Annotated in this window: 58 protein-coding genes (1 of these 58 running past the window's edge); 36 read left to right on the top strand and 22 right to left on the bottom strand. The window is 46.5% G+C overall.

The annotated features are described in order from the left end of the window. Window positions 1–686 (top strand): hypothetical protein (locus tag FW758_RS12695; protein ID WP_446445578.1); only part of this gene is annotated, 686 nt, incomplete at its 5' end. Here FW758_RS12695 and FW758_RS12700 read toward each other — a convergent pair. After that, window positions 683–2677 carry a diguanylate cyclase domain-containing protein gene (locus FW758_RS12700; protein WP_446445579.1) on the bottom strand — a complete coding sequence of 665 codons (1995 nt, stop codon included), beginning with the start codon at window positions 2675–2677 and terminating at the stop codon, window positions 683–685. The genes FW758_RS12695 and FW758_RS12700 overlap by 4 nt on opposite strands. A 279-nt stretch (window positions 2678–2956) precedes the next feature. Between FW758_RS12700 and FW758_RS12705 the strand changes: the two genes are divergently transcribed. The 8 genes from FW758_RS12705 to FW758_RS12740 all read left to right on the top strand — a co-directional run bounded on the left by FW758_RS12705 (window position 2957) and on the right by FW758_RS12740 (window position 11750). After that, complete coding sequence (locus FW758_RS12705; protein WP_446445607.1) at window positions 2957–3187, top strand: hypothetical protein; 231 nt, start codon at window positions 2957–2959, stop codon at window positions 3185–3187. Between the two features lie 207 nt (window positions 3188–3394). After that, window positions 3395–4891: an alkaline phosphatase gene (locus tag FW758_RS12710; RefSeq protein WP_011847836.1), complete on the top strand. Its 1497-nt coding sequence runs from the start codon at window positions 3395–3397 to the stop codon at window positions 4889–4891. A gap of 40 nt (window positions 4892–4931) precedes the next feature. Further along, window positions 4932–6569 (top strand): alkaline phosphatase, encoded by a 1638-nt coding sequence (locus FW758_RS12715; RefSeq protein WP_115335548.1) that lies wholly within the window; start codon window positions 4932–4934, stop codon window positions 6567–6569. 186 nt (window positions 6570–6755) lie between these two features. Next, window positions 6756–7484 carry a hypothetical protein gene (locus tag FW758_RS12720; RefSeq protein WP_311891848.1) on the top strand — a complete coding sequence of 243 codons (729 nt, stop codon included), beginning with the start codon at window positions 6756–6758 and terminating at the stop codon, window positions 7482–7484. Window positions 7485–7789: 305 nt separating this feature from the next. Next, window positions 7790–8632 carry an AraC family transcriptional regulator gene (locus tag FW758_RS12725; RefSeq protein ID WP_446445580.1) on the top strand — a complete coding sequence of 281 codons (843 nt, stop codon included), beginning with the start codon at window positions 7790–7792 and terminating at the stop codon, window positions 8630–8632. A gap of 225 nt (window positions 8633–8857) precedes the next feature. Then, on the top strand, window positions 8858–9565 hold the full coding sequence (locus FW758_RS12730; RefSeq protein ID WP_063882312.1) for a LysE family transporter: 708 nt from the start codon (window positions 8858–8860) through the stop codon (window positions 9563–9565). A 95-nt stretch (window positions 9566–9660) separates the two neighbouring features. Beyond that, window positions 9661–10491, top strand: coding sequence for a hypothetical protein (locus FW758_RS12735; protein WP_446445581.1), 831 nt, complete (start codon window positions 9661–9663; stop codon window positions 10489–10491). Between the two features lie 581 nt (window positions 10492–11072). Then, on the top strand, window positions 11073–11750 hold the full coding sequence (locus tag FW758_RS12740; protein WP_041411383.1) for a hypothetical protein: 678 nt from the start codon (window positions 11073–11075) through the stop codon (window positions 11748–11750). A gap of 123 nt (window positions 11751–11873) precedes the next feature. On the opposite strand, the gene FW758_RS12745 is transcribed toward FW758_RS12740, so the two are convergent. Further along, on the bottom strand, window positions 11874–13079 hold the full coding sequence (locus FW758_RS12745) for an IS256-like element ISSod5 family transposase (protein WP_446445582.1): 1206 nt from the start codon (window positions 13077–13079) through the stop codon (window positions 11874–11876). Window positions 13080–13576: 497 nt separating this feature from the next. Then, entirely contained in the window at window positions 13577–15517 is a 1941-nt protein-coding gene (locus FW758_RS12750; protein WP_446445583.1) for a bifunctional diguanylate cyclase/phosphodiesterase, read from the bottom strand. Window positions 15518–15738: 221 nt separating this feature from the next. Between FW758_RS12750 and FW758_RS12755 the strand changes: the two genes are divergently transcribed. After that, the gene (locus FW758_RS12755) at window positions 15739–16500 is read left to right on the top strand and encodes a phosphatase PAP2 family protein (RefSeq protein ID WP_446445606.1); all 762 of its coding nucleotides are present in this window, start codon (window positions 15739–15741) and stop codon (window positions 16498–16500) included. 76 nt (window positions 16501–16576) lie between these two features. Here the strand turns inward: FW758_RS12755 and FW758_RS12760 are convergent, their stop codons facing one another. Beyond that, on the bottom strand, window positions 16577–17125 hold the full coding sequence (locus FW758_RS12760; protein ID WP_446445584.1) for a DUF2799 domain-containing protein: 549 nt from the start codon (window positions 17123–17125) through the stop codon (window positions 16577–16579). Between the two features lie 179 nt (window positions 17126–17304). On the opposite strand from FW758_RS12760, the gene FW758_RS12765 reads away from it, so the two are divergent. Together FW758_RS12765 and FW758_RS12770 are read left to right on the top strand one after the other, a co-directional pair. Beyond that, window positions 17305–17622 (top strand): hypothetical protein, encoded by a 318-nt coding sequence (locus FW758_RS12765; RefSeq protein WP_006086079.1) that lies wholly within the window; start codon window positions 17305–17307, stop codon window positions 17620–17622. Between the two features lie 335 nt (window positions 17623–17957). Then, window positions 17958–18818 carry a PA4780 family RIO1-like protein kinase gene (locus FW758_RS12770; RefSeq protein ID WP_006083079.1) on the top strand — a complete coding sequence of 287 codons (861 nt, stop codon included), beginning with the start codon at window positions 17958–17960 and terminating at the stop codon, window positions 18816–18818. 759 nt (window positions 18819–19577) lie between these two features. On the opposite strand, the gene FW758_RS12775 is transcribed toward FW758_RS12770, so the two are convergent. Next, window positions 19578–19811: a transposase gene (locus FW758_RS12775; RefSeq protein WP_006083078.1), complete on the bottom strand. Its 234-nt coding sequence runs from the start codon at window positions 19809–19811 to the stop codon at window positions 19578–19580. 936 nt (window positions 19812–20747) lie between these two features. Between FW758_RS12775 and FW758_RS12780 the strand changes: the two genes are divergently transcribed. Further along, a complete protein-coding gene (locus tag FW758_RS12780) occupies window positions 20748–21437 on the top strand; it encodes an OmpA family protein (protein WP_162096847.1) in 690 nt (229 codons plus the stop codon). Window positions 21438–21698: 261 nt separating this feature from the next. Then, window positions 21699–22535: a molybdate ABC transporter substrate-binding protein gene (locus FW758_RS12785; protein WP_427749160.1), complete on the top strand. Its 837-nt coding sequence runs from the start codon at window positions 21699–21701 to the stop codon at window positions 22533–22535. An 85-nt stretch (window positions 22536–22620) separates the two neighbouring features. On the opposite strand, the gene mgtE is transcribed toward FW758_RS12785, so the two are convergent. The 11 genes from mgtE to FW758_RS12840 all read right to left on the bottom strand — a co-directional run bounded on the left by mgtE (window position 22621) and on the right by FW758_RS12840 (window position 31141). Beyond that, window positions 22621–23985, bottom strand: coding sequence for a magnesium transporter (mgtE, locus tag FW758_RS12790; protein WP_006086076.1), 1365 nt, complete (start codon window positions 23983–23985; stop codon window positions 22621–22623). Between the two features lie 340 nt (window positions 23986–24325). Further along, entirely contained in the window at window positions 24326–24601 is a 276-nt protein-coding gene (locus FW758_RS12795) for an HPr family phosphocarrier protein (RefSeq protein WP_006083073.1), read from the bottom strand. Next, window positions 24588–25442, bottom strand: coding sequence for an RNase adapter RapZ (rapZ, locus tag FW758_RS12800; protein WP_006083072.1), 855 nt, complete (start codon window positions 25440–25442; stop codon window positions 24588–24590). The genes FW758_RS12795 and rapZ overlap by 14 nt, the downstream gene beginning before the upstream one ends. Further along, a complete protein-coding gene (ptsN, locus tag FW758_RS12805) occupies window positions 25439–25882 on the bottom strand; it encodes a PTS IIA-like nitrogen regulatory protein PtsN (protein WP_006083071.1) in 444 nt (147 codons plus the stop codon). Before ptsN ends, rapZ begins: the two co-directional genes overlap by 4 nt. 2 nt (window positions 25883–25884) lie before the next feature. After that, window positions 25885–26172 carry a ribosome hibernation promoting factor gene (gene hpf / locus FW758_RS12810; RefSeq protein WP_006083070.1) on the bottom strand — a complete coding sequence of 96 codons (288 nt, stop codon included), beginning with the start codon at window positions 26170–26172 and terminating at the stop codon, window positions 25885–25887. A 28-nt stretch (window positions 26173–26200) separates the two neighbouring features. Beyond that, entirely contained in the window at window positions 26201–27679 is a 1479-nt protein-coding gene (locus FW758_RS12815; protein WP_006083069.1) for an RNA polymerase factor sigma-54, read from the bottom strand. A 107-nt stretch (window positions 27680–27786) separates the two neighbouring features. Beyond that, on the bottom strand, window positions 27787–28518 hold the full coding sequence (gene lptB, locus FW758_RS12820) for an LPS export ABC transporter ATP-binding protein (protein ID WP_006086073.1): 732 nt from the start codon (window positions 28516–28518) through the stop codon (window positions 27787–27789). Beyond that, window positions 28515–29069 (bottom strand): lipopolysaccharide transport periplasmic protein LptA, encoded by a 555-nt coding sequence (gene lptA / locus FW758_RS12825; protein WP_006086072.1) that lies wholly within the window; start codon window positions 29067–29069, stop codon window positions 28515–28517. Before lptA ends, lptB begins: the two co-directional genes overlap by 4 nt. After that, window positions 29056–29616: an LPS export ABC transporter periplasmic protein LptC gene (gene lptC / locus FW758_RS12830; RefSeq protein ID WP_446445585.1), complete on the bottom strand. Its 561-nt coding sequence runs from the start codon at window positions 29614–29616 to the stop codon at window positions 29056–29058. Before lptC ends, lptA begins: the two co-directional genes overlap by 14 nt. Then, window positions 29613–30164, bottom strand: a complete 552-nt coding sequence (gene kdsC / locus FW758_RS12835; protein WP_006083065.1) for a 3-deoxy-manno-octulosonate-8-phosphatase KdsC — start codon at window positions 30162–30164, stop codon at window positions 29613–29615. The genes lptC and kdsC overlap by 4 nt, the downstream gene beginning before the upstream one ends. Continuing rightward, entirely contained in the window at window positions 30164–31141 is a 978-nt protein-coding gene (locus FW758_RS12840) for a KpsF/GutQ family sugar-phosphate isomerase (protein ID WP_006086070.1), read from the bottom strand. The genes kdsC and FW758_RS12840 overlap by 1 nt, the downstream gene beginning before the upstream one ends. Before the next feature lie 279 nt (window positions 31142–31420). On the opposite strand from FW758_RS12840, the gene FW758_RS12845 reads away from it, so the two are divergent. From FW758_RS12845 to murA, 8 genes are all read left to right on the top strand, one after another. After that, the gene (locus FW758_RS12845) at window positions 31421–31579 is read left to right on the top strand and encodes a hypothetical protein (protein WP_157600313.1); all 159 of its coding nucleotides are present in this window, start codon (window positions 31421–31423) and stop codon (window positions 31577–31579) included. A 206-nt stretch (window positions 31580–31785) separates the two neighbouring features. Further along, window positions 31786–32604, top strand: a complete 819-nt coding sequence (gene mlaF / locus FW758_RS12850; RefSeq protein ID WP_063882287.1) for a phospholipid ABC transporter ATP-binding protein MlaF — start codon at window positions 31786–31788, stop codon at window positions 32602–32604. After that, window positions 32601–33386 carry a lipid asymmetry maintenance ABC transporter permease subunit MlaE gene (mlaE, locus tag FW758_RS12855; protein WP_011847819.1) on the top strand — a complete coding sequence of 262 codons (786 nt, stop codon included), beginning with the start codon at window positions 32601–32603 and terminating at the stop codon, window positions 33384–33386. The genes mlaF and mlaE overlap by 4 nt, the downstream gene beginning before the upstream one ends. A 56-nt stretch (window positions 33387–33442) precedes the next feature. Next, complete coding sequence (gene mlaD, locus FW758_RS12860; protein WP_006083061.1) at window positions 33443–33916, top strand: outer membrane lipid asymmetry maintenance protein MlaD; 474 nt, start codon at window positions 33443–33445, stop codon at window positions 33914–33916. 11 nt (window positions 33917–33927) lie between these two features. Further along, the gene (locus FW758_RS12865; RefSeq protein WP_446445586.1) at window positions 33928–34590 is read left to right on the top strand and encodes an MlaC/ttg2D family ABC transporter substrate-binding protein; all 663 of its coding nucleotides are present in this window, start codon (window positions 33928–33930) and stop codon (window positions 34588–34590) included. Next, window positions 34587–34871 (top strand): STAS domain-containing protein, encoded by a 285-nt coding sequence (locus FW758_RS12870; protein ID WP_006086066.1) that lies wholly within the window; start codon window positions 34587–34589, stop codon window positions 34869–34871. The genes FW758_RS12865 and FW758_RS12870 overlap by 4 nt, the downstream gene beginning before the upstream one ends. A 19-nt stretch (window positions 34872–34890) precedes the next feature. Next, window positions 34891–35148, top strand: a complete 258-nt coding sequence (locus tag FW758_RS12875) for a BolA family protein (protein ID WP_446445587.1) — start codon at window positions 34891–34893, stop codon at window positions 35146–35148. Window positions 35149–35157: 9 nt separating this feature from the next. After that, a complete protein-coding gene (murA, locus tag FW758_RS12880) occupies window positions 35158–36417 on the top strand; it encodes a UDP-N-acetylglucosamine 1-carboxyvinyltransferase (protein WP_006083057.1) in 1260 nt (419 codons plus the stop codon). Between the two features lie 122 nt (window positions 36418–36539). Here the strand turns inward: murA and degS are convergent, their stop codons facing one another. Both degS and degQ read right to left on the bottom strand, forming a co-directional pair. Continuing rightward, complete coding sequence (degS, locus tag FW758_RS12885) at window positions 36540–37622, bottom strand: outer membrane-stress sensor serine endopeptidase DegS (RefSeq protein WP_006083056.1); 1083 nt, start codon at window positions 37620–37622, stop codon at window positions 36540–36542. A gap of 115 nt (window positions 37623–37737) precedes the next feature. Next, on the bottom strand, window positions 37738–39090 hold the full coding sequence (gene degQ, locus FW758_RS12890) for a Do family serine endopeptidase DegQ (protein WP_311891232.1): 1353 nt from the start codon (window positions 39088–39090) through the stop codon (window positions 37738–37740). A 413-nt stretch (window positions 39091–39503) separates the two neighbouring features. Here degQ and zapE point away from each other — a divergent pair, with 413 nt between their 5' ends. The 8 genes from zapE (at window position 39504) to rlmB (ending at window position 47426) form a co-directional block, all read left to right on the top strand. Then, complete coding sequence (zapE, locus tag FW758_RS12895) at window positions 39504–40616, top strand: cell division protein ZapE (RefSeq protein ID WP_006086064.1); 1113 nt, start codon at window positions 39504–39506, stop codon at window positions 40614–40616. 290 nt (window positions 40617–40906) lie between these two features. Further along, the gene (gene rplM / locus FW758_RS12900) at window positions 40907–41335 is read left to right on the top strand and encodes a 50S ribosomal protein L13 (protein ID WP_006083053.1); all 429 of its coding nucleotides are present in this window, start codon (window positions 40907–40909) and stop codon (window positions 41333–41335) included. Between the two features lie 14 nt (window positions 41336–41349). Next, entirely contained in the window at window positions 41350–41742 is a 393-nt protein-coding gene (rpsI, locus tag FW758_RS12905) for a 30S ribosomal protein S9 (RefSeq protein ID WP_006083052.1), read from the top strand. Window positions 41743–41896: 154 nt separating this feature from the next. After that, the gene (locus FW758_RS12910; RefSeq protein ID WP_006083051.1) at window positions 41897–42085 is read left to right on the top strand and encodes a DUF2065 domain-containing protein; all 189 of its coding nucleotides are present in this window, start codon (window positions 41897–41899) and stop codon (window positions 42083–42085) included. Window positions 42086–42157: 72 nt separating this feature from the next. Further along, complete coding sequence (locus FW758_RS12915) at window positions 42158–43453, top strand: adenylosuccinate synthase (RefSeq protein ID WP_446445588.1); 1296 nt, start codon at window positions 42158–42160, stop codon at window positions 43451–43453. Between the two features lie 112 nt (window positions 43454–43565). Next, complete coding sequence (gene motX, locus FW758_RS12920) at window positions 43566–44222, top strand: flagellar protein MotX (protein ID WP_011847814.1); 657 nt, start codon at window positions 43566–43568, stop codon at window positions 44220–44222. Window positions 44223–44261: 39 nt separating this feature from the next. Further along, window positions 44262–46685 (top strand): ribonuclease R, encoded by a 2424-nt coding sequence (rnr, locus tag FW758_RS12925; protein ID WP_446445589.1) that lies wholly within the window; start codon window positions 44262–44264, stop codon window positions 46683–46685. Beyond that, the gene (gene rlmB, locus FW758_RS12930; RefSeq protein WP_006083047.1) at window positions 46686–47426 is read left to right on the top strand and encodes a 23S rRNA (guanosine(2251)-2'-O)-methyltransferase RlmB; all 741 of its coding nucleotides are present in this window, start codon (window positions 46686–46688) and stop codon (window positions 47424–47426) included. Between the two features lie 143 nt (window positions 47427–47569). On the opposite strand, the gene FW758_RS12935 is transcribed toward rlmB, so the two are convergent. Further along, window positions 47570–49012 (bottom strand): MFS transporter, encoded by a 1443-nt coding sequence (locus FW758_RS12935; RefSeq protein ID WP_446445590.1) that lies wholly within the window; start codon window positions 49010–49012, stop codon window positions 47570–47572. 240 nt (window positions 49013–49252) lie between these two features. Continuing rightward, window positions 49253–49996, bottom strand: a complete 744-nt coding sequence (locus tag FW758_RS12940; protein ID WP_006083045.1) for a DUF481 domain-containing protein — start codon at window positions 49994–49996, stop codon at window positions 49253–49255. A 213-nt stretch (window positions 49997–50209) separates the two neighbouring features. Between FW758_RS12940 and rpsF the strand changes: the two genes are divergently transcribed. Genes rpsF through rplI form a run of 4 tightly spaced genes read left to right on the top strand, consistent with a single transcriptional unit; the run spans window position 50210 to window position 51648 of the window. Further along, window positions 50210–50605, top strand: a complete 396-nt coding sequence (rpsF, locus tag FW758_RS12945) for a 30S ribosomal protein S6 (protein WP_006083044.1) — start codon at window positions 50210–50212, stop codon at window positions 50603–50605. Between the two features lie 8 nt (window positions 50606–50613). After that, a complete protein-coding gene (priB, locus tag FW758_RS12950; protein WP_006083043.1) occupies window positions 50614–50919 on the top strand; it encodes a primosomal replication protein N in 306 nt (101 codons plus the stop codon). 12 nt (window positions 50920–50931) lie between these two features. Then, on the top strand, window positions 50932–51159 hold the full coding sequence (gene rpsR / locus FW758_RS12955) for a 30S ribosomal protein S18 (protein WP_006083042.1): 228 nt from the start codon (window positions 50932–50934) through the stop codon (window positions 51157–51159). Window positions 51160–51195: 36 nt separating this feature from the next. Beyond that, entirely contained in the window at window positions 51196–51648 is a 453-nt protein-coding gene (gene rplI, locus FW758_RS12960) for a 50S ribosomal protein L9 (RefSeq protein ID WP_006086059.1), read from the top strand. 267 nt (window positions 51649–51915) lie between these two features. On the opposite strand, the gene FW758_RS12965 is transcribed toward rplI, so the two are convergent. Further along, on the bottom strand, window positions 51916–54114 hold the full coding sequence (locus FW758_RS12965; RefSeq protein ID WP_446445591.1) for a S46 family peptidase: 2199 nt from the start codon (window positions 54112–54114) through the stop codon (window positions 51916–51918). Between the two features lie 125 nt (window positions 54115–54239). On the opposite strand from FW758_RS12965, the gene dnaB reads away from it, so the two are divergent. Continuing rightward, window positions 54240–55646 carry a replicative DNA helicase gene (gene dnaB, locus FW758_RS12970; protein ID WP_006083039.1) on the top strand — a complete coding sequence of 469 codons (1407 nt, stop codon included), beginning with the start codon at window positions 54240–54242 and terminating at the stop codon, window positions 55644–55646. 103 nt (window positions 55647–55749) lie between these two features. Continuing rightward, window positions 55750–56826 carry an alanine racemase gene (gene alr, locus FW758_RS12975; protein WP_107946544.1) on the top strand — a complete coding sequence of 359 codons (1077 nt, stop codon included), beginning with the start codon at window positions 55750–55752 and terminating at the stop codon, window positions 56824–56826. 528 nt (window positions 56827–57354) lie between these two features. Here alr and FW758_RS12980 read toward each other — a convergent pair. Continuing rightward, window positions 57355–57671, bottom strand: partial view of a chemotaxis protein CheX gene (locus FW758_RS12980; RefSeq protein WP_006083037.1) — the 3' portion only. Its footprint extends 148 nt past the window's final position; 317 of the gene's 465 nt are visible here — the last part of the coding sequence; its start codon lies beyond the right edge, outside the window — the gene reads right to left on this strand; it ends in the stop codon at window positions 57355–57357.

Genomic DNA, 57671 nt, shown 5'->3' on the forward strand with positions numbered 1-57671 from the left:
TGTTGCAGGTGGTGGGCGGAACGACGCAATGGTTGGGCTCAACAGAAGGAAATCTATTCAGATTTATCCAGCATATCGTTAGTGGTTTTATCGGCGATGCCTGTCTAGCTTTTACTGCAATTAGCTTGTCTTTTTGGAGCTTTTCGGCTCAAGGAAAACCGCTGTCCGGCAGCAATTGCCAGAAATGGCAGCCGCAGAACCTACCAAAAGTCGGCCCAGGTTGGCAGCATATTAGTTTAAGTGATGTGTTTGCCGATCTGGCGACGTATCTCTTTCTCTTGCTGGTGATATGGTGTTCTATGTGGATGAGTAGCGAGCAATTAGCCGCACGCACTGTGATTTTTAGCGCTAATGCTCAGCAATTACTGCAATGGTTTAGCCCTATTATTTTGCTGTCTATGGGCAATAGTCTGTGGCAACTACGCCGCCGAGTGTGGACCAGTGAATTGTTATTGGCAAATATGGGGATCAATCTTGCTTATGCCTCGTTCTTAGTCTTTCTGGCATTTAGTTCGCCACTATTACAAACCCAAGTACAGAGCCAAGGAACTGAATTACAGGGGATATTTACGTTACTGCAGCTAGATAAATGGCTCAGTTATAGTCTAGTGATTGCCACTATGTTCCCCAGCTATGAGGTGATTCGTGATGGATTACGTAGGCGTAAACTCGCTAGTCAGACTTAGACTGAGTTTTGTCGTTGAATCTTATTGATTTTTTTCATCGAATACATGGCCTGATCTGCATGATTGATCAGGCTTTTTGCATCTGTGCCGTTTTCTGGATAAAGCGCCAAACCGACGCTGACACCAATATGGATTTGATGACCATTGATAGTGTAGGGCTCGCAAATAGCTTGGGTTATCTTAGGGACCAGTTGGGCGATATTGTGGGTATTGGCAAGGCGTTCCAGCAAGATCACAAACTCATCGCCGCCTAGGCGAGTGGTGGTATCCATTTGCCGAGTGCTTGAGCGTAGCCGCATCGCAACTTCTTGCAGTAATTTGTCGCCCACATCATGACCAAACGAATCATTCACTGGCTTAAAATTATCTAAGTCTAAAAATAACACCGCAAAAATGCTTTGAGTGCGTTGCGCATGCACTATGGCTTGTTCAAGTTTAGTGTGAAATAACACGCGATTAGGCAGATTCGTCAAGGCGTCGTGGTGGGCGATATGACGCAGATATTCTTCTTCTGCCTTACGTTCGGCAATGTCGGTAATCACAATGACAAAATGAGTCAGGCGGTCATGCTCATTTCGCACTGTATTGATGCGTACACTCAGGGGCAGTAAGTCGCCTGATTTAACCGTTTTTAATAATTCTCCCTGCCATTGCTCGCCTTGCTGCAACAGATTTCGCATGGCTTGGCGGGCGTCATCGTTATTGTGTCCATCATTGAGGAAGTCGTTGGCATCGCCGTGTAAATCCTGTTGGGTAAAACCTGTAACATGGGTAAAGGCTTGATTAATAGAGATAATGCTTAGCAGGGGATCGGTGATCATTATGCCGTCTGTGCTGGCATTAAAAACGGTTGCCGCGAGTCTGAGTTTATCTTCGGCCTGCTTACTGGCGGTGAGGTCCATAAAGTAGGCTACGCCTTCATGTTTGCTGCCATTCAAAAAGCTCGCCGCTAGCATCACTGGCACTAAGACGCCATTCTTGCTGATAAGTTGTTTTTCATATTGCTGGCAGCGGCCAAACTGTTCTAACTCTGCAATTGCAATGGCATCACGTGTTTCATATTCAGGCGGGGTAATTGAGCGCCAGTTGATTAAGCCTGAAGTTAAATCCGCACGGTCAAAATTGAGCATCTGGAGAAAATGATCATTGGCATCATGTATGGTGCCATCGAGTTGCCATGAAATGATCCCGATAGTATCGGAGTTTTTCAGGCTAGTGAAGCGAGATTCGCTTATCTGTAACAACCGCTCGGATCTGGCGATATTACGAATGATCTGCCGACTGGCGAAGATCCCAATACTGATAAACAGCAATAGGGCACCAAGGCTAATTAACCAAGTCATTTGCTTGACCCAGCGCGCGCCTTCACTGAGCACAGCTGAAAATTCAATTTCTAGGCTGAGCAATTCTTCATTGGCATCAATCAATTGCTGGCGATATTGTGCGAGAACTTCGGGCCTAGCACCAAGCTGATTGATTTCAATGCGCATATTTTCGGCGAGTTGCACCACAAACTCGAAGCGTTGATCGGCTAAGCCCCACAACTGAATGGCTTGCTGCATATAATGATTGGATTGAAAGTGTCGGAAAAACCAGATCATTGAGTCGGTATCCCGTTCGTCATTGAGGCCCTGAATAAAACCCTGTTTGGCGGCTTGTTCATCAATGGGTGTGGCGAGTAGGGCTTGTCTAGCTCGATGATCGCGTTCCATGACGCTCGTCGCGGCACGATAACGCTGAAAGTCCACATCATTTTGGGTGTGTGAATAGTGGTTGAGATAAAGTACCGCATCTTTTTGCGCCTTGGCCCATAAGCCTTCACCGCGGACATAGGTGCGTACACCATCAAATATATTGCCTTGAATATACACTAGGGCGACGAGCGCGATGCAGATCCCTACGAACATGCTGATGATTAATAAAACCTTAGCAACGGTTGAACGAGTTCGTTGCCGTAACCTAGCGAAGGTGCGTGCGAACTGAGTCCCCATCCTTATGCTCCACGGCCAGCACAGCAATACCACTTCAGAGTGGGCAGCTTAGGGAGAAGGAGTGAATCGATTTGTCTGCTATTTTTGAAGGTTATTTTGTTGTTCATCTGTTCCTTAGATTTGTTATTTTTACAGCATTTTGAATCTGAGTATAGTTAGCCTAATAAATGGATTCATCATTATTCGAGCTATGCCATGTCATTTAAATGAGCTCGCATTGATTTGGCGCTGCTGACGGACATCTTGTCCTTTTGTTTTTAAATATGGGCTATACGGCACATGGAAACAACATGTGTCTGTGTTTTATTGGTTTTTTACTCATCAGAGTTTGAGTTCCGCCGCTTTGACACTAAGCTTGAGCTGCTCAATGTGTTCGATAGTAAAGATCATGACATAGATTATTTCTATGAATCACGCTTACTTAGTGAAGCCGCCGAAGGGGTAGAAGATCAGCATTATCATCCTGTTGAGCCGCGTATGGTGAGAGTGAGCGTGAGTTACCATTTCTAAGATTACCCCATCCTTTGATCAGTTTGGCCACCATGCTGGTGGTCAAACTTAACGTCTTGCATATTGTTAATTGAAATAAATCTGACACTTAGCTGCAATAAAACCGCCATCCAAATCACGCCTATTCGTCACATAAATACCTGAAAATCGGGTCGCCTCTACAGGGAATACCCTCATACACTCAATAATAAATCGGTGATGAACGTGATGAATATTAAACGGATCGCTGCAGCTATCTCCTGCAGCTTAATGACGGTTGTAGCGCATGCTGCAGTCCTGCCCGCAACACAAACAGACAGCCAGTGGTTTAAAGACAGTGCGGCAAACGTGGTGGCTAAAGCCCAAGTCGACACTAAAAAAACCGCTAAAAATGTGATTTTATTTGTCGGTGACGGCATGAGTATTTCGACGCTAACGGCAGCCCGAATTCTGCAAGGGCAGGATAAAGCTGACAACCAAGGCGGCGAAGAAAACTTCTTAAGTTTCGAGCAGTTCCCCCACACGGCGTTAGTGAAAACCTATAACACTAACCAACAAACGCCAGATTCTGCGGGCACTATGACAGCCATGGCGACAGGCGTTAAAACCAAGGCGGGTATTATCTCTATTTCAGATACCAGCTTACGTGGTAACTGTTTGTCTTCAAAAGGCAATGAACTTGTTTCTCTGGTCGACCTTGCTAATGCCAAAGGATTATCAACAGGCATAGTCACTACGGCGCGTTTAACGCACGCCACGCCAGCGGCAACCTATGCCAAAACCCCTGAACGCGATTGGGAAGGCGATTTCAACTTACCTGCCGAAGCGGTTGCGAACGGTTGTACCGACATCGCCAGCCAATTGGTAATGCGCGATGAAGCTAATTCGTTAACTGTGGCATTAGGTGGCGGCCGTAGCTACTTCCTACCCACAACAGTGAAAGATGGCGAGAACAAAGCCGGTAAACGTAAAGACGGCAAAGACTTAACCAAAGCTTGGGTCGATAATTTCAGCAAATCTGCTTACGTGTGGGACAAAAAAGGCTTCGACGCCATTGATGCCGCCAACACAGATCATTTACTCGGCCTATTTAATCCATCACACATGGAATACGAAGCAGACCGCGCTGATGACGTAGGTGGTGAACCATCACTGACTGAAATGACCGCCAAATCCCTCGATATTTTGAAGAAGAATGATAAAGGCTACTTGCTGATCGTTGAATCTGGCCGTATCGACCACGGTCACCATGCGGGCAATGCAAGCCGTGCGCTGACCGATGCGGTTGAGTTATCTAATGCAGTGAAAGCGGCAATGGATGCGACGAGCAGCGACGATACTTTGATCATGGTAACAGCGGATCACAGCCATGTGTTCACTATCGCAGGCTACCCAAAACGCGGTAACCCTATCTTAGGTTTAGTGCATAACGTCGATGGCACGTTAGCGACAGCGAATGACAACAAGCCTTACACCACGCTGGCTTATACCAACGGCCCAGGTGCTGTGGTGGGTGTGCGTGACGACTTAACCTCAGTCGATACGCAAGATAAAGATTTTATGCAACAAGCGCTTATCCCAATGGAAAGTGAGACTCACGCCGGTGAAGACATCAGCTTACACGCCAGAGGTCCAGGTTCGAATCTGGTTCAGGGCGTGATTGAGCAGAACGTGATCTTCCACATTATCAACCAAGCGCAGCAGCTTGGCGGCACTAAGTACTAATCACGGATTAGTTACTGAGTCCTCACTTTTGGAGCAAAAAATGAATAAGAAATTACTAGTAGTCGCGATTTCAGCCATGCTGGGTTTAGCCGCATGCGGTAGCGATGGTGATAACGGTACCGCGGGTACACCGGGTAGCAATGGATCAAATGGGTCTAACGGTAGCAATGGCAAAGATTGGACTGCTGTGAATCAGTGGTATGTCGATGCACAAGCTCGCGTGACCAAAGCCGAAGGCTTAACGGTTAACAATGATGTTGGCGCCGCGAAAAACGTGATCCTGTTTGTGGGTGACGGTATGGGTGTATCAACCATTACTGCCGCACGTATTTTAGAAGGCCAGCTAAAAGGCAAAACGGGTGAAGAAAACTCGTTATCTTTCGAAACTCTGCCGTATGTGGGTCTTTCTAAAACCTATAACGTCGACGGCCAAACGCCGGATTCTGCAGGCACTATGTCAGCGATGATGACAGGTGTAAAAACCGACGTGGGCGTGATTTCACAAGCTGAAGGCGTAGTTCGTGCTAACTGTGCTTCGACTAAAGATCAAAATCTCGTGACATCACTTGAGCTTGCCGCAATGGCGGGAATGGCAACGGGTGTGGTAACGACTGCGCGTTTAACCCACGCAACTCCTGCGGCGACTTACGCCCATGTGCCGGAGCGTGATTGGGAAGCCGATTCAAACCTGCCAGCTGAAGCTGTGACTAACGGCTGTAAAGATATCGCCGCGCAAATGCTCGACTTTAACTACGGCAGCGGTCTTAACGTGATGATGGGTGGCGGTCGCCGCGCCTTTATTCCTAAGACGACCGTTGATCCAGAAGGTAAAGCCGGTAAGCGTAACGATGGTCGCGATCTCACAGCTGAGTGGATGACTAAATACACTAACGCCGCTTACGTGCAAGACAGAGACGGTTTCCTCAGTGTGGATGCGGCAAGCACAGATCATTTGCTTGGCCTATTCAACTCATCGCACATGGAATACGACTACGATCGTAAAGAAGCGGGCGTGACTGGCGAGCCATCACTGGCGGAAATGACGGCTAAGTCGATTGATATTCTGAAGAAAAACTCAAAAGGCTTCGTGCTGATTGTTGAAGCTGGCCGTATCGACCACGCTCACCATGCAGGTAATGCGGCGCGTGCGCTGTATGACACAATGGCATTGTCTGAAGCGGTACGCGTGGCGATGGAAAAAACCTCGGCGAACGATACCTTGTTAATGGTCACTGCGGATCACAGCCATGTGTTCACCATTGCAGGTTATCCAACTCGCGGTAACCCTATCCTAGGTTTAGTGAAGTCGAACGACGCCAACGGCGTTGCTGAAGTGACTAACTCTACCGATGCTAACGGTTTACCATATACCACAGTCGGTTACGCTAACGGCATGGGCTATGCGTCATTAGCGACAGGTGGCGATGAGCGTTACAACTTCCCAGTGGACGCTGGTCGTAAGGACTTGAACTTTGTTGATACCCAAAGTGCCGGATTCCACCAAGAAGCCCTAGTGCCATTAAGCGATGAGACCCATGCCGGGGAAGACGTAGCGATTTTCGCCCGCGGCCCAAGTTCGGATCTTATCCAAGGTACGGTTGAGCAGAACCACATTTTCCACGTGATGAACCGCGCGGCAAATTTAGTGGCTAAAGCTGAAGCGGCTGCCGTTAAGTAAGACCCGCTTAGTCTCTGCATAGTGAAGTAAGAAATAGTGCAGTAAGACATAGTGCAGTAATAGCTAAGTAAAAGCAGTGCCGATGGATGGCATACGTCATCCATCGGCCTTTAGCCTAACGATTTAACATACCAAAGCGTTTACAAAAGCTTAAGTGTTTACCCTGTTCAGCAAGTGAGAAGTCTAATGAAAAACCGTCTATTGGCTCTAATGTTATCCAGCTTAGTTCTGCCAAGTGTTGCTATGGCAGCGCAAGAGGCTCAGTGTCCAACGCTACAAGCCGAGCATTTAAAGGCTCAATATCAAGTGACCAATGGCAAGGGCCAGCAATGGCAAATGACCCTCATCCGTAATGGACAAGACTTTATTATTCAGCGTGATGGATCAACATTTGAAGAATGGTCGAGCAATGGCGAGTACGTGCGTTATTTCCCCGCTGAAAAACGTTCTGTGACTTACCGCAAAGGTGATTTGCGCGCACTCAACATTCAACACGATCGCGACCAGTTGTACCATGTAGTATCGCCAGCATTGCCGACACACATGGCCAAGACACAAGCTAAGCAAGAGGCGTGTTTTGCGACTCAAGGCTTTGAAGGTAAGGTTAACGGTTTAGAGAGTGAGCTTGTTTGGATTGATGCCATCGGCCTGCCCGCTGAGTTTATCTTAGGTCAATCTCAACCGAATCTAGCGTACAAGCTGGTGGGCGTAGAGCCATTTGATAGCGATGCGTTTGTGGTATTAACCCAAGATTATCAAGATATTGATTTTGCCGATGTCGGCGATAGTGAGTCCGATCCTTTTATCGCTAAGATGATCAACCAAGGCTTTATTGAACATGGCGGCAGCGGTTTTTACAACAGCGAAGGCCAATCGATTGAAGCCCAAGGCGGACACGGCAGCCATTCGCATTAATCGATATTAAGTGTAAGTGATACTGACGAGCTTAGCGCTGAGTAGAACTTATAACGTAAGCTAGTCTGCATTTATAAGCGCCCACAGAGTTGGGCGTTTTTGTTTTTATTCGGCGCTAATGTAAATGCCCATTCATGCGCTAGTTAATGCGCTAATCTATGTGCCAATCTATGCGCACATTTCATCAAACGATATGGCTGCAATAATTTACTATTGCCGCGCTGACAATGAAGGCTAGAATGAACCTTAGTGGATTTGAGTTTTCCCAGTGTTAAAACTGATGTTATAGGTAATAGCCGCGAGCGATGAGTACAGCAATACCCGTTGAAAACATTAACTATTGGCGTCATCCCAGCTTATCAGGCATAGAACTGAGTCAGGCGGAATTCACGCATTTTAGCTTTGATAAACATGTGCATCTGGATTACCACTTAGGTGTGGTCACCCAAGGTGCGCAGCAGTTTGTGAATAAGGGCAGTAGTTATCAGCTTGGTCAGCACAGTCTATCGACCTTAAATCCTGACGAAACCCACGATGGCCAGAGCCGCGATGCCGACGGTTATCGGGTGAAAGTGATGTCGATCCCCGTGGAATACATGAATGAAGTCAGTCAAGAACTGGGGTTGAAGGAGCACTTTTTCAGCGCGCCTATGGTGGATGACTCAACGCTTTATCAATATTTTATTCAGCTACACGAGCTATTGATCCAAGGCCAATGCAGTGCGCTCGCGGGCGAGTCCCACTTACTGAACTTTATTCATCTGCTGCTGGAGCGTTACCCAAGCGGCGTTTCATCTTGTATATCTAAACCGAATCAACCGCAGGGGTTATCTAAGCTGCAGGTGAGCTTAGTGAAGCAGCGAATTCACGATGAGCCTTGGCATAATACTCAGCTTGAAACCTTAGCCAATGAAGTGAGCTTAAGTAAGTTTCAGTTTTTACGGCAATTTAAACAGGCAACAGGGATGACACCCCATGCGTATCTCAAGCGGGTGCGTTTAGAGTTGGCGAAAAAATCCTTAAGCCATGGCGCTTTAGTGGCGGATGTGGCGCAGCAATTCGGATTTTTCGATCAGAGCCATTTAAATAAAGCCTTTAAGCAGGCATTCCTATTATCGCCGGTGCAATTTCAGCGGCGCATGCTCTAGTTTTTTCGTCTTTTAACGATTGCTGTAGAGTTGAAGATTGCAGCTTTTAAAGCCGTTGCTTTGAAACCGTTATTTCGAAAACGGTTGCTTCTAAAGTCACTGGTTCAAAAACACTAATTCGAATAAAACAGAATCGTGCAATTTATTACAATTCAGCCCTGCGATAAATGGCCATACTGACAGCCTCAGTTATCGTTCATCACTTTTTTGCGGAGCCGCATCTCTATGGATTTATCTTTATTACTCACCTTGGCCGTGATCCACTCGGTTGCCTTGATAAGCCCCGGACCCGATTTCGCTATTATGGTGAAGATTGCGACTCAGCAGTCCAGAAGCACGGCGATTGCCGCAGCCGTGGGGATTTCAATAGCCATTTTAGCCCACACGATTTTAAGTCTGACTGGCGTGAGTCTGCTTATTAAGAGTTCGCATACCCTGTATCTATTAGTGCAAATTGTGGGCGCGTCTTACCTAGCTTGGATGGGGTTTGGTGCCCTGCGTGCAGGCCTTGCGATACTGGCTAAACGTAAAGCGAGTGCCAGTACAAATGCTGGGACAAATGTTGATGCTATTTCTGCTGACGTTGAAGGCGCGGCGTCTATTGCTGGTGGCTTAGGTGGCGCTATGTCACGCAGGCAAGGTTTTTTGACTGGGCTTTATACCAATCTATTGAATCCCAAGGCATTGGTGTTTTTCTTAACCCTGTTTTCGGCCTTGATTACCCCAAGCGTCACCACTAGCACTAAAATTGCCTCCGCTGTTTTGTTGTTATCGCTGTCGCTGGCATGGTTTGGCTTTTTGGCGGTGATGTTATCTAAGGCGCAGGTGCAACTTAAATTGCAGCGACTGACACCGATTATCGATGCAATTATTGGTGTCATCTTTATGTCGGTCGCGCTGGCTATTTACGCTAACCTGTTGCTCACGGCTTAGTCAGGCGTAGCGTCAATCAGCTTAGGTTTTAGTCCTGTGCATTTTTATTCTTGGCCTTTGGTCTCAGTAGAGACGTTTGGATGTAAGGAATAAAGATGTCACTCGCCTCACCACTAAAGGCAATAAAATTAGCAGTTTTCGGCCAAGCTAAACTAATGCAAATCGCGTGTTATGCCGCCTTGATATTTGGTGCTATGGGTTTGAGTAGCAGAGTGAATGCCGCCGATGAGGCATTGCCAAAGGAATATATTCCTCTGGTGCAAGGGCTTATTGATGCGGCTAAAGCAAATGATCCAGAAGCCATGGCTAAGCGAGTGGCTTACCCTCTTAAACGTGAATATCCGATCCTTGCGATTCAAAATATGCAAGAAATGAGCGCACGTTTCGACCAAGTCTTCGATTCACAATTACTTGAGCAGATTGCCAATTCTAAGGTCGACGCTGATTGGCAGACCATGGGTTGGCGCGGCATTATGCTCGGCAGCGGTGAAGTGTGGCTGGATTTAGATGGCAAGATCATAGCCATTAACTACCAAACACCCGCAGAGGCAAAACTGAAAGCTGAGCTGATCGCTAAGCAAAAAACGGGATTACATGCGAGCGTGAGTGAGTTTGTGAGCCCAGAATTAACTTGGGAAACCGCTAAGTTTACGATTCGTGTCGATAATATGGGGAATGATCAATACCGTTATGTCGCTTGGGCAAAGGGTAAGTCATTGAGCGAAAAGCCAGATCTAGTGCTGAATAAAGGCAAACTCGTATTCGATGGTAGCGGTGGGAATCATTCATACCAATTTCGCAGCGGCCCATACCAGTATCATTGTTATGTCACCGTCTTAGGCACCAGCGATAGCCCTCCAGGCGAGCTAGTGGTGTATAAGAATGATGAAGAAATACTAAAACAAGCCGTCATCAAAGCAGACTAGTCTCATTTCCCTATCCCTATGAGTGAGATGTAAAGCAGCGACCTAGGTTGATGGGCGCTGCTTTAATCATCTATGTTTTAGAAGGTCACTGTTGCAACAGTGCTAATCTTAACTAACCCTGTCGCTGTTCGTTTAGCTAAAAAGCTATTGCCCCAAAGTTATCTTACTTTGTCTTCAGTTGTGCAGCATGAATTGTCATTATTTCCTCAGTGACTCGCCGTAAATATATCCCTATAGGTTCGACGGCGATATCCATGCCGCCAACGGTCACTGTTGCAACAATGCCAATCTCAGCCAACCTTTTCGCTGTTAGCTTAGCTAAACCAATTCCGTGTTTTGAGCACCTAGACAGGCTAAATGAAACGTATAGTCGTTGACCAAACTTTAGTAATGTTACTAAAAATGCTTGTCTTTAGTTCATACTGGAATGGCCTGTATTTGACTGTCACCCTGATACCCCAAAGCTTGCTTCGCTTTATCAAACTAGCTCTGCTAGTTACAGACATGTTGACCAGGTTTCGGTAATGTTAGAAAGTGTTCACAATTACTGGAACGTTTCAATGCGACAAAGGTTAGCTTTGATGAATAATCAGATTATTACTTATGGACTAGCTCTTTTTTTACTGTATGCAGGAAGCACTGATGCACGCTTTATTCGTCAAGATTTAGCACAGGCAGTGTTGTCAGCTGAAAACATCGTTGACGTAACTGTTATTTCATCGGAAATGATTGAGTGGACACATACACCCAAATGGAAAGTAAGTTTAGGCGACAAATCGCTTTGCGGATACAAGAATAAAGTTAGGGTAAATGAAAGTTTGTCTAAACCCAATTCAGACCAGTTGACCCTGGGCTCTAAAGAAGAACTTATACCAGGGCGACGATACCTTCTTTTTATTGAAGAACGTGGTGGTTTTGCTAACGATGTTATTTATAAACGTGAAGGAGATGAAAGAACTAGATTCGAGGATTGCTTGTCACGAGTTCCGAAACTTAAAAGTAACTGGCTCACTACATCCTACTTTAGCGGCGATTCAGAATCTAAAGTGACCTTAAGTTATTGGCTGATCCCGCCTAATGATTTACCTCATAATACTTTTTATATATCCGAAGTAAGGCAAAATGGAAAATTAGTTCCATTAACGGAATCTGCTGTAGATGTGAAGATCAAGGACGAATTAGTACTGCCAAGAGATATCGTTTTATGGAAGGATTTAAGATCATGGATGATAGATTTAACTAATCCTTCAACAAAGTAATATTAAATAGTTATTTGTAGTGGCATATTAATTTTCTGGCAAATTCAAAGGAAAAAATAGCTGTTTATTACACTTCTTTGCAGTGTTTGACGAGGCTGTTCATAATTCTGTGTCAGGTTAATTTCACAGATCGATATGGTTTTCTAAGCGCCCCTCAAAATGGATTGAGAGCTGTGATAGCGTCAAATTCCAGTTTTGGATGGGATGCGTCCAGCGCTCAGAGGCCTTCAATATACCCGCGTAAAGCAGCTTGAGTAAACTGTTCTCGTTAGCAAAACCGCCCTTCGTTTTGGTTAACTTCCTGAATTGCCTATGTACCGCTTCAACCGCATTAGTGGTGTAGATGGCAGTGCGGACATAATCTGGGTATTTGAAATACACCGATAACAGCGCCCACTTGTTGCGCCATGATTTAATCACCACGGGGTATTTATCGCCCCATTTTGTCTCTAGCTCATCCAGTGCCATCTCGGCCGCATTCAAGGTGGCAGCCTTATAAACGCACTTTAAATCGGCCATAAAGGCCTTTTGATGCTTAGAAGCAACATACTTCATCGAGTTACGAATTTGGTGGATGACACACAGTTGCACTTCCGTCTGCGGGTAAATGGTTGCAATCGCTTCAGGAAAGCCTTTAAGGCCATCAACGCAGGCGATGAGAATGTCTTTAACGCCGCGATTATACAGGTCAGTTAGCACGCTTAACCAATGGTGAGCGCCTTCATTATCAGACAGATATAAGCCTAATAGCTCTTTTTTACCTTCGACGTTAAGGGCCAAAATGGTGTAAACCGCCTTGCTAATAAAGCGACCGTTCTCTTTGATTTTATAGTGAATTGCATCGAGCCATATGACGGGATAAAGCGGCTCTAGCTCGCGTTCGCGCCATGCTTGAAGCTCAGGTAGTAACTTGTCAGTAATGGCGTTCACCGTGCCGTTGGATACCGACATGCCGTACATGTCTTCGATATGCGCGCGAATATCTTGATAGCTGGAGCCTAATGAAAATAAGCCAATGATTTTACGCTCCATTTCATCGGTAAGTTGGGTTTGGTGCTTTTTGACTAATTGAGGTTCGAAGGTGCCCGCTCTGTCTCTGGGCGTGTTGAGCTCGAAGTTGCCAATGGGGCTTTTAACCGTTTTAGTGGTTTTACCGTTTTTACGATTAACCGTATCAGGGTTAGCCAAATGGCCATCCAACTCAGCAACTAACGCCGCTTCAGTGAGTTGCTTAATCAAAGGGGTTAAGATGCCATCCTTGCCTGTGAGGTCTTTTCCTTCACGTAGCGCTTGAATGGCAGCATTGATATCAAAAGTAGGTGTGGTCATAAATCATCTCTTTTTGGTATAGCTTAAAGAAATGACACAGAAATTTGAACACTACCTGTTTGACAGCTATTTTATTGCCTCTGATAGGGGCATTAACATATAGAGATTTTAATCCGAAAATTACAGGTTAGAGTGTTGGAACTAACACGTTTAAGTCCAAAAGCGTGCAGCGTAAGGCTTTTAAATCTACAGATTACGCTAATGCCAAAAAGGTGCGCCATGGTGATTAGCGAGACGACCGTCCGCCCCATGGACGGGGTGGTCGAGCATCCAAGGACGGACTGGCTGCGAGTCGACGAGCAAATACCATGGTAAACCTATATGAGTGGATATCAGCAGACGCTAAACTGCTAACGACTAAAATTACTGGTCCCAAACATTAGTCTTCAACACATATCTATCCCAATGTAATTTATACTGTCTGTGGAAATGACTATTCACGCAGCATTGTGAAGTCGATTTTTATTCGTGAGATAAAAAGAGCATTAAGGATGAACTTAATGCTCTTTTTTATGGATAAATGCCTGCTCAAACTCTTGTGCTGTGATGGGTTTACCGTAGAGGTAGCCTTGGCCTAAGTCGCATTCCTCGTGACGAATAAAGGCATCTTGTTCTAGGGTTTCCACGCCTTCGGCGATCACGACTAAGTTCAGTTTCTTGCCTATGGCAATAATCGCTTTAGTGAGCTCCCTATCTTGTTCGTTTTCTTCGAGTTTATTGATAAAGCAGCGATCGATTTTTAAAGTGTCGAAAGAGTATTTTTGTAGATAACTTAGGGATGAATAGCCAGTGCCAAAGTCATCTAAGGAGATGCGGATCCCGAGTTCCTGCAGTTTTTGGATGGCATTGTGGGCAATGTGCTCGTCCTGCATCAACATGCCTTCGGTGATTTCAAGCTCTAGGGCCGTCGGTGGCAATTGATAGAGGGTGAGTAAGTCAGCTATGTGCTCGCTAAAACGGGGATTGCGCATTTGCAAAGGGGAGATGTTGATGGCGATTTTAAACTCCTGGTCTAGCTCGCGACACCATTTTGCCGCCTGAGCCAGAGCGGTATGCAATACAAAATTACCGATATCAATAATCTGTCCATTACGTTCTGCTAAGGCGATAAATCTGTCTGGGGCGACATTGCCAAGGATCGGATTGTGCCAGCGCAGCAGGGCTTCGGCGCCTATCACCTTTTGGTTTTTTAAGTTAATAAAGGGTTGGTAATGAAGGCTTAACTCGTTTTTGTTCAATGCATCGACTAAGTGAGATTCCAGTTGATAGCGTAGATTCAAAGCCGCTTGAGTATCTTGATTAAAGAAGCTGTGAGTTGAGCCATCGGTTTTGCTGATCGTCATCGCAGCTCCCGCTTTTTGCAGCAGAATGGCGGCATCTATGCCATCGATGGGCGCTTGAGCTATACCCATGCTCGATGGAATGGTGATCACAAAATCCGCCACGCCAAAGGGGGTATTACAGCAGCTAAGCACTTTATTGATGAGTTTGTTGGTTTCGTTGTTCGAAGGTTTATGAGCTTGAATAATCACAAACTCGGCGCCGGCAATACGGGCGATGAAGGTATTTTCATCGGCATAGTGTTGTAAACGTTGGCTGAGAATGGTGAGAATTTTATCGCCAATCAGGTAGCCATAACTGTCGTTGATGGACTTGAAATTACGCAGCCCCAGATAGAGTACTGAAATCTTTTCCTTGCGATTCACTTCTTCGAGCATAGTCGAAAGGCTATTAATCAAATTGATGCGATTCGGTAATCCCGTAAGTGGATCATAGCTTTTATGGTATTCCAGTGAGGTTTCGGTGGAGGTCCGATTTTCGATTTCTTTGATGAGTTTGCTACTGAGTTCGGCCAGTTCATGGGTGCGTTGTTGCACTTTTTGCTCTAACTCTTGGTTGTGCAGTTGCAGCTTTGCCTGTTGATAGAGGGTGACTAGGTTGGCTTCTATACCATTTTGAAAACGAGCGAGTAAGCTGCGAAACGATTGGCTGTAATTATGCTCTTTGTTATCGAGCATGCAGATAGTGCCAAAGGCGCTGTTATCGGGCCAGCGTAAAGGTAAGCCACAGTAGGCAATCATGCCGAGTTTTATATCAGGATTTTTATCCCAGTCTTTATCTTTTAGGGCATTCGGAATGTGGAGTTCCTTGCCTGCTTTTATCACTGTCTCGCAGTAAAGTCCGTGGCCTAAACTGTCTTTGTCGTGTTTTTTATAGGGATTCCCTTGAGTGCGGCTCGAGGTAAACACTTCTATATCGGTTTGATGGACACGCATGATTAAAGCCGCGGGAGTGTCGACCAATTCAGAGAGCAAATCTAAGGTTTGTTGCCAGTTATCAACCATGACTTGGGGAACAACGATTTTGTCTGTGTCGATAGCAATGTCGGCGAATAAACGATCTTTTTGAGACTGATTAATGGCGAAATTGTATGGCATGAATGCTCAGTCCTAGAGGCGCGATATTATTTATAAACTATAGTCTTTTTACTCATGTTGTGAGTTTTTTGAATAAATTTAGTTGCATTGCGATGTAAATTTTGTGTTAACGTCGCAATTGCGTTTCTTAAGTTTTAGATAAGAATTCAGCGCTACGCTAACACTAAATGTTCTAGTCATTGGATTCATGAGTGAGTAACTATTTGAAAAATAATGTTCGGATGACATTTATCGATTTTGCCAAAGGGCATCTAATCGCGCCACTGTTAGTGTTTGCGGTGATCATCTTTGGGCTTGAATGGACTCACGCTGATATGAAAGTGGCGACCTTGTTATTCCATTGGCAGGGTGGCGTCGACTCTTGGCCATTAAGAGGTAATTGGCTGACCGAAAATTTGTTGCACGTCGCTGGGCGTAACTTTGTTATCTTGCTGGCGGTAAGTGTTGTGGTCGGCATTGCCTTTAGCTTTCGAAGTGACAGGGTTAAGCCGTACCGTAAGGGGTTGATTTATCTATTTTGTAGCGTATTGGCGAGTGTGTTGCTGGTACGCATTGGCAAGAGCTTTACCCATATGACCTGCCCCTGGGATGTGATTGAGTTTGGCGGCCGTATGCTGCATTCCTCCCTGTTTGCCCGTTTACCTGAAGGCGCTGAATTTGGTCAATGTTTCCCTGGCGGCCATGCCAGCGGTGGTTTTGCTTGGGTTGCCTTGTATTACGTGCTGCGTGAGTATCGTCCGCATTTAGCTAAGTTTGGCTTAATTTTCGGGGTGAGTTTAGGCCTAGTGTTCGGTATCGGCCAAGAGTTACGCGGTGCCCATTTCTTGAGCCATGACTTATGGAGTTTAGCTATTGCATGGACGTCGGCGAGCCTACTTTACTATGGTTTTTTCCTGCGTCCATCAGGGTTAAAAAAAGCTAAATTTGCCGATGTTAGCCAAAGAGTCAATGTTAAATCCACTGCTGGATTACCACAAAAATAGCGGACTGTGAAACTGACATAATCTATGTGATTAACCTAAACACTGAGTCCAATTGGGCTCAGTGTTTTTTTATGGCTTAGAATCTGAATTCGAAGCGCATATCGGGTCTGCGTAGGCGAGATCTTTCATCTAACAGTTGATTCTTTTCATTGAGTAGGCTGTTTTTCTGTTTTAATAAGTCGGCCTTATCGGTGAGATTATTGATCTTGCCATCAAGACTGCTTACCTCTCTATCGATGGCATTTAAGCGATCGGCTATTTCAGATAAGCGTTTGTTTGTCAGATATTGTTGATGGCCCTGATTATAACGTTCAACGAAGGCGTTATTGCTGCAAACCCCATAATAGCTTTCTCCCGCTAAGCCCACGCGGTAGCCATTTTCGGGAAGACAGTAACTAGCTAACCCTTGCTGGTATCCTTGTTTCCACTGCTCGGTATCGACGCTGAGATTAAATTCTCGGCAATCTTTTTGATATTGATTCAATTGCCCAGCGCTCGTCCCACGGTTGCCATCGGCCAGTCCTAGGGCAAACCAATCACTATTGGCGCATTCTTCAATCGATAAGCTGCTGCATTGAGTGAGTGATATGACCGAAAGGGCGAGGAAAAGGCTAGGATAATGCATGGACAAGTTCTCTATATGTTGTGGCGTTTAGGATAAAGGCTCTTCTGGGGGAGATCTAGCTTTATATACCGCCATTTATATTGTCATAGATGCGTTTTGTTGGGCAGAATCCATCACAGTTTAGCGGATGAATGCATGATAACAGGCTGATATTGTGTTAGTTTGCGATTAACACTTTAATGTCTGCTTTGGGGTTAGCTATGATTTCACCCGTTTCATCGGCGCATTCTGCTTCATTACCGACGGCCAAATCGGTTCATCAATCTAGTGATACGGCGGAGCCAAGTGGACTGAAATCCTTTACCTATGGCGCATTGGGCTTGGCGGCTCCCAAAGCTGAGCCCAGTTCCGATGTTGCTGCGATGAGCAAAACTGAGGCGCCTACTCCCGATACAGCCCCTAATGACGCGAATGATTCGAACGACACGTATTACAGCGCTGGCCAAATATTGAAAGCGGCGGCGACCGTGGGAAGTGTGATTGCCTTATTTGTGTGAGTTAAGTTTCTGCGTAAACCTAGCTCGGATATCTATTTGAGCGATCTTGGATTTACATGTTCGCTGTAGGAGAGTGGCTGTGGTTCTACCTCTTGCTTTATATCGGTTGGCGGAAAAGAATATTCTTTTAGTTTAAGCTTCATTTTCAGTCTCTTTCTTTGCCAAAGTCCTCAGTAAATCTGGTATTGTGTTTAACACGCAAGTGCATTAGTTTTTACTTAAAATTCGTTTAACAATCCTGAACTATATTCATCAAACTTCCGCTGGAGACCGCTTTTGTATGAAGATTTGCCCGCAGTATTCCATATCATGCCTAAGTAAGGTATAAGGGCGCTATGAAAACTCCGAAACGAATCCAACCCCTGGTTGATGAAGGACTGGTCGATGAGGTCATTAGCCAGTTAATGAGCGGTAAAGAAGCCACTGTGTACGTTGTACGCAGTGGTGATGATATCCGCTGTGCCAAAGTCTATAAAGAAGCGGACAAGCGCAGTTTTAAGCAAGCTGTGTTGTATCAAGAAGGCCGAAAAGTCCGCAACAGCCGTCGTGCACGTGCGATGGAGAAAGGCTCTAAATTTGGTCGCGATCAGCAGGAAGAAGCTTGGCAAAATGCCGAGGTTGAAGCGCTTTATCGTTTAGCTAATGCGGGTGTGCGCGTGCCAACGCCCTATGGCTGTTTTGATGGCGTGTTGCTGATGGAGTTAGTGACGGATGCCGAGGGCAATGTCGCACCGAGATTGAACGATGTGAGTATGTCGGCAGAAAAAGCCCTGAACGATCATGCGTTGGTGATGACCTATGTCAAACGTATGCTCTGTGCAGGTTTAGTGCACGGTGACTTGTCTGAGTTTAACGTGTTAGTCGATAGTGAAGGGCCAGTGATTATCGATTTGCCTCAGGCGGTCGATGCCGCGGCGAATAACCATGCCAAATGGATGTTAGCGCGTGATGTGAATAACATGACTCAATACTATGGCTTGTATGCTCCTGAGCTGTTAAAAACGCAATATGCCAAAGAGATTTGGGCTCTGTTTGAAGCGGGTGAGTTAAAACCTGAAACGCCATTAACCGGTGAGTTTACCGAAGTGTTGGTCGAAGCCGATGTCAGTGCCGTGTTAGAGGAAATTCAAGCGGCCTTTGAAGAGGCGCAAGAGCGTAAACAAAGGATCCAAGAGGCAAACGAAGAAGACTATTAATTGTCAGTCGTTTTTCGCCCATAAAAAAGACGCTCAAAGTAGCGTCTTTTTTATGCTAAAAATTAAGTATCACTATTGTTTTTGTTGTTGATTTTGTTAGTTATTTTATTGTTGTTATTTAATTTTTGGCGTTAGCCAATCCATGGCTTAATCTCCGATTGGAGCTGGGTCCATCCTTGTTGCTAAAAACAAGCTAGCAATCATCAAACTGTGTAATAAAAGGACAAGAGCTGAGAGAGAAATATGTTCATGACTTGGGGGAGCACAATTCACATATTTAATCTTTGGGGAAGACAACTCCCTCAATCCTTGCCGAAACCTTGGTGCTTCTTAAATAAATCTAAGTAAAACAGACACTAAATCACAGCCTTCCTTGGCGCGCCACACTTGTTATAGCGCTGGATCATCATTGATCCTGTGAATAAAATGACAAGACCAGAGAGAGAAATATGTTCATGACTTGGGGGAGCACAATTCACATATTTGATCTTGGGGGAGATAACTCCCTCCCCAGTCTTGCCGAAACTTTTGCATTGTCTCTGTTCGTTTCGTTTGTCGGTTTTAATACTATTTCCCAATCTTCGCTGGGTTCATCAATTTGGACGACAAGGCCGGACTAAAAAGGGCGCTGTTATTATTGTTGTTAGCACATCTTTTACATCGTTAGCGTTATCAGCAGGGCGATATGCAATCTCGTCCGGCCTTGTCTATTCGGGCACGTTTAACTTGTTGTACAGGCACTCAATTGCCATGCAGCGCTTAACCTATTGTGCGTAGCTCGTTATTGAGCTGTTTAATCCTTTTCTGCAGTTGGGCAATCTCGCTCATTAATGCGCATTCTCTTTGCTGGGGTTGCAAATCGCTTTCCCGCACCCATTGGTAGACTGCCTTGGCAGATAAACCGTATTGACGTGCAACATCCGACAGTAAGCGACCTTGCACTTTAACCTCGGTGATAACATGTAGCTTGAGACTATTTTCTGCGATTCCCATGAGCGTTCCCTCTTTTACTGCTTTCTAACTAAAATATGACCGTTTGCGTTGCCTTTTATTGATGATATTGACGCTGTTCTAAATCCCACTGGCTCAGACCTAGGTGGCGTAGACAAATCCATTCGTGGCGACATAGTGCGATAAAGTTCATGACTGTTTTCATACTTCCTCCTTCATGACCCTAAATACTCGAGTTAATTTTCTGTCTCGATAGGTCCATTTAATTTGGATTAATCCTGTTGAAGTCGACTTGAGTTTTCGGCGATTTATACCGCGTCTGACTGTCTACTCACTTAGTAGTATGTAAAATTCGTGCCAATATTCTAACTTTTACTTTAATTTTTTAAAATCAATTGCTTATGCCTTTGATTAAAACGGCGTGATTTTTTAGTGCTGCCAAAAAAGGTGCAAGGCGCACTATTTCGGTGCCATCGGCTTGATATGGAGCAGGGCGGTCTAAGCCAAGATTGAAGCCCTAAATCTGTATCTTTGCTGACTAAAATCTGGATTAGCAGAATTGAATATGGATAAAGGATTGTCTCGAGCGCAATTGCCTATATACCCAAGCTACCTGAAGATACGAGTTTCAGAGCGCCTAGGGTGCTTCAATTCAAGGCGCATCAATGACAGAATGTCGGCCACCTTTTGAATTGATGCAACACGGAAGTGGAGTGCCCTAGGTGCTCCGTCCCGGCGGGTTTTAACGCACTTTATGCCGTGTTGGTTATTTTTAACTTAGTCCACTAGGTCCGCAAATAACCGCCTTGCCTAAAGTGCGTTAAACTCCCGCTGAATCCTGCATCTTCAGGTAGTTTGGGTATATACTGCCTGCCTTGTGGCAATCCCTAGGTCATTCGTATTACCTAGTGTGAAGTGATATTTCTTGCCCTTTGAGCGGTATTCACAGTCATCAATCATATAAAGAGGTTATAAATGATGAAGTGTTTTCAGGCAGTGCAATCTAAACCATCCCTGTTAGCCATAGTGGTATTGACGACCGCGCTAGTTGCATCGGGTTGTACAACAATCAATCCCTATTCAAACGAACAACAAACCGCTAAAGCGACCAGTGGTGCATTGATTGGTGCCGTCGCAGGGGCTGCCATTGGCGTAGTCTCTTCGAGCAAAAGCGACCGCGGTAAAGGTGCGTTAATTGGTGCAGCATCGGGCGCTGCTGTCGGTGGTGGTATTGGTTATTACATGGATGTGCAAGAGACCAAATTACGCCAACAACTCGCCTCAACGGGCGTGAGTGTGACCCGTAGCGGCGATAACATCATTTTGAATATGCCAAATGAAGTCACCTTCGGCGTAGATCAAACCGAGTTAAGCGACGGCGCTAAACGCGTGCTGAACTCAGTGGCGGTTGTGGCCAAGGAATACAGCAAAACACAGCTTAACGTATTAGGTTATACCGACAGCAGTGGTTCAGACTCTTACAATTTACGTCTGTCACAAGTACGTGCGGGTGAAGTGGGTAATTACTTGATGAGCAAAGGCGTAGCCTCTGCCCGTGTAAAATCAAAAGGCATGGGTGAAGCGAGTCCTATCGCATCAAATGCTAATGCCAATGGCCGCGCCCAAAACCGCCGTGTTGAGATTGTATTAACGCCGACGGGTCAATAGACATTAAGCATTCTAGTTTTACAAAAGTCGCCTGAGGGCGACTTTTTTGTTTCTTTGATAGGAATATTTAGCGATAAGTGCCTCGCAGATTTTAGCTAGACAATTTGTCCTCTCTAACCTGTGTTTTGGGTGATCTGCACCACAATCACATCACAGCGGTTTGCTTCGGGATGAGTTCAGCTTGATCCCTTTATCGATTTCACGTTCTGTATGGGGATAAGTCACAAGAATGACTTTTAGCGCCCAGAGGAGAATATGACTATGATAAGCAAACACGTGTTAGTCGCCTTGAGTTTAAGCCCTGTCATCACGGTGGCTGCTGTACAAGGAATGCCGATGAAAGCCGAAGTGACCACAGGAGCGGCGCCGATTGAACTGCGCGCCGCAGGCAGTTTAAAGACTGCGATGAAGGATATTATTGCCGCTTATCAAGCCGAGTCGCAAACGAGTGTTGCGGCACAATATGCGCCATCAGGTTTATTGTTAAAACGTATTCAAGAGGGTGAAAAAGTCGATATTTTTGCCTCGGCGAATATGAAACATCCGCAGGCGTTAGTGGATGCGGGTCAGGGGAAAGCGGTGCAAATGTTTGCCCGTAATCAACTCTGCGCAGTTGCTCAGGATAATGTTCAGGTGACGAGCGCAACGCTACTCGATACCTTATTAGATCCTAAGGTCAAAGTTGGCACCTCAACCCCGAAAGCCGATCCGGCGGGTGATTATGCCTGGGCCGTTTTTGCTAAGGCCGAAGCGGTAAAACCCAATGCGAAAGTCGCGTTAGAGACCAAGGCATTGCAACTGACGGGCGGCCCTGAGAGTGCTAAACCACCTAAAGATCGCAATCCTTATGGCTGGGTGATGGAAAACAAGCAAGCAGATATCTTTTTAACCTATTGCACTAATGCTGTGCTGGCTAAACAAGAAGTGCCGAGTCTACAAATCATCGACTTACCGCAGGAACTCGCCGTGGGGGCCGACTATGGTTTGCTGGTTTTGCAGGGCGCCAATGCTGCCGCAACGCCGTTAGCTGAGTTTATTCTATCGGCAAAAGGCCAAGCTATACTGAGCAGTTATGGTTTTCAACCACCGGCAAAATAGCCTTGTTTAGCTTTTTTGCGAGATAAAAACGGCACCCTTTCGGTGCCGTTTTTGTTATAAACTCAAACTGTTAAACATTAGTGCGTTAGTGCATCAGATAGAGCGTCGCTAATCCGAGGAAGGCGAATAGGCCAACCACGTCAGTGACTGTGGTGAGCACCATGCCGCCAGCGAGGGCGGGATCGATTTTAAGGCGTTTTAAAATCAATGGAATACTCGCACCTGCAAGCCCAGCAACTGTCATGTTGATCAGCATGGCGCTGCCAATTAATCCTGCGAGTGCCATATCATCCTTCCACAGCAACACGGCAATAAAGACTAAAATCGACCACATTAAGCCATTGAGAAAGCCAATCGATAATTCTTTACCAATAAGCCAACGGGCGTTGCTTTGGCCTATGTGGCCTAAGGCAATACCGCGGATCACGAGCGCTAAGGTTTGATTACCGGCCACACCGCCCATGCTAGGGACAATTGTCATCAAGATGGCTATTGTGGCAAATTGCTCGATAGTGCCTTCAAACATATTACTAACTGAGGAGGCGAGCAGTGCCGCGAACAAGTTAATCGTGAGCCAGAGTGAGCGACGTAGGGTACTTTTTAGCACTGGGCCGAACGTGTCCTCGTCATCGTCCATCCCCGCCATCCCCATCATGGAATGTTCGGCATCTTCGCGGATAACATCGACCACGTCATCGATTGTTATTCGTCCTAGCAGCTTGCCATCGCCGTCAACGACGGGGGCGGATACCCAGTCATTGCGTTCGAATTTCTGCGCCACTTCACTGTCGGACATGCTCACAGGAATACTTTGGATATCGGGGTCCATGATGTTGCGAATTGTGGTGCTTGGCGCGCAAGTCAGCAGATCTGCCAGCCTGACACCGCCGAGCACTTTGTCCTGTTTATCGACCACATATAAGGTATCTGTGGTGTCTGGCAGGTTGCCCCTTTGACGAAGATAGCGCAGCACTACATCGATATTTACATCGGGTCTTAGAGTAACGGTATCTGTGTTCATCAAGCTGCCGGCGGTTTCATCGGGATAGGATAAGGCCTGTTCTACCCGCTGGCGGTTTTGTTCTGTCATCGACTGCAGCACTTGCTTGTAAACGGCATCGGGAAGACTTCGCAGAATATAGGCCAGATCATCGGTGTCCATGCTCGCCGTCGCTTTCGCAACCCGCTCAGGACTCATGCTGCGGATCAGCGGATCTTTGAGTTCCTCGCTTAACTCGTCGAGTATGTCGCCTATTTGTTCTTGATCGATAAGCTGCCACAGCACTTGTCTGGCGCTGGGTGGTGAGGATTCTAAGATCAGCGCGATATCTGAGGCGGCCATTTTTTGCAGCATGTTACGCACGTGCACAAACATGCCACTGCTAAGCGCTTGGTTTAACTGGTCGAGACTATGTCCGGTGTGATCGTTTTCTGAATTATCTACGGGCATTTGTCCTCCATAGTTGTCCGCCACTGTGCGGCAAATTGGTTCGAGAGTGCGCTGCTTGGCGCAGGGCTGAGACTTAGCGGTGACTTCGCGATAACTATGCTTCAGTCACAGATAGAGCGCTCTGGCGTAGGTCATGCGTTTTACGCATAGATTAAGGCGGCTAAGACTAAGGTGAGTCAGCGGTAATGCTCGCTAGCGTAATCGCCTATGGTTCGTGCCGTCGAGCGACAAATGTGTCGCCAAGCTTTTGAAACGAGATGTGAACTGCACAAATAAGCAGTGCTAAGTGTGAGGTGTACTAATCTGAGTGCCTGTGCGGAACACTGAGTATGAAATCAAACTAACAGGCTTCGTCAAACTTAGCGTCGATTAAGGCACAAATGGCATCCAGAGCGGGCTCAGCATCTGGGCCTTCGGCGATAAGTTTAATGGTTTTACCCATGCCAGTCTCAAGCATCAATAAGCCAAGCACGCTGGCGGCCGATGCCTGTTTATCGCCTTGTATTAAGGTGATGGTCGCATCAAACTCGGATGCCAGTACCACCAACTTAGTGGCGGCACGGGCATGTAATCCCAGTTTGTTACAGATGGTGATCTGACGTTCAAGCTTTGGCATTATTCAGCTCTCGATGGCGGGCATAAACTTTATGTTTACCGTTACTAAAGCGTTTAGCCAATTGCTCTGCGACGTAAACCGATCTGTGTTGCCCACCCGTGCAGCCAATCGCCACAGTTAAATAACTGCGATTGTTGCGCTCGAGATGCGGCAGCCAAGTTTCCAGCAAATTTTCGATTTGCCAGATGAACTTATTGACCAGTGGTTGACGATTTAAGAACTCAGCCACGGGTTCATCTAAGCCAGTCAATGGCCGCAGCGCCAACTCCCAGTGGGGATTGGGCAGAAAGCGTACATCGAACATAAAGTCGGCTTCGGTAGGCATTCCGTGCTTAAAGCCAAAGGACTCGAAGTTGATCACGAGTTCTTTATCGACACTGCCGAGCAGAATTTGTCTGACTTGGTCGCTTAAATCATAGATATTCAGGTTCGACGTATCTATGTAATGATCGACCAGTTTTGACATAGGCTCGAGCAGCTTCCCTTCCAGTTTTATCGCTTCTTGCAAAGAGACTTGGCTCTTCGACAAAGGGTGCAAACGACGGGTCTCGCTGTAACGCTTAAGCAGAATTTTATCGCTGGAATTGAGGAAGAAGCTGGTTAACTCAGTATCAGGAGGCAGGCTCGCGAGTTGCTTCACTAAGACCTTGTCCTGCTCAGGCATGTTACGCACGTCGACACTGATGGCGACGAGATCGTTACTGCCTTTGAGTTGCTCAAGCAAAGTGCCGATTAAGGGCAAGGGAAGGTTATCGACACAATAATAGCCGAGATCTTCGAGTACCCTTAGGGCGACAGATTTGCCTGAGCCTGAGCGGCCCGACACTATGACCAGTTTCATCCAGTGATTACCTGATAGAGTTCCGTTTCATCATGCGTCTTGCGTAATTGCTTTAATATTTGCTTGTCGCTCAGCTTTTCGGCCATACAAGACAAGGTACTTAAGTGCTGCTGACATTGGTCTGCAGGCACCAGTAGTGCAAATAAAATATCAACAGGTTGCTTATCGATAGCATCGAATGCTATCGGCTCTTCACACTTAATGAGTATGGCAATGGGCTGATCTATATCGGCTAGTCGACCATGTGGAATGGCGATGCCGTTACCTATACCTGTGCTCCCCATCTTTTCGCGCGCCACTAGGCTTTCGAATATCTCTTGAGATGAGAGGGTCGGGTACTGGGCAGCGACTAAGTCGCTGATGAGTTCCAGTACCTTTTTCTTGCTGCCCGGAGTGGCGCAGGTAGTGCACTCCGGCCGCAGTATGGTACAAAGTTCCATTATTAGTGTTTTGTTAACTTCTCTTTGTGTTTAATAACCTGACGATCAAGCTTGTCAATCAGGGCGTCTATAGCGGCATACATGTCAGCATGCTCTGAAGTAGCAAAAACTTCACCACCGATAAGATTTATTCTCGCTTCGGCAATCTGTTGCATTTTCTCGACATTGAGCACAACGTGCACATTATTGATCTGTTCGAAATGGCGTTCAAGTTTTGAAAACTTTTCTTCTACATATGCGCGTAACGATTCGGTAATTTCGACATGGTGTCCACTCAGGTTTATTTGCATAGAAACGTCCTCCGATATCCACTGTAGGTTATAAACTTTTACGCTGATTAGAAGGCGGAATGAGCATAGCCTCTCGGTACTTCGCAATGGTTCTGCGGGCTACGTTGATCCCTTGTTCTGCCAGAAGCTGTGCCATCTTACTGTCGCTTAATGGTTTTTTCTGGTTTTCCGCTGCAACCAGTTTCTTAATGAAGGCTCTGATTGCTGTGGATGAGCACTCCCCACCATCGTCAGTACCGACGTGGCTAGAGAAGAAGTATTTTAGTTCAAAAAGTCCCTTAGGGGTATGCATGTATTTCTGTGTCGTCACCCGTGAGATGGTCGACTCATGCATTTCTACCGCTTCGGCAATATCGTTAAGCACCATAGGTTTCATGGCTTCTTCACCGTATTCAAAGAAACCTTGCTGATATTGGACGATACAGTTCGCCACCTTCAACAGGGTATCATTACGGCTCTCTAAACTCTTGATAAACCATTTAGCCTCTTGCAGATGACCACGAATAAATTGGCTATCGGCTTGGCTTTTAGTGCTGCGCGCCATCGAGGCATAATGTTGGTTTACATTGATTTTTGGCATGCAGTCAGGATTCAGCTCAACCACCCAGCGGCCATTTTTCTTCGACACTGACACATCTGGGATGACGTATTCGTCATCGTTGGGCGTAATCAATAAACCTGGGCGGGGATTGAGGGTTTGGATAAGCGCGATGCCGTCTCTTAATTCATCCTCTTTTAATTTAGTCTTACGCATCAACAATCTAAAATCGCGGGCGGCGATCAGATCTAAATGATCTTTGATCAGCATGCGGGCGTTTTCTAGGTTGGGCGTGTCAGCGGCGAAATGCGACAGTTGGATCAACAGGCACTCGCTTAAATCGCGGGCGGCAACACCAATGGGATCAAAGTGTTGAATGCGCTTGAGTACAGCTTCGACTTCGTCGAGCTCAACCTCAGAATTGCCCATGGCTTCGAGGATTTCGTCAGTGCTTTGGGTGAGATAGCCTTGATCGTCGATGGCATCAATAATGGCGGTGGCAATGGCTAAATCGGTTTCAGAAAACGGTGTGAGGTTTTTTTGCCATTCTAAGTGTTCATACAAGCCTTCACTGGTCTCACCTTGGAAGGGCATATCGTCTTCACGACTGCCGCCGGGGCCAGAATTAGGAGAGGCGGTGAACACTTCATCCCATGTGGTGTCCATGGGGAGTTCGTCGGGCATGGACTCTTTCGTGAGCGACTCTGCCGTGTCTATGGTGGAGCTGTCTTTTTCTGGCGGCAGGGTGCTAGATTCACTGAAATCCGTATCGGATAGCGTTTGGTTTACAGGGTCTTTAGTGGCGTCGAATTGATCCTCTTCCAGCTCGAGAAGGGGATTAGAATCTAAGGCTTGCTGGATCTCTTGCTGCAGTTCTAATGACGACAGTTGCAACAGACGTATGGCCTGTTGTAATTGTGGCGTCATGGTTAACTGTTGACCCAGTTTGAGCTGGAGTGACGCTTTCATGTTACCGCTGATCCCTACGTTATTATTGTTGGATGAGGCCGCTTGTTATCATCTTGAGTGGAGTCCAATGGTGGCATAAATTGCCTACATTGGCTCCGCTTGATTAACTATAGCCTGAATTGTTCACCTAAGTACACAGCCCTAACTTGCTGATTGTCTAAGATCTCTGCGGGTGTTCCTTCGGCAATCAAGTTTCCGTGACTCACGATATAGGCATGTTCACACACATCTAATGTCTCACGGACATTGTGGTCTGTGATCAACACGCCAAGGCCACGACTTTTGAGCTGTTCGATAATCTTTTTAATGTCGATAACCGAAATCGGATCGACACCAGCAAAGGGTTCATCGAGCAAAATGAACTTAGGATTTGCTGCTAACGCCCGCGCAATTTCGACACGGCGACGTTCACCGCCCGACAATGACATGCCTTGGCTGTCACGGATGTGGGTGATGTGGAACTCTTCAAGCAGATGCTCTAGCTCTTCTTCCCTTTGCTCTTTTTTTAGTTCTTTACGCGTTTGAAGCACGGCCATGATGTTGTCATGGACGGTCAGTTTACGGAAGATACTGGCTTCCTGTGGCAAGTAACCTATGCCTTTGCGGGCGCGCAGGTGCATAGGATCTGCGGTTAAATCATCATCGTCGATAAAGATGTGGCCTTTATCGCTCTTAACCAGACCAACGACCATATAAAAGGTGGTGGTTTTACCCGCGCCGTTCGGGCCGAGTAGGCCAACGACTTGACCGGTTTTTACCGTCAGACTGACGTCTTTAACCACTTGGCGACTCTTGTAACTCTTCGCCAGATTTTGTGCTCTTAGGGTGATTTGGGTCATTTAGAGTCCTGCTTTTTCACAGGTTTATCTGCTGGCGCGTCTGGTTTGGCATCATCTTGATAGCTTTCTGGCTGAATGATAGTGATCACGCGATCGTCACCACTGCCGGTGCTCTCAGCAATCAATTTTTGCTGGATGATGTTGTAGCGGATCAAATTACCCGTCACTTGGCTGCCCGCTTGATCTAACGAGGCTTTGCCTTTAAGTGTCAGGGTGCGGCTCGCCATATCGTAACGAATTTCTTTCGCGCTCGCCGAGGCTGGACGGCCATCGTCTAATACTTGGCTGTACGTCGCAGGGTTGCCAGTGGCCACTAAAATTTTGCTATTTTCACCTTCGGCAGAAAATGCACGCAGTTGATCTGCATGGATTTTAATCGAACCTTGGGTGACTTCAACCGGACCAAAGAAGATGATCTGGTTGTTCTTGATATCTGCCGTTTGGCTCACAGCCTTGATTTTGACTTCCTGTTTCAGGTCGTCGACTTTAGCAAAGGCGCTCATGCTCATTATTAGCATTAGGCTGGCAAGTAATACGTTATTTTGCTTCATATGTTCCTACTACCTGACTGGTCAATTGCACTTCTTGCGCGTTGAGGTCTGCATAAAGGCCTTGGCCTTGAATATTAAAATCTTTCCCTGTGACGTAAATGGTGCGGTCAGAGGTCATTATCATCGTATTGAGATCGAGTTCCAGATAACTGGTGGACAAGGTCTGGATCGGTTCTTCTGGGCTAATGGCATCAATAATAACATTGTTTTCTAATGCAACCTTGCCCGTTTCCTTGTTTAGCTTGCCCTGATCTGCTCTGAGTTGCCATTGTGCTTTACCTTGGTCTGGATAAACAAGATAAACAGGTTGAGTAAAGTAAGTTTGATTCGTTGAATCATAATGTTCCATGTGTTTCGCCGTCACACGGCTATTGACTAGCCCTTGTTCGTTGAACTCAACACTGCGCAGATCTTCAACGATGAAATCTGGGGTATTTTGATCTTTTACTCTGTTATCGGTATCACCGCTATGTTTGTTCTGCACTTGCCAATAAAGCACTAATGCCGTTCCAAAAAAAGCGATAATCGCGAGTGTCACACGACTCATATACTCATTCCATGGGCCGAAGTGAATTTATTTTGACTGAGTAGCAATAGATCTGTGAGTTCACGCAAGGCACCGTGGCCGCCATTGAGCGTAGTCACAAAGTGGGCGTGCTGACGAACATAGGGATGACCATCGGCTACGCTGACTGCTAAGCCGACGACATTCATCACTGGCAGATCGACAATATCATCACCGATATAAGCCACTTCTTCTGGGGTAACGCCATAGAGTGCGAGCAATGCTTCATAGGGCTCGAACTTATTGTCTACGCCTTGATAAATATGGGTTACGCCGAGCGCCGTCATACGGTTTTCAACGATTTTGGATTGACGTCCAGTGATCACCGCTAGATTAAAACCGCTGGTGAGTATCGAGCGCACGCCATAGCCGTCGCGGGTGTGGAAGGCTTTTAGCTCTTCGCCGCTATTGCTTAAGTAAATACGACCGTCGGAAAACACCCCGTCGACGTCACAGATCAACAGTTTAATCTTTTGCGCGCGTTGCCACACATCATCACTGATTGGGCCGTAAAATCCTTGCTGTGGCATTAAATGACTCCTGCTTTAACCATGTCTAGCATGTTAAGAGCGCCGATTGGATGGCGGTCTTTATCGATAACAATTAATCCGTTGATGTTTTTTGAGTCCATCACTTGCAGAGCTTGGGCGGCCAACACACCGTCTGTGATGGTCACGCAGTTACGGGTCATCACATCGGCGATGGGCGTAGTACGTAGATTCACTTCGGCATCGATAACGCGGCGTAAATCACCATCGGTGAAGATACCAACCAGCTTGCGCTGATCATCGATAATCGCCGTCATGCCTAAGCCTTTTTTGGAGATTTCGTACAGGGCTTCTGTGATGCAAATATCGTGGTTAACGAGCGGTAAGTCATCACCGCTATGCATGACATCGCAGACTTTTAACAATAACTTGCGTCCTAAAGCACCGCCAGGATGAGACATAGCAAAGTCATCACGGGTAAAGCCTTTCGCTTGTAGCAGCGCAATGGCAATCGCATCGCCCATCACTAAGGTCGCTGTGGTGCTCGACGTTGGCGCGAGTCCAAGTGGGCAAGCCTCTTCTGGGACTTCAATACATAAATGTACTTTAGATAAGCGCGCCATATTCGATTCGGGTTTGCCTGTTACCGCGATAACGGGCACGCCCATACGTTGGATGACGGGCATTAAGGTGAGGATTTCGCTCGACTCACCGGAATTTGAAATCGCTAAAATCACATCGTTATCGGCTAATACACCGAGATCGCCGTGGCTGGCTTCACCCGGATGCACAAAAAATGCGGGCGTTCCTGTGCTGGCGAGGGTGGCAGAAATCTTATTGCCGATATGGCCCGACTTGCCCATTCCCATGACAATCACTTTGCCTGTGCAGTTGAGGATCAACTCGCAAGCTTCTGCAAATTCAGCCGAATCAACATATTGATAAAGATTGTCTAGGGCTGACTTTTCAATGTCGATAACTTTACAGCCCCATTGGCGCAGTTGTGATTTGTCTACCATGTCTATCTCTCTTTTTGCATTGTCTTTGTCGCCCCATTGATGGGATTGGAATAGCACAATTTGGTACGCGATAAAGATGATATGTAATAGGCTTTCTGCCAAGTTTTAGTTTGTTTTCAGACGATTTAGCTTATGTCTTGTTGTGGTGAATTCTCTAAAGCAACAAAACAATTGCGGCAGGCTAGAGCGATTGTTCCGACTCGTCAAGTTCAGCTGCGGCAGCTATTCATGCACAATAACCTGTTTAGCGGTCGAAGGTCTTGAGCAATATCATCGTCTTTGTCGTTTATTTCAATGGATTTATCCCGTATCGCGGCGGGTATTACCGCACGGGATGCCTCTATTTCACACTCGTATATCGACTCATCGCACCTAAAAGTGGACGAAGAGCGAGCTAAGTGCGAACGAATTAGCCAATATCGCCAATTCTGCAACTAGGTTGAAAACATTAAGTAACATTTTACCTGTGCAGAGTGAAAACTTAGGGCGCATTTTCGCTGTAAATGAGGCAAATTGAAAGTATCGCAGGGCGATAGTGTCGATTCGGTTGTAGGTTAAAGCGCAATTACGTACAATTTGCGGCTCTTCGATTGGTCAGTCTAGGAAGACTAGGATCACCTCTTTTGCAAATGTCGGAATCAAGCATGACTCAAGAACAAACGCCGTTGGTTGAGATCCGTAATTTGGGGTTTAGCCGCGGTCAGCGTGTGATATATGAAGATATTAGCCTGTCCATTCCAAGGGGCAAGGTGACGGCGATCATGGGGCCGAGCGGCATAGGCAAAACGACCCTGTTAAAGTTGATCGGCGGCCAATTAACGCCTGACCACGGACAAGTGTTATTCGACGGTCACGATATCCATGGCGTGAGTCGCAATGAATTATTTAGTCTACGTAAGCGGATGAGCATGTTGTTTCAAAGCGGTGCGCTGTTTACCGACATCAATGTGTTCGATAACGTGGCGTTTGCGCTGCGCGAACATTCTGGTCTGCCAGAAGACATTATTCGCACTATCGTGCTGATGAAGCTCGAAGCCGTAGGTTTACGTGGTGCCGCCCAGATGATGCCAAGTGAGTTATCCGGTGGTATGCAACGCCGCGCGGCATTGGCTAGAGCCATCGCGCTTGAGCCTGAAATGGTGATGTACGATGAACCTTTTGCCGGCCAAGATCCTATCTCTATGGGCGTGTTAGTGAAGCTTATTCGTGAGTTATCCGATGCGCTGAATCTGACTTCTATTGTGGTGTCCCACGATGTAGATGAAGTCCTCGGTATTGCCGATTATGTCTATGTGGTGGCCGATAAAAAAGTCATCGCCCATGGCACGCCAGAAGAATTGAAGTACGCCGACAATCCGCAGCTGAAACAGTTTATTCAAGGCGCACCGGATGGCCCTGTACCGTTCCATTATCCGGCGAATGATTACCAACAAGAATTAATGGCAAAAGGAGTTGGCAAGTGAAGTTAATAGACAGTATTGCCAACTTAGGCCGCAGCGCGATTGAGTTAGTGCTCGGTTTTGGCCGCGCAGGGCTCATGTTGTGGGGGGCGATTTTTCGTTGGCCACGCGTGCGCAAAGGCTTTCCATTGTTAGTGCGCCAGATTTATGTAGTCGGCGTGCAATCTATGGTGATTATTTTAGTATCAGGGCTCTTTATCGGCATGGTGTTGGCGCTGCAAGGCTACAACATCTTAGTTGGCTTCGGCACCGAAGAAAGCTTAGGCCCTATGGTGGCGCTCAGTTTACTGCGTGAGTTAGGGCCCGTGGTTACCGCACTTTTGTTTGCGGGACGTGCGGGTTCAGCCTTAACCGCTGAAATTGGTTTAATGAAAAGTACTGAGCAGCTCTCGAGTTTAGAGATGATGGCTATCGACCCATTAAGGCAGATTATTGCACCACGCTTTTGGGCTGGGGTGATCAGTATGCCATTACTGGCGTTAATGTTTACCGCTGTGGGTATTTACGGTGGTCACATAGTAGGCGTGGAATGGAAGGGTATCGACAGCGGGGCGTTTTGGTCGATTCTGCAGGCGTCGGTCGAATGGCGTCAGGACATAGTTAACTGCTTGATCAAGAGTGGTGTGTTTGCCGTAGTGGTGACTTGGATTGCGTTGTATCGCGGTTATCAAGTGATCCCAAATCCGGAAGGCATCAGCCGTGCAACGACTCAGACAGTGGTTCAGTCGAGCCTCGCTGTATTGGCATTAGATTTTTTACTGACAGCCCTGATGTTTGGCCGCTAACGGAACACTGCGGATTTCGACACAGGTAAGATGGATTAACAGAGTGGTAGCTAAACATGTTGACACGAAAAATTGAATTATTAGTGGGTGTGTTTCTTTTAACGGGATTGGCCGCTTTTTTGGTCTTGGTCTTTAACGTCGCCAATATTGAAGTTAAAAGCAGCGATAGCACTTATACCATAAAAGCCAATTTCACCAATATTGGTGGCTTGAAGGTACGTTCGCCCGTTAAGGTCGGCGGTGTTGTGGTTGGCCGCGTCAGTGGCATTGATTTAGATCCCGTTAAGTTAGTGGCTGTGGTCACTTTAGTGATGGATAAGCGTTACGATAAATTCCCTGAAACCAGTAGTTTAGCAATTTTGACTTCGGGTTTATTGGGCGAGCAATTCTTGGGGTTAACACCGGGTTTTGTCGACGATGATGTCAGTATGCTCAAAGATGGCGACAAGATTGATGACACGCGCTCGGCATTAGTGTTGGAGGAACTGATTGGTCAGTTCTTATATAGTATGGGTTCGAAGGATAAATAGGGGTTACCGCTATGTTTAAAAACTTATCTCGTTTTTTACTGCTGTTAGTGATGGTTTTAGGGACAACGAGCGCTGTTGCCGCCGATGTGGTGGTCGACACTAATGATCCGTATGCCATGGTGAAAGCCGTTGCCAATAAAACCTTTGATCGTTTTCATAAAGATAAAGCGTTAATCGATGCTGACTCAGATCATTTAAAGGTGATCGTTCGTGAAGAACTAATGCCTTATGTCGATTATAAATACGCATCTTACAAAGTCTTAGGCCAATATCTTAAGGATTCAACCGAAGATCAGCGTAATCGTTTCGTCGATGCCTTTGAAGGTTATTTAGTGTCGACTTATGCCCAAGCTTTTACTGAATACACCAATCAAAAAGTGGAATTTTCACCTGGGGTTGATTTCAGCAAAGAGAAAATGGTGGATGTGAACGTGCAGATCATCGAAGCCGGTCGTCCGCCAATCAAACTGCTGTTTAAGGCACGCCGTTTGAAAGATGACTCATGGAAGGCATTCGACTTAGTTGCCGAAGGTGTGAGCTTACTGTCTTCTAAGCAGTCTGAAATCTCGAATCTGATTCGCCAGCAGGGTATCGATCCTGTGATTAAGATGCTCGAAGATCGTACCAAAGAAAAAGTGACCATCAAGGCTAAATCAGGGAAGTCGCAGTCGTGATTGAATTTGTGCAACAAGGCACAGTTTGTCATCTCAAAGGGCGCATAACCCAAGCCGATGTCATTACACTTTGGCCACAGCGGCAACAACTGCTGGGCGAGTCTACTCAGATATTGTCTTTATCTGGGCTTGAATACAGTGATAGCGCTGGCATGGCATTTTTGCTGGCGTTAGTGCGTGAACATGGCAGCCAACTTGAATTGAGTTCTGCCTCACCACAACTTAAAAAACTCATCGATTTATATGATTTACATGCCTTCTTTACCGAAGAAGCGCATTGAGAATAGGGTAATAGATTTCATGGAATGCAGCTTAATCGAACAGATTTTACGTGATGCGTTAGGGCTTGAAGAAGTTCACGCTAGCTCGGATGGTAGCCATTATAAAGTGATCGCCGTAGGCGAATGCTTCGATGGTATGAGCCGAGTCAAACAGCAACAAGCCATTTATGCACCGTTGACAGTACACATTGCCAGCGGTGAATTACATGCATTAACGATCAAAACTTTCACGCCGACTCAATGGAAACGCGAAAAAGTTTTCAACATGCCTAGCTAGTGAGGAAAAGTGGATAAACTAACAATTCAGGCAAGCCCCCCGCTTGCCGGTGATGTGATCATTTCAGGTGCTAAAAATGCGGCTCTGCCTATTCTGATGGCAGGCGTATTGGCCGAAACCGATTTTGTGGTTTCTAACGTGCCGAATCTTCGCGATGTGACGACTAGCTGTAAATTATTACGCTGCCTCGGTGCTGAAGTGACTGAGCTTGGCGACGGACAGATCCGCATTTCAACCACTAATCTGAATGAGTTTTGCGCTCCCTACGATCTCGTGAAAACCATGCGCGCGTCTATCTTAATTTTAGGGCCGTTATTGGCGCGTTATGGTACCGCAGACGTGTCATTGCCAGGCGGCTGTGCCATTGGCGCAAGACCGGTTAACTTACACTTACATGGCCTCGAAATGATGGGTGCCAAGATTGAAGTGAAAGAAGGCTATATTAAAGCCCGTGTTGATGGTCGTCTTAAGGGCGCACACATTTTCATGGACATGGTGAGTGTCGGCGCCACCGAAAACTTGCTGATGGCTGCGGCGTTAGCCGATGGCGAAACCGTGATTGAAAACGCGGCGCGCGAACCTGAAGTGATCGATTTGGCCAATTGCTTGATTGCCATGGGCGCAAAAATCACCGGCGTAGGCAGTGCAACCTTGCGTATTCAAGGGGTTGAGCGTTTACAGGGCTGTAATTACCGCGTGATGCCAGATCGTATCGAAACCGGTTCCTTCCTGGTTGCTGCTGCGGTAACTCGTGGACGTATTCGTTGCCTAAAAGCCGATCCTGCATCACTTGAGTCAGTTATCGCTAAGCTTGAAGATGCGGGCGCTAAGATTACGACGGGCGAAGATTGGATTGAGCTCGATATGCAAGGTAAGCGTCCAAAGGCGGTCAATATCAAGACGGCACCTTATCCTGGTTTTCCAACGGATATGCAGGCTCAGTTTTGTGTGCTCAACGCTTTAGCGCAAGGTACGGCAACCATTACCGAGACCATCTTCGAAAACCGCTTTATGCACGTGCCAGAGCTTATTCGTATGGGCGCAACCATGGAGCTTGAAGGTAATACCTGCATTATCCAAGGGATTGAATCCTTAAGTGGTGCGCAGGTGATGGCGACGGATTTACGTGCGTCAGCGAGTCTAGTGATTGCGGGCTTAGTGGCCGATGGCAAGACGATTGTCGATCGTATCTATCACTTAGACCGTGGTTATGAGCACATTGAGAATAAATTCCAAGGTTTAGGCGCGCAGGTTGTGCGTACTCAGTAACGAGTTATTGAGCTATTGAGTTAGGCCTGGGAGATTAAAATCTCGACCCATTAAAAAACCAGCTTAAAAGCTGGTTTTTTGTTGTCTGCGTTTTAGTGTGCTACGCAATGAGGGGCGCCACTCTAGTTATCGACCACAACCTTTTCATCGATAATCACAGGTAACTCCTGTTGTTTCCCTTGGCGTATCACAGTCATCATCACTTTCTTACCCGGTGTGGTTTCCGCGATGCGGTCCATCAGCATTTCAACGCCTGGCACATCTTCACCATCGTATTTAATAATCACATCCCTTGGCATTAAGAGGGCTCGCGCCGCTGGGCCATTAGGATCGACACCCGTAACAAGCACACCTTTTAGGTCGGGTAGATTAAGGATCTGCGCCACCACAGGGTTAATTGGCTCGCCAGAAATCCCTAAAGCACCACGGATCACGCGGCCATTCTTAATCAACTTACCCATAATGCTGTGGGCCAATTTAATCGGGATAGCGAAGTTAATCCCATGGCCACCGCCTTCTTCACCCACTTGGAATGCTGCGGTATTAATACCGATAAGGCTGCCGTTAGTGTCAATGAGTGCGCCGCCCGAGTTACCGGCATTAATCGCCGCATCGGTTTGCAAAAAGTCTAAGTAACCAGAACTTAAGCCGTTACGACCTGTGGCACTGATGATGCCTTGGGTAATGGTTTGGCCTAAATTGTAGGGATTACCAATGGCGAGCACGACATCACCAACTTGAGGCGGACTGTCGAGGTTAACGGGGACAATCGGTAAATTATCGCCTTCAATCTTGAGCACCGATAAATCGGTTTCTGGATCGAAGCCAACCACTTCAGAGGTAAATTTGCGTCCATCTTGCAGGGCGACAACAATTTCGTCGGCCTTTTTAATGACATGATAATTCGTAAGAATATAGCCTTCTTTGCTCATTATCACCCCAGAACCTAGCCCCTGTAGCGAACCCGAGTTAAGTGGGCGATTTTGATCTATGCTGAGGCTATAAATGTTAACAACGGCAGGGGCTGCGCGGCGGACCGCCTTGGCAAAGGAGAGCTCGACTGTGTTGTTGGCTCGGGTTTGTAGCAGGCTATTACCGAGGGACTGGTTATCGAAATAACGGGTTACCAATAAAAACATGGCCGCCATGATAAGACCGAAAAGGGTGGCTTTACCGAGATATAGTAGTGTGTCTTTTATCGTCATGGCAGGATGGATCTTGAAAAAGGTGAGTTAGATTAACATGTTTAATCTATGTAAGCATAGGGAACCTAAGCTCCCTATGCTTATCTGTGGCAGAAAATATGGCCTATTTAGCCGATTAACGTAGGACTAAATACAACATGCTCTTATCACGCATAATCTTCAGTGCAACTGCACCTTCTTGATCTTTTAGCTGTGCTTTAAGAGTCTTAAGATCTTTAATTGCAGTACGGTTAATACCGACAATTACATCTCCTTTTTGCAAGCCACTCATAGCCGCAGGCGAACCTTGGGCGACATCGGTAATTTCAATGCCCTTAGATGAGTTTTCTAAGGATGCTCCTTGCAACATAGGGTGTACGGCGCCTGCAGCAGATTCACTGGTTTGGCTCGCTTCGCCTAAGGTCACTTTAACGGTTTTCTTATCACCGTCACGGATGAGTCCTAACTCAACCTTAGCACCCGCGCCCATAGTGGCGACTTTGGCACGCAGTTCTTGGAAGGACTTAATGCCACGGCCATCGACGCTGATAATGATATCACCCGCTTTAATGCCGGCTTTCTCGGCGGCACTGTCTTTGGCTACTTCATTCACGAAGCCGCCGTGTTGGGTGTCTAAACCAAAGCCTTGGGCGAGTTGGCTATCAAGATCGCGTCCCGAAATCCCCAGTACTCCGCGGCGTACTTCACCGTGTTCGGCAATTTGCGCGACCAGGTTTTTCACCATATTGGCAGGGATCGCAAAGCCGATACCGACGTTACCACCGCCCGGCGCTACGATTGCGGTGTTAATCCCAATCAATTCCCCGTTTAAGTTAACGAGTGCACCACCCGAGTTACCACTATTGATAGCAGCATCGGTTTGAATAAAGTTTTCCAGCATTTCTATGCCTAAACCGCTACGGCCTAAAGCACTGACAATACCTGAAGTCACGGTTTGTCCTAAACCGAAGGGGTTACCAATGGCAACGGCAAAGTCACCAACACGCAAGTCGTCAGAGTCTGATGACTTGATTGCGATAAGATTTTTTGCCTCAATTTGCAGCAATGCAATATCCGATTCTGAGTCAGTACCAATGAGTTTGGCCTTTACTTCACGACCGTCATGTAGACCAACTTGAATATCATCAGCACCGTCAATCACGTGGTTGTTAGTGACTATGTAGCCTTTTTCAGCATCAATAATAACGCCTGAGCCTAAGCCCCTAAAAGGACGTTCCTGCACTTGCTCCTGTGGCGCATTGGGGCCAAAGAAGTAACGGAAAACATCAGGTACTCTTTGTTTTGAAACATGAGTCCCCGTAACGGCTACGGACACAACAGCAGGTGTCGTACGCTCAAGCATGGGCGCAAGACTTGGAATGGATTGTCCCTCAACCGTCTGTGGAATGGCAGCCTGTGAGACGACAGGCATCATAGTCAGGGTCGCGGCTAACATTGCGGCTGAAAGTACAGATAATTTTGTTTTCATCTATTCATAACTCCAAATAAGGGTTGAACGATCTGGATGTAATGCATCAGCTATTGTGCGAGTGCCAGATCAAATCTGTATCGGTACCGGCTATTTGCCTAGGTAACCATTCGGACACGCACCTAATTGAAAAAGTTCATCATATTAACAAATGTTAATTTTTTTGAGCCTATTTTATCGGCTGTTTCATACTCGTTGCTGAGTGGGAAACTGTGGGCAAGATACTCATTTTTCAAGCCCTGATATCAGCAAGTTTTGCCGATTAAAATGACCTACAGCATAGAGGTTTATTCGCCGTTTGTATGCTGTTTAGCGTTGAGGCAAAAGTCGTATTCAGCATTAATATATCCTGCGCCACATTGGCCGTGCTAATATCATCGCAGTTTTAATAAAGGACATAAGAGAATTTAAAAGTGCCTCAGTTAAGCCCTTGGCAGCATTATCAAAAAGATCTTACCCGTGACGGTTTCTCCCATGATCCGGCCCAAGAAATTGCGGTCAAAGCATTGCAACGTGTTTATGAAGACTTAACGGCGGCGGAAGAGCCGAGTTCTATCGTAGGGAAATTGTTTAGTGCATTCGGCTTAAAATCGGCGCCTGCTTCACCTAAAGGCCTGTATCTTTGGGGCGGTGTGGGTCGCGGCAAAACCTATCTGATGGATACTTTTTTTGATGCCTTGCCTGGCGATCAAAAGTTGCGGGCTCACTTCCATCGTTTCATGCATCAGCTACATTTAGATTTAGATGAACTGAAAGGCGTGCGCGATCCCTTGCTGGTGATTGCGAAAAAGATGGCCGCGAAATATCGCGTTATCTGTTTCGATGAATTCTTTGTCTCCGATATTACCGATGCCATGTTGTTAGGTACGCTGTTTCAAGCGCTATTTAAAGAAGGCGTTGTGCTGGTCGCTACGTCTAACATCATCCCCGACGACTTATATAAAAATGGCTTACAGCGGGCACGTTTCTTACCCGCGATAGCCTTAATTAATCAACATTGTGAAGTGCTCAATGTGGATTCTGGCATCGATTATCGACTACGTACCCTTGAGCAAGCGGAGATTTATCATCATCCGTTAGACGCACAAGCCGATGCCAATCTTATGCGTTATTTTAGCCAGTTAGCGCCTGAGTCAGAGGTGCTTACCGCCGACATCGAAATCGAAGGTCGTAGTATCAGTATTCGTCAGCAGGCGCAGGGCGTATTGTTGGCCGATTTTAGAGCGCTCTGTGATGGTCCGCGAAGTCAGCGTGACTACATGGAATTGGCGCGGATTTACCATACTGTGCTGGTCAGCGGCATTGAGCAAATGGGCGCATTTTTGACCGGTGATGATATCGCCAGACGATTTTTAGCTATGGTTGATGAGTTTTACGAGCGCAATGTAAAGCTTATCGTATCGGCCCAAGTGCCACTCGAAGACATCTACGCCGATGGCTTGCTTAACTTCGAATTTAGACGTTGTCGCTCGCGTCTTATTGAGATGCAATCACACGATTATTTGAAAACAGAGCACCTGCCTTAACCCTGCGGCGCAAGAGTTTTGCTTTAACTCCCGTGTTAAATCACCAGTGGCTTGTTAATCCTTCGGATGACAAGCCAGATTGGTCGATATTTTATAATTTTTATCAAAATATCAGGTGATTTTTAACTCAGCTTTGTCTATACTCCGCCACCTGCCCACGTTACTCCGCCAATTGGGCGGAAGTTGTAAGCCGAAGTCAGTGCTCGAAGGGGTGCTAAAAGGCAATTTTGTGTTGTTTGCAAATGCAGACAACATGTGAGACAGAAAATTAACTTTGGGTTTTTGTAATAATGAAGACTTTTACTGCTACACCAGAAACCGTAACTCGTGACTGGTTCGTCGTTGATGCAGACGGCAAAACTTTAGGTCGTATCGCTACTGAAATTGCTACCCGTTTACGCGGTAAGCATAAGCCAGAATACACTCCACACGTTGATACCGGTGATTACATCATCGTTGTTAATGCTGAAAAAGTGACTGTTACTGGTAACAAAGCGAAAGGCAAAACGTACTACTCGCATTCAGGCTTCCCTGGTGGCATTAAGCAAATCAGCTTTGAAAAGCTGCAAGCGCAAAAGCCAGAAATGATCATCGAGAAAGCAGTTAAGGGTATGTTACCAAAAGGTCCTCTGGGCCGTGCCATGTTCCGTAAACTGAAAGTTTACGCTGGCGCAGAACATAACCACACTGCACAACAACCTCAAGTTCTTGATATCTAAACGGGATTAAGCAAATGGCTGCAACTCAGTACTACGGCACTGGCCGTCGCAAAACCTCTACAGCTCGCGTTTTCGCTAAAGCAGGTAGTGGCAACATCGTTGTAAATCAACGTCCTTTGGATCAGTATTTTGGTCGTGAAACTGCTCGTATGGTTGTTCGTCAACCTTTAGAGTTAGTAGAAATGACTGACAAGCTGGACATCTATGTAACTGTTAAAGGCGGTGGTATCACTGGCCAAGCAGGCGCAATCCGTCACGGTATTACCCGTGCTCTGATGCAATTAGATGAAGCACTGCGTCCATCACTACGTTCTGCTGGTTTCGTTACCCGTGACGCTCGTAAAGTTGAGCGTAAGAAAGTGGGTCTACGTAAAGCACGTCGTAAGCCACAATTCTCTAAGCGTTAATTCGTTTTTGGAATATCAAAAAACCCAGCCTATGCTGGGTTTTTTATTGGCTAGAATTTACGATACTGGCGAATTCATTTAAATAAGAGACTCTGTTGTTGGAGTGGGCTGATATACAATAAATGTGTATTGAACGACTGAGTTTGAGGTGCACATGACTTTTCAAGTTTTTATGCTGGCAGTAGCACTTGTATTACTTTTAGAGGGAGTCGGCCCCTTACTCTTTCCGAACAAGTGGCGTCGTTATTTAAATGAGCTCTCCCATCAAAATCAGCAGGTTATCCAGCGACTTGGTGGCGCGTTAGTCACGGCAGGCGTGGTGATCTTGGTGATTTTTGCGTAAAAAACAGCCTGCTTGCCCTTGCTTACTAAGATCTGTTAAAATTCTTTTTTAACCGCAACCTTGCAGCAAATAATGGGCAAAAACGTAGTTGTTCTCGGCACCCAATGGGGTGACGAAGGAAAAGGTAAGATTGTCGACCTTCTAACAGAACAGGCAAAATATGTAGTTCGCTATCAAGGCGGCCACAATGCTGGTCATACCTTGGTTATCGATGGTGATAAAACCGTTCTTCATCTGATCCCATCGGGTATCCTGCGCGATAATGTGAAATGCATTATTGGCAACGGTGTGGTGCTTGCACCTGACGCCCTGATGAAAGAGATCAACATGCTGAAAGATCGTGGTGTTCCTGTTGAGGAACGTCTGTTGATCTCTGAAGCGTGTCCGCTGATCCTACCATTCCATTGCGCCTTAGATATCGCCCGTGAAAAAGCACGTGGCAATAAAGCTATTGGTACAACTGGCCGCGGTATCGGACCTGCGTATGAAGACAAGATCTCCCGTCGCGGTCTGCGAGTAGGTGACTTGTTCAATGCTGAACTGTTTGCTGAAAAGCTGAAAGAAGTTATGAAATACCATAACTTTATGCTGACAGAGTACTATCAAGTCGAAGCTGTTGATTACGAGCAAACGCTAACAGATGCTTTGGCTATGGCCGATTATCTGAAGAGCATGTGTGTTGACGTGACTGAACTGTTGGATACTGCGCGTAAAGCCGGTGAGCCAATCCTGTTCGAAGGCGCTCAAGGTACATTACTCGACATCGACCACGGAACTTATCCTTTTGTAACCTCTTCAAATACCACTGCCGGTGGTGTTGCGACGGGTTCAGGTTTTGGTCCGCGTCACTTAGACTATGTCTTAGGTATCATGAAGGCCTACACCACTCGCGTGGGTGCAGGTCCATTCCCAACTGAACTATTATGTGAAGTTGGTGATCATTTAGGTACTAAAGGTCATGAGTTTGGTGCGACAACGGGTCGTAAGCGTCGTCCAGGTTGGTTGGATGCTGTGGCAATGCGCCGCGCAGTTCAAATCAACAGTGTTAGCGGCTTCTGCTTGACTAAGTTAGATGTACTTGATGGTCTGAAAGAAGTGAAAATTTGTGTGGATTATCAGAATCCTGATGGCACTATCTCTAAAGTGACCCCGCTTGCGGCTGAAGGTTATGAACTGGTTACGCCTGTTTATGAAACTATGCCAGGTTGGAGCGAGTCGACTTTTGGCGCGACATCCATTGAGCAACTGCCACCGGCAGCGATCAATTATATCAAGCGTCTTGAAGAGCTATTAGAAACACCAATCGACATTATCTCTACAGGTCCTGACCGTAACGAAACCATGATTTTGGTTAATCCGTTCAATTAAGACCTGTTAAGGCCGTGTTTCACGGCCTTTTTCTCTGCTTCTTTATGCCTTTCTCTGTTTAATTCTGCGGTTAGAAATTCAGCTCAAGCTCAAGAAATAGGTTATACTGCCGATGCAAGTATTCACCCTATTGTCATTGAGAGTCGTTATGCTACGTACAGCACTAGTTGCGCTACTGCCCTTAGTATCTTCAATGTGCTTTGCTGAAACGCAGGCGGTGGATATTTATAGCCAAGATCAATTGCTTGATTTGATCCGTAGCGATCAATATTTAGCGAAAGTGAAGCGTGATGATTGCCAGTTAGTCCAAGATATTGAGGCGCGAGCCCAGGTCTTAAAACAGCCTTTATATCAATTTCTGTGGGGCGAAATGCTCAATTATGGAACCTGTGTAAAGGCAAACCCTGTGAAGGGTATTGCTTTGTTACGTGACTCGGCCGAACAAGGTAGCTCAGAAGCGATGTTAAAGCTTGCCGAGTATTATCAGAGTGGGAAATTTGTCATCCGCAATAAAGACAGAGCAGTGCATTATTTACTGCCTGCGGCTGCAAGTGGTGATTTACCCGCTCGTATGATGTTAGTGCGTTTATTCGGTGAAGGTTATGGTAGTCCTAGGGATTACGAGATGGCCTATCACTGGTTATATAACGATGTATTTGCGGACGAGGCGACGAAGAAAAAAGCCTTGTCTTTACTGCAGGTGTTAGCAGCTAAAATGCCCCCCAGTGCAGTGGCGCGGGCCCAGCAAGAACAGTTGCGAACCCGTTAAGTGGTCTCTTAATCTAGAGACACATTATTTGGATATTGAATGATCAAAGACCCTCATTTTGAGCGTGAACAGGATAAGTACGAAAACCCTATCCCAAGCCGTGAGTATATTATCGATTACTTACGTTCTCAGAAATCACCTATCACTCGTGACAGTATTGCCGCGGCGTTAAACATCCAAGAGGAAGAACAGCTTGAGGCCCTGCGCCGTCGCCTACGTGCGATGGAACGCGATGGCGAACTCGTGTTCACCCGTGGGCAGAGCTATGGCTTGCCCGAGAAAATGGATCTTATCCCCGGCACTGTACTCGGACACAGAGAAGGCTTCGGCTTTTTCAAACCCGATGAAGGCGGTGATGACTTATTTATTTCGAACCGCGATATGTTGATGTATTTCCACGGTGATAAAGTGCTGGCGCAAAAAGCGGGCACAGATCGTCGTGGTCGCCGCGAAGCGCGTTTGGTGCGTTTGATCCAGCCGCGCAGTGCCGCGATTGTCGGCCGTTATCATGTTGATAGCGGTATGGCATTTGTCATTGCCGATGATAAGCGTATTACTCAAGAAATCTTAGTCGCGAATGAAGATCGCAACGGCGCCCGTCAAGGCGATGTGGTTGTGGTTGAATTAACGCGTCGCCCAGGTCGTTTTGTTAAGGCTGCGGGTAAAGTGACTGAAGTGCTTGGTAAGCAAATGGCACCGGGGATGGAAATCGAAATCGCCCTGCGTAACTATGACTTGCCCCATACTTGGTCACCTGTGATCGAGAAGAAACTGCGCCGAATTCCCGATGAAGTGACCGACGCCGATAAAGTCGGCCGTGTAGATTTACGTCATCTGCCATTAGTGACTATCGACGGCGAAGACGCCCGCGATTTTGACGATGCCGTGTATGCGGAGAAAAAAGCCGGTGGCGGATGGCGTTTATGGGTTGCGATTGCTGACGTTAGTTATTATGTTCGCACCGATTCGGCTTTAGATACCGAAGCGCGTGCCCGTGGTAACTCAGTGTATTTCCCATCGCAAGTGATCCCTATGCTGCCGGAGAAAATCTCCAATGGCCTATGTTCACTTAATCCTCACGTCGACCGTTTATGTATGGTCGCCGAGATGACAGTGTCTGCCAAAGGCAAGTTGTCGGGTTATAAGTTTTATCCGGCTGTGATGTATTCCCATGCCCGTTTCACTTATACCCAAGTGGCTGAGATGTTAGAAGGCGGCCCGATTGCGCCTGAGCATGAAGCCTTGTTCCCGCATCTGCAGTGTTTACAGTCATTGTATTTAGCGCTAGATGAGCAAAGAGCTGAGCGTGGTGCGATTGCGTTTGAAACCATGGAAACGCAGTTCATTTTCAATGAGCAGCGCAAGATTGATAAAATCGTGCCGCGTGGCCGTAATCAAGCACATAAAATCATTGAAGAATGCATGATTTTAGCCAACGTTTCTGCAGCTAAATTTGTGAAGAAACACAAAGGCGACGTGCTGTACCGAGTGCATGAAGCGCCATCTGAGCAAAAGTTGGCGAACTTTAAAGAGTTCCTTGCTGAGCGTGGTTTGACTATGCCTGGCGGACTTGAGCCAACGCCGTCTGATTACCAGAACGTGATGCTGCAAATTGCCGACCGTCCCGATGCTGAACTTATCCAAGTGATGTTGCTGCGCTCTATGCGTCAGGCAATTTACACCCCAGATAATGAAGGTCACTTCGGTCTAGCCTTAGAAGAATATGCGCATTTTACCTCGCCCATTCGCCGTTATCCGGATCTAGTCTTACATAGAGTTATCCGTTATTTACTGGCGAAGGAAAGAGGCGAAGCCACAGAAAAGTGGACGCAGGATGGTGGCTACCACTATCAACTCGATGAACTCGACCAATTGGGCGAAGAGTGTTCAACCACAGAACGTCGTGCCGATGAAGCGACTCGCGATGTTAGCGATTGGCTCAAGTGCGAGTTTATGCAAGATCACGTCGGCGATACCTTTGAGGCTGTGATTGCCTCAGTGACGAGCTTTGGTTTGTTCGTGCGCTTAAATGAGCTGTTTATCGATGGCTTAGTGCATATCTCAAGCCTAGGTAGCGATTACTACCAATTCGATCCTATGCGTCAACGCCTTATCGGTGAGCATACAGGTCAAGTCTATCAAGTCGGCGATCCTGTGACGGTTAAGGTCGCTGCTGTTAACTTAGATGACAGACAGATTGATTTAGTCATGCTGGGTGATGACGGCAAAGGTGGTAAGCGTAAAGCCTCTGCCAGCCGTGATAAGCCGATGACTGCCCGTGAGCGTGTTAATCGCGAAGGTGCTAAGCAAGGCAAAGCGGGTAAAACCGCAATCCCTAGCACTAAGGCTGAAGCTGGCAAAGCCAAACCTAAGGCTAAAGCGGGCACTAAAGCGAAAAAGACAGCAGTAAAAGATCCGGCTAAAAAGCCAAAAGCCGCTAAGCGGAGCACGAGAAAGAAATAAATGAAAAAACAAGATATTATTTTTGGGATCCACGCAGTTGAAGCTCTGTTAAAACACAGCCCTGAGCGCATTATCGAGTTATGGCTGTTACAAGGTCGTGACGATGAGCGCTTAACTGTGCTTGCCAATCAGGCTAAAGCCTTTGGCACTACGATTCAAGTCGCTTCTCGTAAAGCCTTGGATGACAAAGCGGAAAGCAGCCAACATCAAGGCATAGTCGCGCGCGTTAAAGCGGCGAAAGTGTTGAATGAGCAAGATCTAGATGTGCTGCTTGCCAACACTGAGCAACCATTTCTGCTGATTTTGGATGGCGTGACGGATCCCCATAACTTAGGCGCTTGCCTACGTAATGCCGATGCGGCAGGCGTGCAAGGTATTATCGTGCCTAAAGACAACTCAGTCGGCTTAACTGCGACTGTGAGTAAAGTGGCATGCGGCGCGGCGGAAACTGTGCCTTTATTCCAAGTGACTAATCTTGCGCGCACTATGCGTCACCTGCAGGATAAAGGTGTATGGATTGTGGGCACGGCGGGCGAGGCAGATTGCGAGCTTTATCAAGCCGATCTTAAAGGGCCACTGGCGATTGCCATGGGTGCGGAAGATAAAGGTTTACGCCGTTTAAGCCGTGAATCTTGTGATTCACTGATCTCTATCCCTATGGCGGGTAGTGTGTCGAGCTTGAACGTATCGGTTGCGACCGGTATTTGCTTATTTGAAGCTGTGCGTCAGCGCCGCAGCTAGTACGCTCATGCTTGCCTGATATCGCACATGCGGTCAGGCTTGCTGTAACGACTTGTTGCAGTACTATTTGTTGTAGTTAGCATTAGCAGTAATAAAAGACCGATTAACTTTAAACAGTTAATCGGTCTTTTTTGTTGGCCTTTTTATGTCAGTGCTTTGTCTAGGTTAACCTGATGGCTATCGGCTTCATCCGTTTGTACGGCTTCTAGCTCTGCTTGTTCGATATCGAAACTGAAGGCGAGTTGCTCCTCATCACTGTCATTTTCGTCGATAATATCGTCATCGACGCCATCAGCCCCTAAATCATGCTCAGATTCATCTAGGTTAGCACTGGGCGTCATATGCTCTTGAATCGATTCAACATCAACCCTAGGGTCAAGCGCCGCCGCCAGTGGTGAAGAGACTAGGTCACCCGTCGCCATTATGTAATCTTGGGTGATATTGGTTTCGACTTTTTGCTGCGAATGCACGTAACGTAGCCGCACAAACAGGATCAAGGTACAGGCAGACATAAAGCCATATAACATGCTGTTGCCAAGCCATTGCATTAACGTTGAGGCGATCAGTGGACCGATACTAGCCCCTAAGCCGAAGGTTAATAAGATGGTGGCAGATAAACCGACCCGCTCATTCTGTTCGACTCGTGAGTTAGCCAGTGCCGTAGCAAGTGGATAGAAGGTGAAACCTAAAATACCAAACAGGAAGGTCATCACCAGCGAAATCACTGGATGATAGGGCGTTAAGGCGATGGCTAAGGCTAAGATGCCAAGCAATATACAGTTGATACGAATAAGGCGGCTGCGGGACATAATGTCGGACAGTTTCCCCATAGGCCATTGTGCCAGTAATCCCGCTAAAATTGTTGCGGTCATATAAGTGGCGACTTTTTCAGGCGGCAAACCTAAGTTACTAGCATAGGCGGGCGCGAGACCATAAAACGAACCCACTATCATGCTACCAATCGCGATGGTTGTGAGTGCCTGCGGCGCTTTTTTCCAGTAATGGGCAATTTTGAGTGGAGCTGGGACCAAAGGCGCAGGGTGAAGACGACGCGTGAGTGAAATCGGTACGATACAGAGTGAGAAACAAATCGCGATCAGCAGTAATGGCTCAAGGCCTAATTCGGGGAAGATGCTGATTGCGCCTTGGCCCAAAATCAAACCGAAGTAAGATACGATCATATAACTCGCGAACACTGTGCCCCTTTGGTTACTTTCGGCTTGTTCGTTAAGCCAACTTTCGAGCACCATGTATTGGCACATCATTCCCATGCCGACAACGAGCCTGAGGAGCAGCCAAACTGCTAGCTCATCCACGAGTGCATGACCCAATGCAGATGCCGCGACTATGCCTGCACTGGCAACGAAGGCGCGGATATGGCCCACTTGGGCGATAAGTCTATGACCAATCTTAGAGCCCGCCACAAGGCCAACATAATAGGCCGACATCATGCCGCCTATCCATATCTGTTGCACATTCATCACCGAGAGCCTGAGCCCAAGGTAAGTAGTGAGCAAACCGCCGGCCAGTACCATTAACAAGGTGGTGCTATATAAAGAGGCGAAAGTGCGCAGCGGATTAGTCATATACAACTCCGAAAACACAAACAAGATTGATAATAAACCGTGAGTATATCAGGGGTTGGTGTTTATGTTGTGTTGCAAATTGTTGGTAAATCTTGATTAATTGCGCATTTCTGCTCAAAAAATCCTTAGATTATGTCGAAGTGACTTGAGAGGGGGCTGAAGAACTTTAACATTGACGCCAGCCGAAGATGACATTGGCGTCGTGTGCTTGCATATATGCTACGGATGATCTAAAAGCGGTTATCTAAAGGTATAAAGCAGGTTGAAGGTGGTGATGGTATCTGTCTGTTGGCTACCTTCTGGAACTACTTCAGTGTATTTGATGTTCATGCCGATTTTAAAAGCCCAATCTTGGAACACCAGATTCTTGTAGTTCATGTCTAAGGTAAGGGTATTGTTGTTCTCACCCATTTCCGCAGTTAAATCGGCATTGAGACTGCTATATTCCTGCAGTTTTTGAGAAAACTTTGCAGCGGTACGCAGAATGACATCTTTCTCAGCATCAGGATTGGGAATATCGACAGATTCGGCCGGTAAGTTATATCGATAACCGGGGCCGACTTCGAGACTGAGTTTGGTCTTGTAGCTACTGATGGCATTAAAACCGTAACCACTCGAAATAGTTGATATCTGCGTGTAACTACCGAATTGATCCCAGGTAAAATCACCGCGTCCGAAGATATAACCCTTAGTGAGTTTATAGTTCGACTGGAGTTGGAGTTCGTATTTTTCGGAAGTCGTCTTGCTTTTTTCTGAGGCAAAGTAGGCTTTGAGCGTGGCTTCTTGCTTGGTTTGCTTAGTGTCGTAAATCAGTTGGGTTCGACCGTTAAAACTGCTGGATTCGGTATTGCCTGTATTCAGTTGCAAACCCGCTTCGATTTCTGCGGTAAAATCGCTGGGCGGTTCCTGATAATCAGGTGGAACAAGCGCAAGCGCAGGAAATGAAAGGGAAAATAAAAAGATTGGCGCAATAACTTTTAGCATTATGTTTTATTCTTGGTTAGCTGATGTCAGACGTCCGAATATAGATGAAGCGCCATCATACCTGTATTGATTGGCGAGGCAAAGTTATTGCTTGAGTTTCTGGCTTGCTTTCTGTACTATCTCGCGCTCAAATCAGTCACTATTTTTCGTTCCTTGCCTCCATTTGGTTTGACTGAGCCAATACCGAGGCTACATAACCGTAAGGAGCAATAAATGCGTCATTACGAAATCGTATTTATGGTTCACCCAGATCAAAGTGAACAAGTACCAGGTATGATTGAGCGTTACACAGGTGTTATCACCGAAGCTAACGGCACAATCCACCGTTTAGAAGATTGGGGCCGTCGTCAACTGGCTTACCCAATCCTTGATCTGCATAAAGCTCACTACGTTCTGATGAACGTTGAAGCTAAAGCAGAGACGATTGAAGAGCTAGAAACAGCTTTCCGTTTCAACGACGCAGTTCTGCGTAACATGGTAATGCGTACTAAAGTTGCCGTTACTGAAGCATCTCCAATGGCTAAAGCTAGAGATGAGCGCGATTCACGTCGTGGCCCAGCTGGCGAACGCTCATACGATGAAGCTCACGCTGAAGAAATCGCTGAGTAAGGTAATCTGTGACCACCAATAACTTGGTGTTGTCAGGAACGATAACTCGTTCAAGACGCTTTAAAAGCCCAGCAGGTATTGCACACAGTGTGATAATGTTGGAACACAAATCGCAGCGTTATGAAGCAGATATGCTCCGCAACGTCTACGTACAAATTCAAGTGATTTTGAGTGGCCCACGCTTTGAAAGCGTCGCAGAAGATCTGAAAGCAGGTGTGGAAGTACAAGTGCAAGGCTTTATGACGCTTCAACAGGGGCGCAATGGTCAAAACCGCTTAGTTATCCATGCCGAAAATGTCGAATTGAAAACTTAGGAGACTGTCAACATGGCACGTTATTTCCGTCGTCGCAAGTTCTGCCGTTTCACCGCTGAAGGTGTTGCAGAAATTGATTACAAAGATATCGTTACTTTAAAGAACTACATCACTGAAAGCGGCAAGATTGTTCCTAGCCGTATCACTGGTACTAGTGCTAAATATCAGCGCCAACTAGCTCGCGCTATCAAGCGTGCTCGTTATCTTTCTCTACTGCCATATACTGATTTACATCAGTAATTGCAGTATTCCTAATCGAATATAGAGGATTTGATAATGAACGTTATTCTGCTTGATAAAATCGCTAACCTAGGCAACTTGGGTGACCAAGTATCAGTTAAGGCTGGTTACGCACGTAACTTCCTTTTGCCACAAGGTAAAGCTGTTGTTGCTAACGAAAGCAACGTTAAAGTATTTGAAGCTCGTCGCGCTGAATTAGAAGCTAAATTAGCTGCTGAATTAGCTGCTGCTAACCTACGTGCTGAGAAAATCACTGCACTGGAAGCTGTTGTAATCGCTTCTAAAGCTGGTGATGAAGGCAAACTGTTTGGTTCAGTTGGTAACCGTGACATCGCTGATGCAGTGACTGCTGCTGGTGTTGAGCTGGCTAAATCAGAAGTTCGTTTACCATTAGGCGCTCTGCGTACTACTGGCGACTTCGAAGTTGAAGTTCAGTTACACACTGAAGTTAAAGCTGTTGTTAAAGTATCTGTGGTTGCAGAAGCTTAATTACTACTCGCTTTAAATATAAAAAGACACCGCCTAGGCGGTGTCTTTTTATGGCTGAAATTTAGGTTTTGAGTGTATTTAGGCTTGGATATCGACTATGCGATGGATTTAATATGATTGGTATAATTGCTAGGTGATATACGCCTACTCATTCAATCTCATCATCCCAAAGTGTATTCGCTGCTAAAATACGAGCCCAAATAAAAGCCGCTTACTGCAGAACAGTGAGCGGCTTTTTGTTTAGAGCAACGGATTTAGCTCAAAGTATTAATTTCTGACTAAATCCAGTTCTTGGATTAGGTTATCGGCATGGTCGACTTCGTCCATCATCCACAGGATATAGCGGATATCCACGTGTACTGCGCGGGTGATGGTTGGGTTGAAGAACCAATCTTTAGTGATGGCCTCATAGGTGGAGTCAAAGTTAAGACCCACTAACTCACCTTTACCGTTGAAGACTGGTGAGCCCGAGTTGCCGCCTGTGGTGTCAACGCTCGATAAGAAGTTAACCGGTACAGAGTTAAATTCTTCGGGTTTGTCTATGCAAGAGAAGAGCCTGCAGATCCAGCCGCGGGGATCTTGATAAACCGATTTCACTAAATGATTGCCAAAACGCTGCTCGGCAATCGCATCGAGGAGTTTTTTCGGTGCATTGTAGGGCTCAACACCTGTGTGTTTCGCGACTATGCCATCTAGACGAGTAAACGGCTGTTTGTAGAGTGCATCACGTGATTGATAACCATCGACCATACCGTAGCTGATACGCAGCGTACCGTTGGCGTCAGGGTAGACTGGCCAGTTGTTGGCTTTATAGTATTCGATCACTGCGGCCATATAGTCTGGGCGAGCAGTTGATAACTTACCGTCTAAGATTTTTTCCGTTTTTTCCTGCGCCATATTAGTGTCGTAAAGTGCTACGGCTAAACGAATAAAGGGATCGGCACTGGTTTCGAAGGCGTTAACATCGGCATTCATCCACGCCAGACGTTGGGCTTGGTCTGTGAGCGTAGTGAGTGAATACAAACCATCGAGTTTAGCCGCAAGATCTACGTCTTTACTGTTTACACTTAACATTTTATCGAGCGCTGCCACACGATTCGATTGGCCTAGGTAAGCGTTTAAATCTTGTAGCCATAATGTCTTATCGACTTTGACATCGAAACTCGAATCGATACGTTTAAGACGCGAGCTCAGCATCGCTAAATCACGCTCTTGATAGCCTTGTTCACGTTCGGCATCGGGCTTTTGTTTTTCTTTCGCAAGACGATACAAGCTGTTTGCTGCGGTTAACAGGGTGCTCGATTGGGCATTAGTAAAGTAGTAATTACTTTGGAACGCTTGTTGTTGCTCGGCAAGTAGCACTTCTAACTCAGCGATGAGGTTTTGATTTAGCTTAGGATTTTTTTTAAGCCAAGCTAAAAAGTTATCCTCACGGCTTTGTTTAATGCCCACGATATCCGTGGCTTTAAAACCCGCTAACAGGCCATTGAGTTTCTTCATTCGGTTGGCCATTGAAGCCATATTGCCAGCGTACTTAATGGCGATGTCGGCATCTTTTTGTCCCATAGCCTCGATAGTATCAATCTGTAATTGATAGCGTTTTGCTTGGGTGGGATACAGCCAGTCACTGGCAAACTTAAGTTCACTAGTAAGGTTATAGCGACTGGTTGAGCCCGGATAGCCTGCGACGAACACGCCGTCACCGGTTTTCACGCCATCGGCGTTTATTTTAAGGTAACTCTTTGGCTTGTAAGGGATGTTATCGTCGCTATAGGCAGCGGGTTGGCCGTCTTTACCTACATAAGCCCGTAAGAAGGCAAAATCACCCGAATGACGTGGATATTCATAGTTATCGATGTCGCCGCCAAAGGCACCGACACTTTCTGGTGGTGCATACACTAAGCGTACATCGCGGATCATCAATTGCTTGATTAAGTAATATTCTAGGCCGTTATGGAAACTGCGGACATTACAGCGATAATTCGCATCGGCTTCACAACTCTTGATCAGTTCTTTGCTGTGATTTTGAATATCTTCGTAACGGCTCAGCGGATCTTGGCTCAGGCCTTGATTGATTTGGGCGGTGACATCGGTTACTGCTTCTGTGATGTATAAACGTTCGTTAGGACCGGCAGAGGGTTCCTTGTCTATTGATGTAGCTAAAAAGCCTTGTTCGAGATAGTTATGTTCTTTCTTAGTGTTATATTGTATCGCCTTGAAGGCGCAATGGTGGTTTGTCACAACTAGCCCTTGGGGGGAGACAAAACTGGCGGTACAATAGCCCAGCCCTACAACGGCGTTCATTGGATAACTTGTAAGATCGGCCAGTTTTTCTGCAGGAATATCGATTCCGCGTTCACTGAGTTTGTCTGTAATAGAAGGCATTTGATAAGGTTGCCATTGTCCTTCGTCGGCAGTTGCTATGCCGGATGTCATTACTAAGGCCGCAACCAATGCAATACGCATGTTCTTTCCTTATTGATTATTAGAGTGTCCGTTGGAACGAGATAACAGGCGAGTGTAAACATCCTGTTTGCTTGACGCGGGTTTTATATCATATTTTGTTAAGTTGTTGGAAATCGGGAGCGTTAATGTCACAACAAGGTGCTTTTAAGCCTAAAAGTAAGCCAAGAGATTTGCAGCTTGATGGACTCAAGCTGCCACCGCATTCAATTGAGGCTGAACAATCGGTATTAGGCGGCTTGATGTTAGATGCCGAAGCGTGGGACAGGGTCGCTGAGGCCGTCGTAAAAGACGACTTTTACTCCCGCTCACACAAGATGATCTTCTCTGCCATGCACAGATTGGTCGATCTGGGGCAGCCGATCGATTTGATCACGGTTTCTGAACAGCTCGAAGTTGAAAATCAATTAGAAGATGCCGGCGGTTTTGCCTATTTAGGTGAGATTGCGAAAAATACCCCAAGTGCGGGTAACATTTTATCCTACGCTGAAATCGTCCGTGAACGTGCCGTAGTGCGTGACATGATCCGCGTAGCGCACGAAATTGCCGATGCAGGTTACAACCCAGAAGGCCGCGATTCGAGCGAATTACTCGACCTTGCTGAGAGTAAAGTCTTTAAGATCGCTGAGATGCGCACCAATTCCAACGAAGGTCCTGAAGGCATTAAAACCATTCTGGAAAAAACCGTCGATAAGATTGAGCAGCTTTATAATAACCCCCATAACGGTGTGACTGGGGTTTCGAGCGGCTTTAACGATCTGGATAAGATGACCGCTGGTTTCCAATCCGGCGACTTGATTATTGTTGCGGCGCGTCCTTCTATGGGTAAAACCACCTTCGCGATGAACTTGTGCGAACAAGCCGCGATGAATGAAGACAAGCCGGTGCTTATTTTCAGTCTCGAGATGCCGTCAGAACAGATTATGATGCGTATGTTGGCCTCCTTGGGCCGCGTTGATCAAACCAAAATCCGTACCGGTCAGCTCGATGATGAGGATTGGGCGCGGGTTTCATCGACCATGGGCATCATGCTCGAGCAAGGCAAAATGTATATCGATGATGGTTCGGGATTAACGCCGACCGAAGTTCGTAGCCGCGCGCGTCGTATCGCCCGTGAGTACGGTGGTTTATCTATGATCATGATAGATTACCTGCAGTTAATGCAGGTGCCCGCTTTGAAAGATAACCGTACCTTAGAGATTTCTGAGATTTCACGCTCCCTAAAGGCGTTAGCCAAAGAGCTAGAAATCCCGATTATTGCCCTGTCGCAGCTTAACCGCTCGCTTGAGCAAAGGGCCGATAAACGCCCTGTAAACTCGGATTTGCGTGAATCGGGCGCTATCGAGCAAGATGCGGATCTCATCATGTTTATTTATCGCGATGAAGTGTATAACAACGATTCTCAAGATAAAGGTACGGCCGAAATCATTATTGGTAAGCAACGTAACGGCCCGATTGGTCGAGTGCGACTCACCTTCCAAGGGCAGTTTTCGCGCTTCGATAATTATGCCGGACCTCAGTTTGAAGAAGACTAAATTCATGTTTGAAAATAGTAAATTTGCGTATGCAGAAGACGTGCTGTGCTGATGTATTTTTTATATCCGTGACTTTTTATTTCCTGAGTGAGCAAGGTAAATTTTGAACCCTTTTCCCCGTGCAGAAATTAGCAGTAGTGCACTGCAAACCAATCTCGCTGCGTTGCGTCAACAGGCACCAGCGAGTCGCGTGATGGCCGTCGTTAAAGCCAACGGCTATGGTCATGGATTATTGAATGTCGCCCATTGTTTAGTCAGTGCCGATGGCTTTGGCTTAGCTCGATTAGATGAAGCCTTAGAATTACGAGCGGGCGGCGTGACAGCGCGTTTGTTATTGCTGGAAGGTTTTTTCCGCGCCACCGATCTCCCGTTACTCGTCGGGCATGATATCGACACTGTGGTGCACCATAGTTCTCAGCTGGAGATGTTGGAGCAAACTGTATTGTCTAAGCCTGTGACTGTTTGGCTGAAAGTGGATTCAGGCATGCACCGCTTAGGCTTTACGCCTGAGCAATTTTCAACGGTTTACGCAAGGTTAATGGCCTGCCCCAATGTGGCAAAACCGATTCATTTGATGACGCATTTTGCCTGTGCAGATGAGCCTGATAATAGTTATACCTCAGTGCAGATGGCGGCTTTTAATAGCTTAACGGCTGGCTTGCCCGGATTTAGAACCTTAGCCAACTCTGCTGGTGCCTTGTATTGGCCGCAAAGCCAAGGCGATTGGATCCGTCCAGGAATCGCCCTCTATGGTGTCTCACCCGTCACGGGGGATTGCGGTGCGAATCACGGACTCGTACCTGCGATGGAACTGGTATCACAGTTGATTGCGGTGCGGGATCATAAGGCCAATCAGCCAGTGGGTTATGGTTGTTTTTGGACCGCGAAGCAAGATACTCGTTTAGGTGTCGTCGCAATTGGTTATGGTGATGGTTATCCCCGTAATGCACCGGAAGGTACACCTGTGTGGGTTAATGGTCGTCGCGTACCCATAGTTGGCCGCGTCTCTATGGACATGTTGACTGTCGACTTAGGCCAAGATGCGCAAGATAAGGTTGGCGACAGTGCTCTGTTGTGGGGTAAGGCATTACCCGTTGAAGAAGTCGCTGAACATATCGGTACTATCGCTTATGAATTAGTCACTAAGCTCACTCCAAGGGTTGCGGTTTGCTTAGCTTAGCTTTGTTAACTTCATCGCGTGAGTTTACTCTCATGAGCTCAGTCTCGCGTGCTTGGTCTCATGAGACTAGCCTGGTGAAATGAACCTCGTTAGCTTGAGCGACTACAGCATTAAAATGCAGAATCATAAAACGGTGTGTTAAACACCGTTTTTTTATTTGTGGCAACTCTAGGGTGAAGTCTCACAGTGAATCATCAGTACTATATTTGCATCGTCTCATTGCTCCGAATAAAAGCGTTAAAATTTGCTAATTTATACAGTATGAGCTGAGCGAGTAGGGCTTAGATAAGCGCATTGCGCAGTAGGCTGGGTGACTCGATATGTTTACGGGTAGAGTCGCGCGAATTGAACAGTTATTGAACACAAATGAGACAGTAAAATGAATGGTAAAAGTATATTCAGGTGCTGGTAATCCAGCCGTTCTGATCTTTGTTATCTAGCTTTAAATAAGCAAATGAAACATAAGATCCAGAGCGACAGGAGCGTTAATGTAATTTGGGCCATGTTGGCTTGGTACATTTTAAGCTTTTAGTTTTCAAAGCATATTTCGATATAAGCGGTCCCATGTGGGCTGGTAAAAGGCATGATAATCTTAGTGCCATTGGCTTTATGGGAAATAGTGTGGCCTTTTCCTGACACGACCATAGGGGTGGCCATTTCAAACTCATAGCCTTTCTGACCCAATAGATTTTTTGCACCACCAGTCACCATGTTGGTGATTTCACCCACTAGGTCAGTCACTTCCTCGTTAATTTTACCCGGGTTTTCGCCTAGCATATTCTGCATTATCTGCAAAACCAGCTTTTGTTCGAAGGTAATCGATAGTGATCCTTTTGTTTGGGGGC

The organism is Shewanella sp. 1180_01, assembly GCF_052850535.1.

Coding starts and splice junctions, on each gene's coding strand:
- FW758_RS12940 (WP_006083045.1), bottom strand. CDS start 49,996: ATGCTAAAAGTTATTGCGCCAATCTTTTTATTTTCCCTTTCATTTCCT.
- FW758_RS12770 (WP_006083079.1), top strand. CDS start 17,958: ATGAAAACTCCGAAACGAATCCAACCCCTGGTTGATGAAGGACTGGTC.
- FW758_RS12725 (WP_446445580.1), top strand. CDS start 7,790: ATGAGTACAGCAATACCCGTTGAAAACATTAACTATTGGCGTCATCCC.
- FW758_RS12775 (WP_006083078.1), bottom strand. CDS start 19,811: ATGGGAATCGCAGAAAATAGTCTCAAGCTACATGTTATCACCGAGGTT.
- FW758_RS12750 (WP_446445583.1), bottom strand. CDS start 15,517: ATGCCATACAATTTCGCCATTAATCAGTCTCAAAAAGATCGTTTATTC.
- rnr (WP_446445589.1), top strand. CDS start 44,262: ATGATCAAAGACCCTCATTTTGAGCGTGAACAGGATAAGTACGAAAAC.
- mlaF (WP_063882287.1), top strand. CDS start 31,786: ATGACTCAAGAACAAACGCCGTTGGTTGAGATCCGTAATTTGGGGTTT.
- FW758_RS12840 (WP_006086070.1), bottom strand. CDS start 31,141: ATGGTAGACAAATCACAACTGCGCCAATGGGGCTGTAAAGTTATCGAC.
- FW758_RS12865 (WP_446445586.1), top strand. CDS start 33,928: ATGTTTAAAAACTTATCTCGTTTTTTACTGCTGTTAGTGATGGTTTTA.
- kdsC (WP_006083065.1), bottom strand. CDS start 30,164: ATGCCACAGCAAGGATTTTACGGCCCAATCAGTGATGATGTGTGGCAA.
- FW758_RS12735 (WP_446445581.1), top strand. CDS start 9,661: ATGTCACTCGCCTCACCACTAAAGGCAATAAAATTAGCAGTTTTCGGC.
- FW758_RS12730 (WP_063882312.1), top strand. CDS start 8,858: ATGGATTTATCTTTATTACTCACCTTGGCCGTGATCCACTCGGTTGCC.
- FW758_RS12965 (WP_446445591.1), bottom strand. CDS start 54,114: ATGCGTATTGCATTGGTTGCGGCCTTAGTAATGACATCCGGCATAGCA.
- FW758_RS12700 (WP_446445579.1), bottom strand. CDS start 2,677: ATGGGGACTCAGTTCGCACGCACCTTCGCTAGGTTACGGCAACGAACT.
- rpsR (WP_006083042.1), top strand. CDS start 50,932: ATGGCACGTTATTTCCGTCGTCGCAAGTTCTGCCGTTTCACCGCTGAA.
- degQ (WP_311891232.1), bottom strand. CDS start 39,090: ATGAAAACAAAATTATCTGTACTTTCAGCCGCAATGTTAGCCGCGACC.
- mlaD (WP_006083061.1), top strand. CDS start 33,443: ATGTTGACACGAAAAATTGAATTATTAGTGGGTGTGTTTCTTTTAACG.
- motX (WP_011847814.1), top strand. CDS start 43,566: ATGCAAGTATTCACCCTATTGTCATTGAGAGTCGTTATGCTACGTACA.
- FW758_RS12745 (WP_446445582.1), bottom strand. CDS start 13,079: ATGACCACACCTACTTTTGATATCAATGCTGCCATTCAAGCGCTACGT.
- FW758_RS12740 (WP_041411383.1), top strand. CDS start 11,073: ATGAATAATCAGATTATTACTTATGGACTAGCTCTTTTTTTACTGTAT.
- FW758_RS12755 (WP_446445606.1), top strand. CDS start 15,739: ATGACATTTATCGATTTTGCCAAAGGGCATCTAATCGCGCCACTGTTA.
- rplM (WP_006083053.1), top strand. CDS start 40,907: ATGAAGACTTTTACTGCTACACCAGAAACCGTAACTCGTGACTGGTTC.
- FW758_RS12765 (WP_006086079.1), top strand. CDS start 17,305: ATGTCTGCTTTGGGGTTAGCTATGATTTCACCCGTTTCATCGGCGCAT.
- FW758_RS12785 (WP_427749160.1), top strand. CDS start 21,699: ATGATAAGCAAACACGTGTTAGTCGCCTTGAGTTTAAGCCCTGTCATC.
- ptsN (WP_006083071.1), bottom strand. CDS start 25,882: ATGGAACTTTGTACCATACTGCGGCCGGAGTGCACTACCTGCGCCACT.
- FW758_RS12910 (WP_006083051.1), top strand. CDS start 41,897: ATGACTTTTCAAGTTTTTATGCTGGCAGTAGCACTTGTATTACTTTTA.
- rlmB (WP_006083047.1), top strand. CDS start 46,686: ATGAAAAAACAAGATATTATTTTTGGGATCCACGCAGTTGAAGCTCTG.
- degS (WP_006083056.1), bottom strand. CDS start 37,622: ATGACGATAAAAGACACACTACTATATCTCGGTAAAGCCACCCTTTTC.
- FW758_RS12795 (WP_006083073.1), bottom strand. CDS start 24,601: ATGCCAAAGCTTGAACGTCAGATCACCATCTGTAACAAACTGGGATTA.
- FW758_RS12710 (WP_011847836.1), top strand. CDS start 3,395: ATGAATATTAAACGGATCGCTGCAGCTATCTCCTGCAGCTTAATGACG.
- hpf (WP_006083070.1), bottom strand. CDS start 26,172: ATGCAAATAAACCTGAGTGGACACCATGTCGAAATTACCGAATCGTTA.
- lptB (WP_006086073.1), bottom strand. CDS start 28,518: ATGACCCAAATCACCCTAAGAGCACAAAATCTGGCGAAGAGTTACAAG.
- mgtE (WP_006086076.1), bottom strand. CDS start 23,985: ATGCCCGTAGATAATTCAGAAAACGATCACACCGGACATAGTCTCGAC.
- FW758_RS12815 (WP_006083069.1), bottom strand. CDS start 27,679: ATGAAAGCGTCACTCCAGCTCAAACTGGGTCAACAGTTAACCATGACG.
- FW758_RS12915 (WP_446445588.1), top strand. CDS start 42,158: ATGGGCAAAAACGTAGTTGTTCTCGGCACCCAATGGGGTGACGAAGGA.
- FW758_RS12760 (WP_446445584.1), bottom strand. CDS start 17,125: ATGCATTATCCTAGCCTTTTCCTCGCCCTTTCGGTCATATCACTCACT.
- FW758_RS12715 (WP_115335548.1), top strand. CDS start 4,932: ATGAATAAGAAATTACTAGTAGTCGCGATTTCAGCCATGCTGGGTTTA.
- rpsF (WP_006083044.1), top strand. CDS start 50,210: ATGCGTCATTACGAAATCGTATTTATGGTTCACCCAGATCAAAGTGAA.
- rpsI (WP_006083052.1), top strand. CDS start 41,350: ATGGCTGCAACTCAGTACTACGGCACTGGCCGTCGCAAAACCTCTACA.
- rapZ (WP_006083072.1), bottom strand. CDS start 25,442: ATGAAACTGGTCATAGTGTCGGGCCGCTCAGGCTCAGGCAAATCTGTC.
- FW758_RS12705 (WP_446445607.1), top strand. CDS start 2,957: ATGGAAACAACATGTGTCTGTGTTTTATTGGTTTTTTACTCATCAGAG.
- FW758_RS12935 (WP_446445590.1), bottom strand. CDS start 49,012: ATGACTAATCCGCTGCGCACTTTCGCCTCTTTATATAGCACCACCTTG.
- FW758_RS12720 (WP_311891848.1), top strand. CDS start 6,756: ATGAAAAACCGTCTATTGGCTCTAATGTTATCCAGCTTAGTTCTGCCA.
- lptC (WP_446445585.1), bottom strand. CDS start 29,616: ATGAGTCGTGTGACACTCGCGATTATCGCTTTTTTTGGAACGGCATTA.
- FW758_RS12780 (WP_162096847.1), top strand. CDS start 20,748: ATGAAGTGTTTTCAGGCAGTGCAATCTAAACCATCCCTGTTAGCCATA.
- lptA (WP_006086072.1), bottom strand. CDS start 29,069: ATGAAGCAAAATAACGTATTACTTGCCAGCCTAATGCTAATAATGAGC.
- dnaB (WP_006083039.1), top strand. CDS start 54,240: ATGTCACAACAAGGTGCTTTTAAGCCTAAAAGTAAGCCAAGAGATTTG.
- rplI (WP_006086059.1), top strand. CDS start 51,196: ATGAACGTTATTCTGCTTGATAAAATCGCTAACCTAGGCAACTTGGGT.
- FW758_RS12875 (WP_446445587.1), top strand. CDS start 34,891: ATGGAATGCAGCTTAATCGAACAGATTTTACGTGATGCGTTAGGGCTT.